Source organism: Haloechinothrix halophila YIM 93223 (assembly GCF_000504245.1).
GTDB lineage: Bacteria > Actinomycetota > Actinomycetes > Mycobacteriales > Pseudonocardiaceae > Haloechinothrix_A > Haloechinothrix_A halophila.
Window position 1 is genome coordinate 3,978,188 of sequence record NZ_KI632509.1, and the last position, 57,671, is coordinate 4,035,858.

Sequence of the window (57,671 nt, forward strand, 5' to 3'; positions counted from 1 at the left end):
GGAGCACGTCATGAGCGAGGCGGTCGAACGCAAGCTCGTCGCGCTCCTGGAGAACCCGACGACCTCACCGTATGGCAACCCGATCCCCGGCCTGGACAAGCTGGGCGTCGGCGAGCCCGCGCCGCCCGCCGAGTCCGGCCTGGTGCGCCTCGACGAGTTCGCCCGCTCCGGTGGCGGCTCCGCCCACATCCGGCGGATAGCTGAGCATGTGCAGATCGACGAGGGGCTGATGGCGCGGCTGCGCTCGGTCGGGCTCGTGCCCGGTGGGACGGTGAACGTCGTCAAACCGACGAACGCACGGGCATCGGACATCGAGATCTCGGGCGACGGCAACGCGCTGCAGGTGGACGCCACGGTCCTGCACGCGGTACTCGCCATCCCCGCCTGAGCGGTCCTGTATTTCCGGTTCGTTCCGGTGGTGTCCGGTTCGGTAGCGGCCGCGATTTCCCCGCGAGTGGTACCACTCGCGGCTAGCGAAGGGTGCACCTCGCACGGCCCTCTCGGCGCGGTACGGTCTGCCGACCAGGAGGGTCAGCTACGCAGCGAAAGGCACGATCGTGATCGACAACGAAGGCACCCGTCACAAGCTCGTGGTCACCGGCGGTGCCGGCTACATCGGCAGTGTCTGCACGGCCCGGCTGCTTGAGGCGGGCCACGAGGTGACCGTCGTCGATGACCTGTCGACCGGGCATCGTGACGCCGTGCCGGACGGCGCTCGGTTCGTCGAGGGTGACGCCGCCGAGGTCGCGCGGACGCTGCTCGCGGACGGCTTCGACGGTGTGCTGCACTTCGCGGCGAAGTCCCTGGTCGGCGAGTCGATGCAGGACCCGAGTAGCTACTGGCACGGCAATGTGCTGACCTCGCTGCGGCTGCTCGACGCGATGCGCGCCCACGGCACCCCGAAGCTGGTGTTCTCCTCCACCGCTGCCACCTACGGCGAGCCGGAACAGACCCCGATCGCCGAGTCGTCGCCCGCTGAGCCGACCAACACCTACGGCGCCACCAAGCTGGCCATCGACCACGCCATCACCAGCTACGCCCGCGCGCACGGGCTAGCGGCGGCGAGCCTGCGCTACTTCAACGTGGCTGGGGCGTACGGCCGCTACGGCGAGCGGCACACCACCGAGACGCATCTGATCCCGATCGTGCTGCAGGTCGCCACCGGGGACCGCACGCAGGTGCAGATCTACGGCGACGACTACCCGACCCCGGACGGCACCGCTGTCCGCGACTACATCCACGTGGTCGACTTGGCCGACGCGCACCTACTCGCGCTGGCCAACGCCTCGGCGGGCGAGCACACGATCTATAACCTCGGCAACGGCACCGGGTTCTCGGTGCGGCAGGTCATCGATGCCTGCCGCGAGGTGACCGGCCACGAGATTCCCGCCGTCGTCGCGCAGCGGCGCGCGGGCGACCCCGCCGTGCTGGTGGCCTCCAGCGCCCGCGCACAGGCGGAGCTGGGGTGGAAGCCGGAGCGGGCCGAGCTGACCGGCATCGTCGCCGACGCCTGGGAGTTCGCGCAGCGGTAGCGGCACGGCGCGGTAGCGGCACGGCGCGGCAGCGCCCTACGCTCGCGGCCTCATGCCGAGGCGTCCAGCGACCACTCCCCCGCACACAGCCCTACGGCGTCGTGTGTCGCCAGTTGGTGGAGCCGGTGCGGCGCGAAGCCGTGCCGCAACGCCCGATCCAGCAGCCCAGCGAGCACGTGGTCCGGGTCGGCGTCGAGCGCCGTGTCGAACGCGATCGCGGCCAGCGCACCGTCGCCGCTCATGTAGGCGGCGTACCCGGCAAGGCAGGCCGGGATGGCGCGTTCCGGCGCGGGCAATGCCCGCGTCAGCTCCGCCCAGAGAACGGCCGCTGCCACGGCCAGGTCGGAGTCCGGCGGGAGCGCCGTCGTCAGGCAGGCGTCGCGGACCTGGAGGTCCGCGAGGGCGATCGCCAGCGTGGCGAGCTGCCGGTCGGACAACGCGAGGTCTCCGCTGTTGGCGGCGCTCAGCGCGGCACGCACGGCGAGGACACGGGCGGCCTGCGGCCACGACTCGGTCACCTCCGCGCGTAGGCTCTCGATGAGCTCCGCGCGGCGCGCCAGCAGGGGTTCGCTGTCCGGCGCCAGCAGGGCCGCGAGTTCGGCCCTGCTGCCGTAGGTCACGTATCCCCTGCTGGCGAACTCGGCCCCGAGCAGGCTGCTCCCGGGGTCGGGCATGACGCCGACGCGCGCCGGATCGTCGTAGCTGCGGTACCGAGCACCGTCGGCCAGCTCCGGCACCCAATAGGACGCCACCTCGGTGACACCGAGCGCGGCGAGTTCGCGACGCAGCGCCTCGACCAGCCGGGCACACGGCGGCACGTCGTTGATGGCATCACCGCCCTGCGCGCCGCCGTCCTGGCCGCCGACAATCACGAGCAGCGCCGAGGTGACGTCGTCGTCCGCGAGTGACGCCGTGATGTGGCGTGCCACCGCGTCGACCAGGTGATCTGGTGGCAGGTCGCCGCGCAGGGTGCGACTCAGGGGTGTGCCGCGTTCGGTTCCGCTGAGCAGCACGACCGAGTCGGTCGGATGAAAACCAAGCAGGTGCGGGATCGCCGCGAGCGTGTCGCCGACGCCGGTGAGGGTGATCTCCGGCGTGCGGGTGGCCGTGGTGTTGGTGCTGGTGTCGCGACCGTCGGTGCGGTCGTTGTCGTGATGAGTCATGCGCACCAGCGTGCTGCCGGGCACCCCTCGGCACGAGACCGATACAGCGGGTGTGGATGAGCGCGCACTGTGGATAACACGGCGCACTATCCAGCGCGGTGAACCGGGTTGGTTCAGCCTTGCACGATGTAGGCCTCGAGCTGTTCCTGTGCGTGTTCCAGCTCGTTCATCCTGCTCTTGACGACGTCACCGATGCTGACGATGCCGGCGAGCCGCCCGTTGAACATGACGGGTACGTGGCGGATCCTGCGTTCGGTCATGAGCACGGTGAGATGATCGACGGTCTCGTCCGGCGTGCATGTCGCGACGTCGGTGGTCATGATCTCGGAGACCGGTGCTCGCAGCGCGTCGGCGCCGCGTTCGTGGAGGCTACGGACGATGTCCCGCTCGGACACGATGCCGACGAGGCCGTCGTCCCCCAGCACGACCATGGCCCCGATGTTGTTCTCAGCCAGCCTGGCGAGCAGTTCCGCCACGGTGGCCGTGGGGTCGATCGTCGCTACCTCAGTGCCTTTACTGCGCAGTACATCGGCGATCCGCATCGAACACCTTCCCGATACTCACGTGACTTGGTTCACAGCAGGTTAACCCGCATTTGGCTGCTCACGGAAGTCACCAGAAGCGTCACGGGGTGGCACAGATCGCTGTTCACGCAGCTCAGGGCCGGAGATGCCAGTGTAATGGCACCCCCGGCCCCGCGAGCGATCTAGCCCGATGCGCCGGTCAGCTGCAACCGGAGGTAGCGCCGCAGCCTTCGCAGGCGTAGCAGGAGCCAGCCGGCCGCATCTTCGTGCCGCAGGTCATGCACAGCGGCGCGTCGGCCGCCTTGCCGAGCTGCAGCTCCATCAGCTCCGTCGTGGTGTGCGCGCCGGTGAGGTCCGGCTTCTCCTCGATGGTCTCCGGCTCGTTCGCCGAGCTGGCACTGCTGGACTCGACGCTGCCGCGCAGCGCGTCCAGATCGACCTCGCTCTCGTCGGAACCGGTGTCCTCCCCCGCGAGCGCCGCCGAGCGCTCCGCCGCGGTGAAGATGCCGAGCTGTTCCCGCTTCTCGTAGGGCAGGTAGTCCAGCGCCAGCCTGCGGAACAGGTAGTCGAGCACGCTGGTCGCGAACCGCACGTCCGGGTCGTCGGTCATGCCGGCCGGCTCGAAGCGCAGGTTCTGGAACTTGCTGACGTAGAACTCCAGCGGAATGCCGTACTGCAGGCCCACCGATATCGACGTCGCGAAGGCGTCCATCACACCGGCCAGTGTCGAACCCTGCTTGCCGAGCTTGACGAAGACCTCGCCCAGCCCGTCATCGGGGTACGAGCCCGCGGTCAGATAGCCCTCGGCCCCGCCGACGGTGAACGACACCGTCTGACTCGGGCGCTTCTTCGGCAGCCGCTTGCGCACCGGCCGGTACTCGACGATCGTCTCCGGCTCGTCCGAGTCCGACGCCGCCTTGTCGGACTTGCCCGTGGACAGCGGCTGGCCCACCTTGCAGTTGTCCCGGTAGATCGCCAGCGCCTTGAGGCCGAGCTGCCAGCCCTTGAAGTAGATCTCCTCGACGTCCTCGACGGTCGCCGACTCCGGCATGTTCACCGTCTTGGAGATCGCGCCGGACAGGAACGGCTGCACCGCCGCCATCATCCGGACGTGTCCCATCGGCGCGATGGCCCGCTCACCCATGGCGCAGTCGAACACCTCGTAGTGCTCCGGCCGCAGGCCAGGCGCGTCGATCACGTGGCCGTGCTCGGCGATGTACTCGACGATCGCCTCGACCTGCTCCTGCTGGTAGCCAAGCGAGGTCAGCGCACGCGGCACCGTCTGGTTGACGATCTGCATGGAGCCGCCGCCGACCAGCTTCTTGAACTTGACCAGCGAGAAGTCCGGCTCGATGCCGGTGGTGTCGCAGTCCATCATGAAGCCGATCGTGCCGGTGGGCGCCAGCACGCTGGCCTGCGCGTTGCGCCAGCCGTTCTTGCTACCGATCTCAATGCCGCGCTGCCACTCCTCCGTGGCCAGCTTGCGCACCGCGCTGTCGTTCGGGTGCTGCGCGCGGATCTCGTCGTTGGCCGCGGCGTGCTTGCGCATCACCCGCTGGTGCGCCTCGGCGTTGCGGGCGTAGCCCTCGTACGGGCCGACGACCCCGGCCAGTTCGGCCGAGCGCCGGTAGGACACGCCCGTCATCAGCGAGGTAATCGCCGCCGCAAGCGACTGGCCGTCCTCCGAGTCGTAGGCGTGGCCGGTCGCCATCAGCAGCGCGCCCAGGTTGGCGTAGCCGATGCCGAGCTGGCGGAACTTCCGTGTCGTGTCGCCGATCGCCTCGGTCGGGAAGTCGGCGAAGCAGATCGAGATGTCCATCGCGGTGATGACGAACTCGACCGCCTTGGCGAACAGCTTGGCGTCGAAAGTGCCGTCGTCGGAGACGAACTTCATCAGGTTCAGCGACGCCAGGTTGCAGCTGGAGTTGTCCAGGTGCATGTACTCCGAGCACGGGTTCGACGCGGTGATGCGGCCCGTCTCGGGGCAGGTGTGCCAGTCGTTGATGGTGTCGTCGTACTGCAGGCCGGGATCGGCGCACTCCCACGCCGCCTTGGCCATCGACTGGAACAGCTCCTTGGCGTCGACCTCGTCGACGACATCACCGGTCGTGCGGGCGCGCAGTCCGAATTTGGTGCCGGACTCGACGGCCCGCATGAACTCGTCGGTGATGCGCACCGAGTTGTTGGCGTTCTGGTACTGCACCGAGGCCATGTCAGCGCCACCGAGGTCCATGTCGAACCCGGCCTCCCGCAGCGCCTTGATCTTGACCTCTTCCCGCGACTTGGTCTGGATGAACTCCTCGATGTCGGGGTGGTCGACGTCGAGCACCACCATCTTGGCCGCGCGACGGGTAGCGCCACCGGACTTGATGGTGCCAGCCGACGCATCCGCGCCGCGCATGAACGACACCGGACCGGACGCGGTGCCACCGGAGTGCAGCAGCTCCCGCGACGACCGGATCCGCGACAGGTTCAGGCCAGCACCGGAGCCGCCCTTGAAGATCAACCCCTCTTCCTTGTACCAGTTCAGGATCGACTCCATGGTGTCGTCGACCGAGAGGATGAAGCAGGCCGAGACCTGCTGCTTCGACCGGGTGCCCACGTTGAACCACACCGGCGAGTTAAAGCTGAACACCTGGTGCAGCAGCATCCAGGTCAGCTCGTGCTCGAACACCTCGGCGTCGTCGTCGGTCGCGAAGTAGCCGTGCTCGATACCCGCCTGGGTGTAGGTCTTCACGACCCGGTCGATCAGCTGCTTGAGGCTGCGCTCCCGCGCCTCGGTACCCACGGCGCCGCGGAAGTACTTGCTGGTCACGATGTTGGTCGCGTTGATCGACCAGAACTCGGGGAACTCGACGCCACGCTGCTCGAAGTTGATCGAGCCGTCTCGCCAGTTCGTCATCACGACATCGCGCTGCTCCCACGTGACCTCGTCATAGGGGTGCACTCCCTCCGTGGTGAACACACGCCGCACCGTCAGCCCCCTCGCTGCCTTGCGCTTCTTGCCTGACGTGGTCTTCACACCCACGGTCTCCGTCATGCCTTCTCCCTCACTGCGGCGTGCGTGACACCCACACGCCGTTCGCTACGTCCTGTCGTGGTCATTCCGTGCCGCTGTCCGCCATTGGGTCCTCGTCCCCGGCCGTCATAGCCGCCCGCAGATCGGCTATCTCCTTCTCGAAGTCCTCGATCGACGTGAACGCCCGGTAGACGCTCGCGAACCGCAGGTAGGCGACTCCATCCAGCTCCCGCAACGGACCAAGAATCGCCAGCCCGACCTCATGACTCGGGATCTCGGCCAGCCCGGCCGATCGGATCGACTCCTCGACGCGGTGCGCGAGCTGCTGCAAGTCATCGTCGTTGACCGGCCGCCCCTGGCATGCGCGCCGGACGCCCGTGACGACCTTCTCCCTGCTGAACTGCTCGGTGACACCGGAGCGCTTCACGACGGCGAGCACCATCGTCTCCGATGTCGTGAAGCGGCGCCCACAGCCCGAACAGGACCTGCGCCGCCGGATCGCCTGCCCGTCATCGACTTCCCGGGAGTCGACGACACGCGAATCCGCATTCCGGCAAAACGGACACCGCATGTGTTTCGCCACCTTTCCCGAGCACGACGACCCCTACCACCGGGCTACCACTCGAGCGCACGGCACTGGCGGTCGATCCCGTGGCTTTCCCATGGACCACCGCTGCCGCGCTATGGACAACCTACGTTGATTCTAACCCAACTTGTGGAACAACTACACCCATGTAACTACTACATGTTGGGGTCGACCCTAGATCGCCTCCGCATGATCCGCAACGACCCGAGGGGGTGAAACCGGCAGCCGTGATCGGCTTCACGACTCCGGCCGCGCGACACGCAGGACACGCCCGGCCATGACAGTCACCGACAGCCTGACTCACTCCCGCACAATCGGCACGCTGAGCACCGCGCCCGCGGTCACCTCGCCCGCCGACACGCCGTTCAACTCCTCGATGCGCGCCACGACCGCACTCGGCTCGACGCCGGGCGCGTACCGCTCGGCCAGCCGCCACAACGACTCCCCCGGCGCGACGGACACCACGGTCGTCGACTCCGGCACCTCGGGAGCGACCCCGCTCGCGAGCTCGCCGACTACCGCGCCAAACCCGAGTGTCACCGCGCAGACCGCCGCAGCGACGGCCACCGCCCAGCGCCATCCAACGGCGGGCCGCCGAACCATACACGCCGAGACCGGAGGCCGCGTCGCGGTGGGTCGCACCCGCGCGCCGCCACCCGGCCGCAGCCGCCCCGGCACCCGCTCGCGACGCCTCGGCACGACCACTGGCCCGGCCACCGGCCTGGCAACGACCCGGCCCGGGGCCGCATTCCGCGCCGCGCTCGCCGCCGCTGTGCCGGCCCTTCTCGCCCCGCTACCGGCACGTGGGCCGTACCCGGCCGCACGGCTTCCGATCAGAACCGGCATCCTGGTCCTCCTTCATCACGTGCCCACCTCGAGGCCGCGATTCATCCACCAACCTCGAACAGCCGTTCTATCGAACGCCTGAGCGAAGGTGTACCATGCGGCACCGACAAAATCGAGGGCGCGCCCAGGCCGCGAACGCGAATCGTGGCCACTGGAGCCGCCACATCAGCGGCCGTACCGGCGGCAATTACCCGGCGTGTCGCTCGAACAATTGTTTGAAGTCATGGGCGTGTCGCGCTACGGTCAACGGCAAGCAGTGCGAAACGACTGGGAGGAAACAAGGCCGTGGCCGACACGAAGAAGTCCACCTCAGGGGGCAAGGCGGGCACGAAGCGCGCGGGCGGCACGAAGACGCCCGACCTGCCCGCCGACGACAACGTCCACAACTTCCCCGACAAGGGTGATCTTGAGGACCTGACCGTCCGCCAGGGCCAGATTCTCGAGGTCATCCGGTCCTGGGTGAGCAGGCTGGGCTACCCCCCGAGCGTGCGCGAGATCGGGGACGCCGTTGGGCTCGCGTCGACGTCCTCGGTGCAGCATCAGCTGCTCGCATTGCAGCGCAAGGGCTACCTCCGGCGAGACCCGAACCGGCCGCGCGCGGTCGGCGTCATTCCCGCCGAAGTCGACCCCGCGACGCTGCGCGGCCCGGACGAGGCCGAGCAGGAGTCGCGGCCGACTCCGGCGTACGTGCCGCTGGTCGGGCGCATCGCCGCAGGCGGGCCGGTGCTCGCGGAGCAGGCCATCGAGGACGTCTTCCCGCTGCCGAAGGACCTCGTCGGGGAGGGCGAGCTGTTCCTGCTCAGCGTGACCGGCGACTCGATGATCGACGCGGCGATCGCCGACGGCGACTGGGTGGTGGTGCGCCAGCAGCCCACCGCCGACAATGGCGACATCGTGGCCGCGATGATCGAGGGGGAAGCGACCGTCAAGACCTTCAAACAGGCCGACGGACACACCTGGTTACTGCCGCAGAACGAGGCGTACGACCCGATCCCCGGCGACGAGGCGACGGTGCTCGGCAAGGTCGTCGCGGTGCTACGGCGGCTCTGAGCGCTGGTGAGGCACTGACCAGTCAGACCCGCCTGCGGTACCAGCTCCAGCCCGCGTACACCAAGCCAACCACGCTCGCGGCGACGATGAAGCCGGGGACGGGCGCCAGCCCGGCTTCGTCCGCCGCGCGGCGTTCGTCCGCCCCCGCGGCCGCCGGCTGGCCGGGACCCGGCTCGCCGTTCCCGGCCTCCGAGCGAGCTGCGGCCGCATGTGCCTTCGCCACGGCGCCGGGTACCGCACGGATCGGTAGGCCACCGCCCTCCCCTGCGGACAGCAGCGTGCCATCCGGCGTGAACGCGATCGCCTCGCCCTGCGGCTCGTTCGGCAACGGAATCCGAACCGGGTCCCGCTCCAGCGCCTCGACGAGGTGACCGTTGGGCGCGGGGAACAGGTAGGCATCGGTGTAGGTGCGCAGTGCGATCACACTGCCGTCCGCGTTGACCGCACCGCCGGTAACCAGTGCTGAACTCGCGCCGCCGACCGGACCGCCCGGCGTGTCACTGCTGGGAATGTCCACCTCGGCGACCTTGACCAGCGGCGTCGGGCCAGGGCTGCGCAGCCGCGCGTCTGGCCGGTACACCTTCGCGGTGCCCAGTACGTTCTTGGTCACGATGTGTGGCACGCCGGACGGCCCGAGCAGCAGCGCCTCGGCGTCGTGTTTGCCGTCGGGGTAGGTCAGCCGGTGTAGCCGCGCGGTGCCGTCGGGGCGCAGCGTGTGCACCGCGACCGTGTCGCGTTCCGCGCTGTTGTCGCCGGTGTCGGCCAGCCAGAGTGTTCCGTCGTTCGCCAGCGCGAGGTCTTCGACGTCGTACGGGTCGATCGCGCCGGTGATGACGTTCCGCACCGTGCAGGAGCGGTCCAGCACGTAGACCTTGAGGGAGCTGCCACCGTCGGCGATGGCGTACCACTGCGATGCATCAGCGGCGAGGCCGGACAACTCGGTGAGCCGCTCGTCGCGCACGGTGCACAATGCCTTCGGCGCCGCGCTTGCCGACGCCGCGGCGGCCTGCGCGGTGCGGGCCGAACCACCGCCAACCGTCAGGCCAGGCAACACCACCAGCGCAATCGCCGTGCAGGCCGCGACCATCGCGGGGACGGCCGCTCGGAACGCGCGTGGCTTACGCGACCGACCCATTGGCGGCGAACTCACTCAGCGCGGCGGCCAGCTCGGGATGCACCCGCGCGGTCAGCCGGGTACCGCCTTCGATGTGGTCTTCGGTCAGTACTTCGCCCTCGGCGTGCACCCGCGACACCAGCTCGCCCCGCGTGTAGGGCACCAGCGCGTCGATCCGCGCGGCCGGCCGGGGCACTCGGTGCGCCAGCTCCTCGACCAGCGCGTCGATGCCCTCACCGGTGACGGCCGAGACGACCAGCGCGCCCGGCAGCAGCGTGCGCAGCCGCGCGAGCGCCAGCTCGTCCGCCGCGTCCGCCTTGTTGATCACGAGCAGTTCCGGCGGCAGCGACTCGCCCTGGTGATCCGCGACATCGCCGAGCACTTCCCGCACGGCGTTGACCTGGTCCTCTGGAGCGGGATCCGAACCGTCAACGACGTGGAGCAGCAGGTCGGCGTGCGCCGTCTCCTCCAACGTCGAACGGAAGGCGTCCACCAGCTGGTGTGGCAGGTGCCGCACGAACCCGACGGTGTCGGTAAGCGTGAACGCCCTGCCATCGGGCGTCGTCGCCCGGCGCGTCGTCGGGTCCAGGGTGGCGAACAGCGAGTCCTCCACCAACACTCCGGCGCCGGTGAGCGCGTTGAGCAAGCTCGACTTGCCCGCGTTCGTGTAGCCGACGATCGCGACGCTGGGCACCGCGTTGGCGAGCCTGCGGCTGCGCTTGGTCTCGCGGATGGTGTCCATCGATGCGATTTCCCTGCGCAGCTTGGCGACGCGCTTGCTGATCCGCCGCCGGTCGGTCTCGAGCTTCGTCTCACCGGGACCACGCAGACCGACACCGCCGCCGGCGCCACCGGCACGACCACCGGCCTGCCGGGACAGCGACTCACCCCAACCGCGCAGCCGGGGAATCAAGTACTGCAGCTGCGCCAGCTCGACCTGCGCCTTGCCTTCGCGGGAGCGGGCGTGCTGAGCGAAGATGTCCAGGATCAACGCGGTCCGGTCGATCACCTTCACCGAGAGCTTGTTCTCCAGCTGCCGCAGCTGGCCGGGCGAGAGCTCACCATCGGCGATCACGGTGTCGGCCCCGGTCGTGCGCACGATGCCCGCGAGTTCGCGCACCTTGCCCGAGCCGATGTATGTGGCGGGATCGGGCCGGTTGCGGCGCTGGACCACACCGTTGAGCACCTCGGAACCAGCGGTTTCCGCCAGCCTGCCCAGCTCGGCGAGCGATGCCTCCGACTGTGCCGCGGTGCCCTCGGTCCACACCCCAACGAGCACGACGCGTTCGAGGCGGAGCTTTCGATATTCGACCTCAGTGACATCGGAGAGCTCAGTGGAAAGTCCCGCGACTCGCCGGAGGGCTGCGCGCCCCTCGCGTTCCCACTCTCCGGCGGACAGGTCGGTCATCCCGTCGCGCGAGTTGTCGGTGTAGGCATCACTGCTCTGTGCGATTTCCGTCATCGTGCCCTCATCGTCCCACGATGACGGCCATAGCGGCGAGTGATTTCGTCCGTCGACACACCGCGAGCGCCGCGATCGGACCAGCGATCGTCACGCAGGGTCACTCCACCAGTCGTCGTTAAGCACTCCTTCGGCCAGGATGACGGCGGGGCCGGTGAGCGTTGCCCCGCTGGGTTGGACACGCACGGTGACTTCCCCGCCGGGGATCCGCACGATCCGGGTGCCGGTGTCCTCCCCGTCGGCGTACAGGTCGGCCGCGGCCGCGGCGACCGTGCCGGTGCCACAGGAGCGCGTCTCGCCCACGCCGCGTTCGAACACCCGCATCCGCAGGACGTCGTCGCCGAGCCGGTTGAGGAACTCCACGTTGACGCCGTGCGGGAAATCGGCGGGGTCGACGTCCGGCTGCCGCGTCAGGTCCAGCTCCGCGACGTCGGTGTCGAGCGTGGTGACCAAGTGCGGGTTGCCGACATTGACCGCGATGCCCGCGTAGCGCGTGCCGGCCAGCGTCGCCGCCGACGTCCCGGTCACGGCGGCCTTGCCCATATCTATCGTGACGCTGCGGTCGGCGTTCACCACGACCGGCCGGTCCCCCGCCCTGCTGCCGACGACGAACTCGCTCGCGTCGACCAGTCCCGCGTCGACCAGGTACCGCGCGAACACCCGCACTCCGTTGCCGCACATCTCCGCGATCGACCCGTCGGCGTTGCGGTAGTCCATGAACCACCCGCTCGCCGAGCCCACCGCACCACGGACGTCGGCGGGCAGCGCCGACGTGCGCACGATGCGCAGCACCCCGTCCGCGCCGATGCCACGCTGCCGGTCGCACAGCGCCCGCACGCGCTCCTCGGTCAGGTCCAGGGTCGCGTCGGGGTCGGGCAGCAGCACGAAGTCGTTCTGCGTGCCGTGCCCTTTCAGGAAGGTGATGCCCACGCCGTTCACCATACCGAGGAGCCCGAAGGCAGGCCGACGGGCATACCCTCGCTGACCTGCCCGTTCGGCTTCCTCGGTCGGTTCGGTCGCTACTGGCGGCGGACGTGGTCGATGACACCGGTCAGCACACCGGGCTCGGCGGCATCGAACCACGTGACCCGCTTGTCACGGCGGAACCAGGAGCGCTGCCTGCGCACGAACCGGCGGGTGGCCCGCGCGGTGTTTGCGGCGGCGGCCGCGAAGTCCCCTTCACCGTCCAATGCGGCGAGCACCTGCTGGTAGCCGAGCGCGCGGGGCGCCGTGGTGCCTTCTCGCAGGCCCTGGTCGATCAGCGCGCGCACCTCATCGATGAGCCCCGCCTCGAACATCCGCTCCACCCGGACGTCGACCCGCTGGTCCAGCTCCGCCACGTCGCGGTCCAGCCCGACGAGCACGGTGTCGTACCGGGGCGTACCGCGTTCCGGCATGGTCGCGGAGAACGGCCGTCCGGTGATGGTGATGACCTCCAGCGCCCGCACGATGCGGCGAGTGTTGCTTGGCAGGATCGCGGTGGCGGCGTCTGGGTCCTGCTCGGCGAGTCGCGCGTGCATCGCCTCGGACCCCATCTCCTCGGCCTCGCGCGTCAGCCGCGCCCGCACATCGGGATCGGTGCCGGGAAAACGCAGGTCGTCGACGATGGCCTGCACGTACAGTCCGGAGCCACCGCAGATCACCGGAACCGTGCCATCGGCGAGCAGCCGTTCGACGCACGCGCGCGCGTCGCGCTGGTACGCGGCGACCGACGCGGTCTCGGTGACATCGAGGACATCGAGCAGGTGGTGGTCCACGCCGCGGCGCTCCTCGGGCGGCACCTTCGCGGTGCCGATGTCCATCCCCCGGTAGAGCTGCATCGCGTCTGCGTTGATCACCTCGCCGCCGAGCGCGAGCGCTAGCTCGATCGCGAGGTCGGACTTGCCGGTCGCGGTGGGGCCGACGACGGCGACGGGCCGCAGGGGACGTTCGGCTGGCTCGCGGGGGCCGCTCATCGAGCCTCCCAGGTCGCGACGTGGTAGCCCACCCCGAACGGCGCCGACGAGTAGTGCAGCGTTGCGTGCCACTCGCGGGTCCGCGCGAGACCACCCGCTACTTGCCAGGCAACCCTGCCCGCCGCACCGAGCTTCGCGCACAGCCCGGGGTCGATGCGCGCGAGCCCGTCAGCGTCCGCGCCACGCAGCGCGTCCGCGATGCTGGCGTCGAACTCGGGCGCCCGGTCGTCATTGCCGCCGGGTGACTTCGCACCGTGCCGGTTCGAGCCGTCGGCCAGCACGAGTAGCGCGGTGTCGTCGCTGGTGGCGAGCGTGCCCCCGGTGCGCTCGCAGTCGGACTGCGACGTCGTTGGATCCAACACGTCGACCGTGACAGCATCGGCGCCGACCTGCTCCCGCAACCAGCCCGCGAGCAGTACCGGCAGCGGCAGCGCGGTGGACACCTCGGCATCCTTCGACAGGGTGATGTCGACGGCGGCCCCGTACCCGGCGAAACCGCCCCGTCGCGCGGCGTACGTGCCGGGCCCGCTGGCGTCGGCCGCGACGGCGCGCCAGTTGCTCGCGCTGTGCCGCAGCCAGCGCACGGCGGCGATCACGGCGGACCGGAGCTCGACGATCTGCCGGTCATCGCCCGGCGCAAGCTGGGGTACCAGCAGTGGCGGGTACGGCACGATGGCCACGCGGGTGATCACGCCGATCGAGCGTACGCGGCGTCGTCGGGGCGCCACAGCGACGGCCCGGAGTCGGGCAATCGCGGCACTGGAGTACCGAACTCGATGCTGACCTGCTTGAATGCGGCGAGCACCTAGTGAAGGGTAGACACCAGGTGTAAGCACTGTCCGGCCCCGCCACCCGCGGGGCGCCACCGGCGATGCCAGGCCGGGGCACACAGCCGACAAAGGAGCCGTGATGGCTGACCACAAGGCGACCGAGGAGACCACCACGCACGCGCCAGCGCCGACAGAGGTGTTGCAAGGCCACGTGAGCATCGCCCATGCGGCGCCACCGGTGCCCAACGCCGAAGCCGCCCCGTCCCGCTGGGGCCGCATCGATGACGACGGCACCGTGTACGTCACGACCTCCAGCGGGGAACGCACGGTCGGTATCTGGCAGGCGGGATCGGCCGAGGCAGGGCTGCTGCACTACGCCCGCAAGTTCGACGACATCCGCACCGAGGTCGAGCTGCTCGAATCGCGCCTGAGCACCGGGCGTGGCAATCCGAAGCAGGCACTGCAGACGGCGGCGCACATCAGGGAAGGCCTCGATGAAGCGCCGGTCGTCGGTGACATCGACGCGCTGCGCGCTCGGCTGGACCACGTGATCGAGCACGCCGAGAAGGCCGTCGGCGAGGCCAAGCAGGAGCGCGAGGCAACCCGTGCCGCCGCGATCAAGCGCAAGGAGGAACTGGCGGCTGAGGCGGAGGCCATCTCGGAGAACTCGACGCAGTGGAAGGTGGCCGGCGACCGGCTCAAGGAGATCCTCGACGAGTGGAAGACCATCAAGGGGATCGACCGCAAGACCGACGACGAACTGTGGAAGCGGTTCTCCAAGGCAAGGGAGAACTTCAACCGGCGGCGTGGCTCGCACTTCGCTGAGCTGGACAAACAACGCGCCCAGGCGAAGGCCCGCAAGGAGGAGCTGATCGCCGAGGCAGAGTCCCTTGTCGACTCGACGGACTGGGGCCCGACGGCGAACCGCTACAAGCAGCTGATGAGTGAGTGGAAGGCGGCAGGCAGAGCACCGCGCGACACCGACGAGGCGCTGTGGCAGCGGTTCCGCGCCGCGCAGGACACCTTCTTCTCACGCAGGTCGGCGGCGTTCTCCGAGCGGGACGCCGAGTTCACCGAGAACGCCCGGCGCAAGGAGGAGCTGCTGGCCGAGGCGGACAAGATCGACCCGTCGGCCAACCTGGAGGCCGCCAAGGCGCAGCTGCGCAAGATCCAGGACCGCTGGGACGAGATTGGCAAGGTCCCCCGGGAGCGGATCCGCGAGCTCGACGGCAGGCTCAAAGCCATCCAGGACCGGATCAGGTCCGCCGAGGACAGCAAGTGGCGGCGCACCGACCCGGAAGCGCTAGCCCGTGCCGCGCAGTTCCGGGAACGGGTCGAGCAGTTCGAGGAGCAGGCCGCCAAGGCACGCGCCGCGGGCGATGCGCGTCGCGCCAAGCAAGCCGAGGAGCAGGCCGCGCAGTGGCGAGAGTGGTTGCAGGCCGCCGAGAGGGCCGTGGCGGAGCGGTGAGCGACGCTGGCGAGACGACTAGCGACGCGACCAGCACCGAAGCGACCGGCACGCCCGTCAGCGAGCCCGAGCTTGCGGCGTTCAACGAGCTGCTGACCACGCACATCCCCGCGGCGGGCCGGATGGGCGTGCGCGCGGTGGAGCTACGGCGTGGCTATGCCCGCACCGAACTGCCGCTGGAAGGCAACGGCAACCACATCGGCATGCTCTACGCGGGGTGCTTGTTCACCGCGGCCGAGGTGCTCGGCGGGGCGCTGCACTTCAGCAGCTTCGACCTCGCCTCGTGCTATCCCGTCGTCAAGGATCTCGCCATCCGGTTCCTGCGGCCCGCCCGCACGGCGGTCACCGCGTCGGTGTCGCTACCCGAGGAGCGGATCACCGAGCTACAGGCGATCTGTGACGCCGAGGGCAAGGCCGAATTCACGCTGGAGACGGACATCCTCGACGCCGATGGCACCGTCGTCGCGGCCACCACCGGGACGTACCAGATCCGCCAGCACGGCCGCTGACACCCGCCGACCCGGGGCTCACCCGCCGACTAGCGCAGAGCCAGGCGCTACTCCACCATGTCCGGCCGGGACCACGCGGTGCGCAGCCAGTTCGCCGCGAGCAGGATCATCAGCACCAGCGCGAGGCTCATGCCGATCCCCGGACCTGCCCCGGCAAGCCCTGACGCGCCGGATGACTGCTGCGACCAGATCGCGAGCAGGCCGTCCACCGAGGCGATACTGCAGCCGACAGCGCACACCCACGCCAGCCACCAGCGGCGAGCGACCAGCGTCAGCGCGGAGAGCGCCACACCGAATCCCGCCGCGGTCGCCGCGAACAGCTTCGGGATGCCGATCTCGCTGTAGAGCAGCACTTCCCAGCCAGCGTCGTCGCCCACCCACGGCAGCAACTGGACGATAATGACGGCGAACACGAGCACCGCGATGACGAAGCCACGTCTGCCGGGGTCGATCCTGCGAGCTACCGCGCGCTCGACCTCGTCGATCTCTTGGCGCAACTCGGCCACTTCACGCTCCTCGTCGAATCGGTCGTGATCACCTGAGTGGCCGTCCGGATCGCTCACCACGGCGCGCTCGCCTCCCTCGTTCAGCACACCGAGCACCCGCCGGTGGCCGGTTCCGGCTGGGGCCGCGCCCCGACGGCAGGCATGCCGAGCCCGACCTGCTCGATGCCGTCGGTGCGGGGACGCCGTCCCGCCTCCGCGTTGTCGCCCGCCGTTGTGCGGCGGTGGGACAGCACCTCGGCGTCAGCGACCAGGTGGTGCGGCGCGCCGTAGGTGATGGTGGTTTCCACGATGTCGCCCGGCCGCACCTCACCGTCCACGGCATCGCCATTCGGCATGAAGTGCACGAGCCTGCCATCGCGGGCACGCCCGCTCATCCGGTGCGTCTCGGCGTCCTTGCGCCCCTCACCGGTGGCGACCAGCAGCTCCACCCGCTGCCCGACCAGGCGCTTGCTTTCCTCCCATGCGATCTCGTCCTGCAGCGCGACCAGCCGGTCGTAGCGCTCCTGCACGACGTGCTTGGGTAGCTGATCCGGCAAATCGGCGGCGGGCGTGCCCGGCCGCTTGGAGTACTGGAAAGTGAACGCGCCGGAGAACCGCGCCTGCCGTACGACGTCGAGGGTGCCCTGGAAGTCCTCCTCGGTCTCGCCGGGGAAACCCACGATGATGTCGGTGGTGATCGCGGCGTCCGGCATCCGCTCGCGCACCTTGTCGATGATCGACAGGAACCTGCTGCTGCGGTAGGAGCGCCGCATCGCCTTGAGCACCCTGTCGGAGCCAGATTGCAGCGGCATGTGCAGCTGCGGGCACACGTTCGGCGTCTCAGCCATCGCGTCGATCACGTCGTCGGTGAACGCCGCGGGGTGCGGCGAGGTGAACCGGACCCGCTCGAGGCCGTCGATCTCGCCGCAGGCGCGGAGCAGTTTGCCGAAGGCGTAGCGGTCGCCGAACTCGACACCGTAGGAGTTGACGTTCTGCCCGAGCAGCGTCACCTCGAGCACGCCCTCCGCGACCAGCGCCTCCACCTCGGCGAGCACGTCGCCGGGCCTGCGGTCGCGCTCCTTGCCGCGCAGCGAGGGCACGATGCAGAAGGTGCAGGTGTTGTTGCAGCCCACCGAGATCGACACCCAGCCGGAGTAGGCCGAGTCGCGCCGCGCGGGCAGCGTCGACGGGAACGTCTCCAGCGACTCCAGGATCTCGACCTCGGCCTCGCGGTTGTGCCGCGCGCGTTCCAGCAGCGTCGGCAGCGAACCGATGTTGTGGGTACCGAACACGACGTCGACCCACGGCGCGCGCTTGACAATCTCGCCACGATCCTTCTGCGCGAGACACCCACCGACCGCGATCTGCATGTCGGGGCGCGCCTTCTTCACCCGCGCGAGGTGGCCCAGGTTGCCGTACAGCTTGTTGTCGGCGTTCTCCCTGACCGCGCACGTGTTGAACACGACCACGTCGGCCTCGTCCGGCGTACGGCCCTCGGCGGGAACATAGCCAGCGCCTTCGAGTTGCCCAGCGAGACGTTCGGTGTCGTGCACGTTCATCTGGCAGCCGAACGTGCGGATCTGGTAAGTGCGTGCCACCCCTCCAGGGTAGGACGTCGCGCACCGGCGACGACCGCTGGCTGCTCCGACTGTAGCTCCGCGGATCTCGGGTCGATATCGATCACGACACGTACGGCCGTGGGATGGCTAGGAGCCAGCGTTACCGCTAGGTTCTCTGCCATGACGGTTCCGGCTCCGGTACCCGAGTCGGCAGACAGCGGCTCGGGTCCCCTCGTCGAACTCGACGACGTCAACAAGTGGTTCGGCGACCTGCACGTGCTCAAAGACATCAACATGTCGATCGACCGAGGCGAGGTCGTGGTGGTGATCGGCCCATCGGGGTCAGGCAAGTCGACCTTATGCCGGGCCATCAACCGGCTTGAGCCGATCGAGAAAGGGGTGATCCGGCTCGACGGTCAACCGTTGCCCGCTGAGGGCAAGGAATTGGCCAAGTTGCGCGCCGACGTGGGCATGGTCTTCCAGCAGTTCAATCTGTTCGCGCACAAGACCGTGCTGCAAAACGTCACCCTCGGTCCGGTCAAGGTGCGCAAGGTCAAGGAGGCCGAGGCGCGCGAGCATGCCGAGCGACTGCTCGAGCGGGTCGGCGTAGCCGACCAAGCCGACAAGTATCCCGCTCAGCTGTCCGGGGGGCAGCAACAGCGGGTAGCCATCGCGCGAGCGTTGGCGATGCGACCCAAGGTCATGCTCTTCGACGAGCCAACCTCGGCATTGGACCCCGAGATGATCAAGGAGGTCCTCGACGCCATGGTCGACCTCGCCAAGGAAGGCATGACCATGGTCGTCGTCAGCCACGAGATGGGGTTCGCTCGTACCGCCGCGCACCGAGTGGCATTCATGGCCGACGGCCGCATCGTCGAGGAGTCCACGCCCGACGAGTTCTTCACCAATCCGAAGTCAGAACGGGCCAAGGACTTCCTCGGCAAGATAATCAAGCACTGAAGTAAGGGGAAACGAATGCGTCCATTCAGAACCAAAGCCTTGGTAGGCGCTCTCACCCTGGGCCTGGCGCTCGCGGCCTGCGGCGACGACGGCAACGGCACCGGCACTGGCGGAGGTGCCGAGTCCGAGTACGAGGTGGTGGACAACCCCGAGTTCGAGTCCGGCACGACGATGGCCGATCTCGCGGAGCAGGGCAATATCACCATCGGAGTGAAGTTCGACCAGCCTGGCATCGGGCAAATGCCTCCTGGCGAGGACGCTCCCGTCGGGTTCGACATCGAGATGGCCAAGATCGTCGCAGGCCAGCTCGGCATCTCGCCCGACAACATTGAGTGGAAGGAGACGGTGTCCGACAACCGGGAGCCGTTCCTGCAGAACGATGTCGTCGATCTCGTCATCGCGTCCTATTCCATCACCGAAGACCGGCAGAAGGTCGTCGGGCAGGCGGGCCCGTACTACGTGACCGGTCAGCAGCTGCTTGTTCGTGAAGAGGACAAGGACACGATCGCCGGCCCGGACGACTTGGAGGGTGTCAAGGTCTGCTCCGTCACGGGTTCCACGTCGATCCAGACCGTCACCGAGGAGTACGGTGCCGATCCCACCCCCTTCGACACGTACTCCGCGTGCGTGCGGCAACTGCAGAACGACACCGTCGACGCGGTCACGACCGACGGTGCCATCCTGCTCGGGTACGCCGCGCAGGACCCGGACAACCTCGAGGTCGTTGGACCGGAGTTTTCCGAGGAGCGATACGGCATCGGCTACTCCAAGGGTGACGCCGAGATGTGTCAGTTCCTGACGGACACCATCAACAACTCGTTCGAGAACGGCAGCTGGAACACCGCGTTCGAGTCCACGCTCGGTCAGGCAGGGGTCGAGACCCCAGAGCCACCCGAGACCGATCCCTGTCCTTCGGCATAATTGCGGCGCATTGCGGCGTCCGGGGCCCGCGATGAGGGCCCCGGACGCCGCACCCTCGCCATCCCCGTACTAGGAGCTACCGTTCGTGGATGAGTACCTGCCCGAACTGTTAGCGCGCTTGGCTGACGGTTTCGCGGTTACGCTGAGAATGCTGGGCTGGTCCGCCCTGATCGCTGGGATCGTCGGAACGATTCTCGCGGCGATGCGCGTGTCACCGGTTCCGCCGCTACGCGCTTTCGGCACGTCATACGTCAACATTTTTCGCAACACCCCGCTCGTGGTGCTGTTCCTTCTCGCCGTCGAGGGTTTGCCGACGGTCGGCGTCAGGATCTCCTTCGAATGGTTCGCCATCATCACGCTGGCGACCTACACCGCCTCGTTCGTCTGTGAAGCCATCCGTTCGGGTATCAACACCGTCGATGTGGGACAGGCTGAGGCATCCCGCTCGATCGGCATGACGTTTGGCCAATCCTTGGGCATCATCGTGCTTCCGCAGGCCATCCGCGCGGTCATACCACCGTTGGCCAGTGTCTACATCGCGCTCGCGAAGAACACCGCGGTCGCCGCGGCCTTTGGAGTCGTGGAGGCGACCGGTCAGCTGAGCAATCTCATCCGGGACTTCGCCAGCTTCCTCTGGTTCTCCTTCTTCGGCATCGCGGCCGGCTACGTCATCATTGTGCTCGTGATCTCGGGTATCGCGGGAATGATCGAACGGCGTCTGGCGGTGGTTCGATGAACTCGGTGCTGTTCGACGTCCCAGGCCCACGAGCGCGTGCCAGGCACCGCATCGGCACCATCGTCGGTGGTGCGGCCATCGTCGCCTTCCTTGGCCTACTCGGCTGGAAACTCTGGGTCGAAGAGGCGATCACCCCAGACCAGTGGTCGTTCCTGACGGTTCCGGGAATCGTGCTCGGCTTGGCCGAGGCATTGTTGTTCACCCTGGCGGCCGCGGCCACCGCCATCGGCATGGCCGTGGTGTTCGGCGCGGTCTTCGCCTTCGGCAGGCTCTCCGACCACGCACTGGTGCGCTGGCCCTGCCTAGTCGTGGTGGAGTTCTTCCGTGCCGTTCCGCTGCTGCTGCTGATCCTGTTCTTGTTCATCGCTTACGGCTGGGCCCTCGGCCCGTTCGGGTCATTGGTAATCGCTCTGACGCTCTACAACGGGGCCGTGCTTGCCGAGATCTTCCGAGCAGGTCTGCTCGCGGTGCCACGGGGGCAGCGCGAGGCCGCGTACTCCATTGGCATGCGCAAATACCAGGTCATGCTGCTCGTCCTGGCACCGCAGGCGATCCGTACGATGCTCCCAGCGATCATCAGCCAATGCGTTGTCGCTCTCAAGGACACCGCACTTGGCTTCATCATCGGCTACTCCGGCTTCGTGCACGAAGGCGACTTGATCTTCACGTCGATCCAGTACAACAACCCCATCGCTGTCGGGATCGTTCTCGCCGCAGTGTTCATCGTGATCAACTACTCGCTGTCGAGGCTGGCAGTCCATCTCGAATCACGACTCCGGCGCCAAGGCACGACCGTCGTGCACGTCGATGAGGGTGTGGAGTAGCGACGGTCACGCACGCTCTGATCAGCACATACACAATCGCTCCACCACCTCAGCCGCAGGCGTGACGCTCCGGTGGCGGCGAATATCGCGCCACGAACAAGGGGTGACACGACTGAGGTCCGCCCCCACACCGTCAACTCAACGGCATGGGGGCGGACCTCGGTCGTCAGATCGTTTGCCTTCTGCGAGCGCTACTTACCGCGCTTGAACAGCTTGTTGCCCAGCCACACCACCGGGTCGTAACGGCGACCCGCGACGCGCTCCTTCATCGGGATCAGCGCGTTGTCGGTGATCTTGATGTTTTCCGGGCACACCTCGGTACAGCACTTGGTGATGTTGCAGTAGCCGAGGCCGTGGTCGTCCTGCGCGGTGTCGCGCCGGTCGGCGGCGTCCAGCGGGTGCATCTCCAGTTCCGCGATCCGCATCAGGAATCTCGGCCCGGAGAACTCGAGCTTGTTCTCCTCGTGGTCACGCACCACGTGACAGGTGTCCTGACACAGGAAGCATTCGATGCACTTGCGGAACTCCTGCGAGCGCTGGACGTCCTCCTGCTGCATCCGGTACTCCCCCGGCTGCAGCTTCTCTGGCGGAGTGAACGCCTGCACCTCGCGGGCTTTCTCGTAGTTGTAGGACACGTCGGTGACCAGGTCGCGCACAACCGAGAACGCCCGCATCGGGGTGACGGTGATGACCTCGTCCTTGTCAAACAGCGACATCCGCGTCATGCACAGCAACTGTGGCCTGCCGTTGACCTCCGCCGAGCACGAGCCGCACTTGCCCGCCTTGCAGTTCCATCGCACCGCCAGATCCGGTGCTTGGGTGGCCTGCAGCCGGTGGATGATGTCGAGCACGACCTCGCCTTCGTTGACCTCGACCTCGAAGTCCTCCAGCGAGCCGCCGTCCGAATCGCCGCGCCATACTCGGAATTGGCCCTTGTAGCTCATGCGGTGTCTCCCTGGGCAGCGGGATGCGTGGTCAGCTCCGCCTCGGTGTAGTACTTCTCCAGTTCGGACAGTTCGAACAGTTCGAGCAGGTCTTGGCGCATTGGCACCTGCTCCTTCGGCTCGACCACGACATCGGGAACCACCTGGTCTTCGCCGGACACCCGGCAGGACAACAGCCGGTTCCGCCAGTCCGAGTCGAGCATTGGGAAGTCATCCCTGGTGTGACCGCCCCTGCTTTCGGTGCGCAGCAACGCTGCCTTGGCTACCGCCTCGCTGACAACCATCATGTTGCGGAGGTCGATCGCCAGGTGCCAGCCGGGGTTGAACTGCCGGTGACCCTCGACAACGACGTTGCGCACCCGCGAGCGGATCTCGGCGAGCCTGCCGAGCGCCCGCTCGATCTCATCGGCAGTACGGATGATCCCGACGAGGTCGTTCATCGTCTGCTGGAGTTCGTGCTGCAGGGTGTATGGGTTCTCCCGCGCACCCTCGCCCTCGGCGGGTTCGAATGGCGACACCGCCGACCGCGCGGCCGCGTCGATGTCGGACTGCAGCACGACCGGTTTGCGCTCGAGCGACTCGACGTAGTTCGCGGCACCGAGCCCGGCCCGCCTGCCGAACACCAGAAGGTCGGACAGCGAGTTGCCACCGAGCCGGTTCGAGCCGTGCATCCCGCCGGAACACTCGCCAGCGGCGAACAGCCCCGGCACGGTCGACTCACCGGTGTCGGGGTCGACCTCGATGCCGCCCATCACGTAGTGGCAGGTGGGGCCGACCTCCATCGGCTCGGCCGTGATGTCCACATCGGCCAGTTCCTTGAACTGGTGATACATCGACGGCAGCCTGCGCTTGATCTCCTCGTCGGGCATCCGGCTGGCGATGTCGAGGTAGACGCCGCCGTGCGGGGAACCGCGGCCTTCCTTGACCTCGGTATTGATCGCGCGGGCGACCTCGTCCCGTGGCAACAGGTCCGGCGTGCGGCGGTTGTTGTCCGGGTCGGTGTACCAGCGGTCGGCTTCTTCCTCGGTCTCGGCGTACTGCCCCTTGAAGACGTCGGGGACGTAGTCGAACATGAACCGCTTGCCTTCGGAGTTCTTCAAGACTCCGCCGTCACCGCGCACGCCCTCGGTGACCAAGATGCCCTTCACACTCGGCGGCCAGACCATGCCTGTCGGGTGGAACTGCACGAACTCCATGTTGATCAAGCTCGCGCCAGTCCGCGCGGCCAGCGCGTGCCCGTCGCCGGTGTACTCCCATGAGTTCGAGGTGACCTGGAACGATTTGCCGATGCCGCCGGTAGCCATGATCACGGCGCCGGTCTCGAACAGCACGAACCGGCCCGACTCGCGCCAGTAGCCGAACGCGCCGGAGATCGCCCCGGAGTCGTCCTTGAGCAGCTCGGTGATGGTGCATTCCTGGAAGACCTTGAGCTTGGCCTCGTAGTCGCCGAACTCGGCCTTGTCTTCCTGCTGCAGCGACACGATTTTCTGCTGCATGGTGCGGATCAGCTCAAGGCCGGTGCGGTCACCGACGTGCGCCAGCCTCGGGTACGTGTGGCCGCCGAAGTTGCGCTGGCTGATGCGGCCGTCCTCGGTGCGGTCGAACAGGGCGCCGTAGGTTTCCAGCTCCCACACCCGGTCCGGCGCTTCCTTGGCGTGCAGCTCGGCCATCCGCCAATTGTTGAGGAACTTGCCGCCCCGCATGGTGTCGCGGAAGTGGACCTGCCAGGAGTCGTTCGAGTTGACGTTGCCCATCGAGGCGGCGCAGCCGCCCTCGGCCATCACGGTGTGGGCCTTGCCGAACAACGACTTGCAGATCACCGCCGTGGTCAGCCCGCGCTGTCTCGCCTCGATCGCCGCACGCAGCCCGGCGCCACCGGCGCCGATCACGACAACGTCATAGTTGTGGCGTTCTACCTCGGTCACTCATTCACCTCAGCACTGTGGGGACGAACCGGCCTCAGCCGATGATGCGCAGGTCGGTGATCGCACCGCTGGCCACCAGGAACACATAGAGGTCGGTCAGGATCAGCGTGCCGATCGTGATCCAGGCGAACTCCATGTGCCGGGTGTTCAACAACGACACCTTGGTCCACAACCAGTAGCGGACTGGGTGTTTCGAGAAATGCTTCAACCGGCCGCCGGTCACGTGCCGGCACGAGTGACACGACAGCGTGTAGCACCACAGCAGCACCACGTTGCCGACCAGGATGAAGTTGCCGAGCCCGAGACCGAACCCGCCATCCGGGGAATGGAAGGCGAGGATGGCGTCATAGGTGTTGATCACCGAGATGATCACCGCTGCGTAGAAGAAGTAGCGGTGCACGTTCTGCAGGATCAGCGGCAGCCGGGTCTCGCCGGTGTAGCGGCTGTGCGGCTCGGGCACCGCGCACGCCGGTGGCGAGAGCCAGAACGACCTGTAGTACGCCTTGCGGTAGTAGTAGCAGGTCAGCCGGAACAACAGCAGCAATGGCAGGCTCAACGCGGCGTACGGGACCAGCGGGTGATCCGGCAGGAACCGGCCGAAGTGGGCCGCACCCTCGAGGCAGCCGTTCGACATGCATGGCGAGTAGAACGGCGTCAGGTAGTGGTAGTCGCCGACCCAGTAGTAATTCTGCTGGAATGCCCGGAACGTCGCGTAGATCACGAAGATCGACAGGCCGACGACGGTGAGCAGTGGCGGCACCCACCAGCGGTCGGTCCGCAACGAGGGGACGGGCAGGCGGGCGCGTGGCGGCGCGTATACCCCGGTCTCGGTCGACGTCACAGTGTGTACCTCCAGTGCCGGACGTCTCGGCGCACCAACGTCCCGTTGATCAGGAACCGTGCGTAGTCGGCCGCGAGGGCGGAGCTACGGCCTGCCCTCGCGTGGTCGAGCCGAGCCGCCGTCACGAGCGCTCGCCGTGGTAGCCGCCGACACCTTCGTCATCCGCACCTGCCCAGAGCGACTCGTCGTAGGGCGTGTCGGGCACGACGATGACCTCGGACCGATCCTGGGAACGCTGCTGCACCGGCACAGGGTGCGAGACCTCGAACTCGTCGGCATCGATGTCGAGGCGGTCGAGATCGTTGGCAAGCCGCCGCACGACAGGCGCGTCGCCGTATCGGCTGCGTAACGCGCCTAGGCATTGGCGTAGCTGGCCGATTCCCCGTCGAAGTTCCGCCATCTCGCTGGTCGCCACGTCGGCACCTCCATGCCAGTCAATGATCATGCCGCAGCCCTGCTGAGCCGTGGCGTCGCATGATTGACTCTGCCTTGATCGAGATCTAGTGACAAGTACCACACGCCGATCCTTGGCACCGCACTGTAGTCGGCGTCACAGCGCAGCCGCACTCGGGGCCCCGACCGGCCGTGACACCGCATCGTGGTCGCCATCGCGGACCTGAGTCACGATCCCGATCATGGAGCCGCTGAGCGCGGCGCGGTCACGATTCCTCGGCGGTTCCCTCCAGCGGGTCGGTGTCACGCCCCGCCGAGGCAAGCTCCTCGCGCACCACCCGGTAGGCCAGCCCCTCCGGATAGCCCTTGCGAGCGAGGGCGGCGACCAGCCGCCGGATGACGGCCCGGTCATCGAGCCGCGCCATGCCCCGCATCCGCTTGCGGACCAGTTCGCGCGCCCGGTGCTCTTCCTCGGCAGGGTCGATCGCACTCACCGCGTGCTCGGCGGTGTCGGCGTCGATGCCCTGCCGGATCAGCTGCGACTTCACACCTTTTCTGCCGAGCCCCTGGTGGGTGTGTTTGGACCGCACCATCATCTCGGCGTACTCGGCGTCGTCGATCAGCTTGGCCCGTTCGAGCCGGTCCAGCACCTCACCGGAGGTCTCGTCGTCGAATCCCTTGCGCGCGAGGGCCGTGGCGAGCCCAGACCTGGTGCGGGGACGCACCGCGAGCAGCCGGAGACAGACGGACTTGGCCTCCCGGAACCGCTCGTCGGGACCGGCCTGTTCGGTCTCGCTGGCCTCGTCAGCCGTCTGGCTGCCGCGGTTGGCCTGCCGTGCCATGGACCTAGAACTCAACCGGGGCGGGCGCGGCGTCCTCGGTGTCCAGCGTCGGGCCGATGCCGAGCTTCTCCTTGATCCGCTTCTCGACCTCGTTGGCGATGTCCGGGTTGTCCCGCAGGAAGCGCCGCGCGTTCTCCTTGCCCTGGCCGAGTTGATCGCCCTCGTAGGTGTACCAGGCACCGGACTTGCGCAGGATGCCCTGGTCGACGCCCATATCGATCAGTGATCCCTCGCGCGAGATACCGACCCCGTAGAGGATGTCGAACTCGGCCTGCTTGAACGGCGGAGCGACCTTGTTCTTGACGACCTTGACCCTGGTCCGGTTGCCGACCGGCTCGCCGCCGTCCTTGAGCGTCTCGATCCGGCGCACGTCCAGCCGCACCGAGGCGTAGAACTTCAGCGCCTTGCCACCGGTGGTGGTCTCCGGTGAGCCGAACATGATGCCGACCTTCTCCCGCAGCTGGTTGATGAAGATCGCGGTGGTGTTGGACGTGTGCAACGCCGAGGTCAGCTTCCGCAGCGCCTGACTCATCAGCCGCGCCTGCAACCCAACGTGCGAGTCGCCCATCTCACCCTCGATCTCGGCGCGCGGCACCAGCGCGGCGACCGAGTCGATGACCACGATGTCCAGCGCACCGGAGCGGATCAGCATGTCGGCGATCTCCAGCGCCTGCTCCCCGGTGTCCGGCTGTGAGACGAGCAGCGAGTCGGTGTCGACGCCGAGCTTCTTGGCGTACTCCGGATCCAGCGCGTGCTCGGCGTCGATGAAAGCCGCGATGCCGCCCGCCGTTTGCGCGTTGGCGACCGCGTGCAACGCGACGGTGGTCTTACCGCTGCTCTCCGGGCCGTAAACCTCGACGACCCTGCCGCGTGGCAGCCCCCCGATGCCGAGCGCGACATCGAGCGCGATGGCGCCAGAGGGGATCGCCTGAATGGGCGCGCGCTCCTCATCGCCGAGTCGCATCACCGACCCCTTGCCGTACTGCTTGTCGATCTGCGCAAGGGCGAGTTCGAGCGCCTTGTCCCGATCCGGTGCTGCCATGGGATTCCACCTCGCTGTTAGAAGCCTGTGTTGTGCGTCGGGGCCGACAGTACGGCCGGGGACCGACAATCGTGGTGCGTGGCGGATGCGTCCGGGCCACTCACCGCGCGCCCATGATAGACGAACAGACGTTCGATGCCGGTGCGACACGCCGAAAGGTAGCGCGAAAATCTGACCGGTGCCCGCTCAGCTGCCCACTCAGCGGCTGCCAGGCGCGAGTCAGCGGCGTTCCCGGGGAATATCGAACTCCTCGCAGACCGCGCGCCAGATGTCCTTCGCCGGGACCCCCGCCGCCAGCGCCTGCTCGGGGGTCCTTCCGCCGAGCGAGCCGATGACATGGTCACTCAGCAGCGTCGCCGCCCTGATGCCGCCGAACTCCTCGGCCATCAGCCTGCGAAACACCGTGATCCGCACTGTCCTCCTTCCCTCGGACGAGCCTCACGGTACCGGCAGCGAACTCGGCCACTCGCGGCCACGGGTACCGTTGCGGCCGTGCTTATCGCTCAGCTCAACGCGCCCGAATGGGCGGACATCGCCATACGGCTGGCCGCCGTCGTCGTGGCCGGCACCGCGCTCGTCACCCTGATCATCGCCTGGCGTCGAAACCGCGACGACCGCTGAGGCGTCACTCGCCGGGCTGCACCCTGACCTGGACGTAGTCGGCCAGCGCGGTGGCCTGCCTGAGATCGCCGTCCGCGCCGGGGCCGGTGCCTGCGCTCGTGCCGGATCCGCCCAGCAGCACGCCGACCACGATCAGCGCGACGACCAGTGCGACCACGAGGCCACCGAGCAGCAGCAGGCGTCTCCCGGCACCGGAACGCGTGGGCGGTTGCCGGGGCGCCGGGAATCGGCCCGGCGGGCGCGACCCTGGCGGACCGGGATGTCCGGGCGCCATCGGTCGCCGCGGGGGTGGTGGACCCGAGGGGCCTGGCGGCATCGCGGGCGGGTACCCGCCCTGCGCGTGCGGGTACGGCATGCTCGTCGCGGCAGAGCCGCTCGTGGCGGGAACGGTGTGCGGACCGCTGGTCGCCGGATCACCCGGACGCGGGTGTGACGCACTCCGGCGATTGGCGCTGACGTGCAACGCGCCGAACGCGACGGCCGCCTCCGGCTGGTCCATGCTTACCGGCACGACGCCCAGCTTCTCCGCGACCATGCTGCCGATCAGCGGTAGCCTGCTCGACCCGCCGACCAGGGCGATTCCCGCGAGGCTCCGCGGGGCCAGGCTCGCCCTCGTCAGTGTCCGCGCCATCAGTTCGACGCCGCGCAGCATGGCCGGGCGCACCAGCGCCTCGAGTTCGGCACGCGTGAGCTGGACGTCCGCGAACGGTTCCGGCAGCAGCACCTGGGTTTGCTTGTGCCGCGACAACGCTTCCTTGGCCGCCTTGACGTCGTCCTGCAGCATGCGCCGTGTCCTGCGCTCTGCCGTCGACGCCGGACGCAGTAGTCCCTGCCAGCGCCGCGGATCGGTGTGCGAGACCTCGCGTCCGATGTGGATGAGCAGTGTCTCGTCGACGTCGATGCCGCCCAGGTCGGCGAGGCCGTCCTCAGCGAGCACGGTGAACCCGCCGTCTGGCGCCGCCGCGACGATCGCGACGTCGACGGTGCCCGCGCCGACGTCGTACACGGCGAGCGCCTGACCTGGCGCGAGCGCTCTGCCGGGTAGCGAGGCGAAATGGGCGGCAGCGGCGACCGGTTCCGGCACCAGGGTGACCGAGCCGACGACCCCGGCCTGCCGTGCGGCCGCGCGCAGTACGGCGCAACGATCCTCGCCCCACTGCGCGGGATGAGTCAGCCTCACCTCGTCGGGCTGACCGCCACCGAGCTGCCGGGAGGCCTCCTCGAGCACTCGCCGCAGCACGGCGGCCAGCGCCTCGCTGACCGCGATGACGTCGTCGCCGAGCGCCAGTCGCTGCTCGTCGATGCGCCGCTTGGGGTTCGGTTCGAACCGGGTGGGGTCGAGCCGGGCCTTGCGTTCCGCGTCCCTTCCGACCAGGATCGTGCCGTTGTCCTCGGCGAACACCGCGGATGGCATGGTCGCCGCCCCGTCCACGTCGACGACGCGCGGCGGCGTGGCCCCGTCAGCGAGCACCGCCACGGTGTTCGACGTGCCGAGATCAACCGACAAAACCCGCACAGACTCTCCCCTCGCCCATGTGCGCACGGCACTCCCGCCGATGCTGCCATGCCGTGGTCACACGCCGACGCGGCCCCACCGCAGCGCACCAGGATGTCGGTGCCATACGCGATGATGGCGTCATGGCTGGTGACGAGCCCGCATCCGAGACCCCGTCCAGCACGGGGCCAGCCGACGTGCTGCGGTTGTTCTCCGCGCCGACGCGGGAGTGGTTCACCCTGGCCTTCGCCGCGCCGACTCCGGTGCAGGACGGTACGTGGCGGGCGGCACACTCCGGTGAGCATGCCCTTGTCGTCTCGCCAACCGGGTCGGGCAAGACGCTGGCCGCGTTCCTGCACGCCATCGACCGGCTCGCCACCACCCCCGTGCCCGCCGACCCGCTGCGGCGCTGCCGGGTGCTGTACGTCTCGCCGTTGAAGGCCCTCGCCGTCGACGTCCAGCGCAACCTGCGCGCGCCGTTGGCGGGGATCGCCGACGCGGCCGGCCACGCCGGGCTCGCGCCACCGGACATCACGATCGGCATGCGCACCGGCGACACCTCCGCCAGCGAACGCCGCACGCTGGCGCGCACGCCGCCGGACATTCTGGTAACCACGCCGGAATCGCTGTACCTACTGCTGACGTCACACGCGAGAGAGGCGCTGCGCGGCGTCGACACCGTGATCGTCGACGAGGTGCACGCGGTCGCGGGCACCAAGCGCGGCGCGCACCTCGCGCTGTCACTGGAACGCCTCGACGCCCTGCTGGACGCGCCCGCACAACGCATCGGACTGTCGGCGACGGTGCGCCCGGCCGACGAGATCGCCACGTTCCTGACTGGCGGACATCCGGTGCGAGTGGTGCGGCCGGAGACGCACAAGACGATCGCGGTCACCGTCGAAGTGCCGGTGGCCGACATGACCGCCCCACCAGCCACACCGAACCCGGCAGGCCCCGACGCCGAACCGCGGCAGCCGTCCATCTGGCCGTCGGTGGAACGCAGGGTCTACGAACTGATCACCGCACACCGCTCGACGATCGTGTTCACCAACTCGCGGCGGCTGGCGGAACGGATCACCGCGCGGCTCAACGAACTGCACGCCGAGGAACAGCGACCGCTACGACGTCACCCGGCGCAGGCGGTGGGGCAGTCGGGCATCACGACGGGTGTCCCGCCCACGGTGATCGCCAAGGCGCACCACGGGTCGATGGCGCGGGAGCAGCGCGGCGTCGCGGAGGCGGAGCTGAAGGCGGGCACGCTGCCATGCGTGGTGGCGACGTCGTCCCTCGAACTCGGCATCGACATGGGCGCGGTCGACCTCGTCGTGCAGATCGAACCGCCGCCGAGCGTCGCGGCCGGGATGCAGCGGGTCGGCAGGGCCAGCCACACCATCGACGCGACCTCAACCGGGGTGCTGTTCCCGAAGCTGCGCGGTGAGCTGGCGGCGAGCGCCGTGGTGGCCGAGCGGATGGCGGGCGGCGCGATCGAGGCGCTGCACTACCCGCGCAACCCACTGGACGTGCTGGCGCAGCAGATCGTGGCGATGGTCGCGATGGACGACTACGCCGTGGCCGATCTCGCCGCGCTGGTGCGCCGAGCCGCGCCGTTCGCCCAGCTCGGTGACGAGTCGTTCGACGCGGTCCTGGACATGCTCGCCGGGCGCTACCCCAGCACGGACTTCGCCGAGCTACGGCCCCGCGTCGTGTGGGACAGGGCCGCGGGCACGGTCACCGCGCGGCCGGGTGCACAGCGGCTCGCGGTGACCTCGGGCGGCACCATCCCCGACCGGGGGCTGTACCCGGTGATGACGGCGTCCGGCAACGCGACCGGCTCCCGAGCCTCGCGGGTGGGCGAGCTGGACGAGGAGATGGTGCACGAGTCGCGGGTGGGCGACACCATCCTGCTCGGCACGTCGTCCTGGCGGATCACCGAGATCACCCACGATCGGGTGGTCGTCGCGCCCGCGCCGGGTGAGGCGGCGCGGATGCCGTTCTGGAAGGGCGACACCCCCGCGCGTCCGTTCGAGCTGGGCAGCGCCATTGGCGGGTTCCTGCGCGAGATCTCCTCGGCCGAGAACACGGCAGCGCGGCAGCGGCTGGGCGATGCCGGCCTCGACGGCTGGGCCAGTGACAACCTGCTCGACTACCTCGCCGAGCAGCGCACCACCACCGGGCATGTGCCGGACGACCGCACCATCGTCGTCGAGCGGTTCCGCGACGAGCTGGGCGATTGGCGCATCGTGGTGCATTCGCCGTTCGGCGGAGCGGTGAACGCACCGTGGGCGTTGCTGATCGGGGCGGAGCTGCGGGAACGTCGCGGCGTCGACACGCATGTCGCCAGCGCCGATGACGGCATCGTGCTGCGGCTGCCCGACTCGGTCGAATGGGAGGGCACCCCACATCGGGCCGGTATTCCCGGCGCGGCGGACCTGCTGTTCGACCCGGACACGGTCGAGGAGTTGCTGACCGCCGAGCTGGGGTCGAGCGCGCTGTTCGCCGCCCGGTTTCGGGAGTGCGCGGCCCGCTCACTGCTGCTGCCGAAGCGCGATCCGCGCAGGCGCACCCCACTGTGGCAGCAGCGGCACCGGTCATCGCAGTTGCTCACGGTGGCCGCGTCGTACGAACGCTTTCCCGTGGTGCACGAGGCGATGCGGGAGTGCCTGCGTGACCTCTACGACGTCGACAGCCTGCGTGAGCTGCTCACCGCGATCCGGCAACGCACCGTCCGTGTGGTCGAGGTCGAGACGCCGAAGGCGTCGCCGTTCGCGCGGAACCTGCTGTTCGGCTATGTCGGGCTCAACATCTACGACGACGACCTGCCGCTCGCGGAACGCAGGGCCACCGCGCTGTCGATCGACACCGAATTGCTCGCCGAGCTGCTCGGAACCGACTCGCTGCGAGAACTGCTCGACGCCGACGTCATCGCTGAGGTCGAGGCCGCGCTGCAACATCTGCCGGAGGATCGGCATGCGCGCGGTGTCGAGGACACCGCCGATCTGCTCCGGGTGCTCGGTGATCTGTCGGCAGCCGAGGCCGCACGGCGGGGTGTGGCGGCCGAGGGGCTGGCTGAGCTGCGTGAGGCGGGCAGGGCGATCGTCGTGTGCATCGCGGGTGAGGACCGCTACCTAGCTGTGGAAGACGCGGGCAGGGTTCGTGCGGCACTCGGAGTGGAGCTGCCGCCGGGAATCCCGGATGCCTTCACCGAGCCGGTGCCCGATCCGCTCGCCGATCTGCTCACCCGATACGCCCGCGGCCGAGGCCCGTTCCACGCCGACACGGCGGCTGCCCGGTTCGGCCTGTCGGCGTCCGCCGTCACGGAGGCGCTGGACCGGCTGGTCACCCGCGGCACGCTGGTGCGCGGCGAACTGGACCCGACCGCGACCGACGGCGTGGACTACTGCGACGCCGACGTGTTGCGCCGCATCCGGCGCGCCTGCCTCGCGCGGCTGCGTAAGGACGTCGAGCCGGTGGAGCAGGCGGCGCTGGGCCGGTTCCTGCCCGCCTGGCACGAGATCGGGACGGGACGGAAATCGGATGACGCTGGGCGACAACCGCACGGTGCGGCGGACGACGTGTACTCCTGCGTCGAGCAGTTGGCGGGCGCGCCGATCCCGGCCAGCGCGCTGGAATCGCTGGTGCTGCCCGCGCGGTTGCCCGGCTACTCCCCTGCCCTGTTGGATGAGTTGACGACGGCGGGCGAGGTGACCTGGTGCGGTTGCGGCTCGGTGGCCTCCGGGGACGGCTGGCTCGCGCTCGCTCCCGCCGATGTCGCCGACCTGCTGCTGCCCGATCCCGAGCCGGAGCCGGACGGCGAGCTGCCCGCCGCGATCCTGCGAGTCCTCGACGGTGGCGCGTTGTTTTTCCGTCAGCTGGTCGACGCGGTGTCCCGCGAGGTGCGGCCCGCTCCCAACGACACCGACGTCGTGGCGGCGCTGTGGGAATTGGTGTGGGCAGGCTGGGTCACCGGCGACAGCCTCGCGGGGCTGCGTGCCGTGCTCGCCGGGGGCGGCACGCATCGGCCCCGCAGGCAGGCACCGCGCGGGCGTACGCGCGGCCGGTACGCCCGGATGCGTGCGGGTCGGCCGACGATGCCGACACAGACCGGGCCGCCGACGGTGGCAGGCAGGTGGGCGCTGACACCAGCGCGGGAGCCGGACCCGACCCGCCGCGCGCACGCCCGTACCGAGGCGCTGCTGGAGCGTCACGGTGTACTGACCAGGGGCGCGCTGGACACTGAACGCATCAGTGGCGGTTTCGCTGGCATCTACCCGGTACTGCGCGGGATGGCGGATACGGGACAGGTGATCCGGGGCTATGTCGTCGATGGCCTGGGAGCGGCACAGTTCGCGGCGCGCGGGGCGGTGGACCGGCTGCGATCGCTGTCGGACACCGGCGGCGGGCGGCACGCCGGGGCGGTGGCACTGGCAGCGTGCGATCCCGCCCAGCCGTATGGCGCCGCACTCGCCTGGCCCACCCCGGTCGGCGGCACGGCACACCGGCCGGGACGCAAGGCGGGCGCGGTCGTGGTACTCGTCGACGGTGCCCCGGTGCTGTACCTGGAACGCGGCGGGTCATCGTTGCTGACATTCACCACCGGCCGCACCGCGCTCCGCACGGCAGCCGACACGCTCGCGGCGCAGGTCAGCGCGGGCCGGATCGACTCGCTGCTGGTGCGCCGTGCCGACGGCGAGCAGGCGTTGTGGTCCGATCTGGCCGAGGTGCTGGGCGAGGCCGGATTCCGGCACACCCCGCAGGGACTGCGGCTGCGCGCGTACTAGCGTCGAGCCGAACCGGTCGCTGCCCACCACGCGGAAACGTTGGCTTGCACCCCGTTGGGGCAGAAGACGATCGTGCGTCGAAGCAGCCGTCGCGCGAACAAACCGGTCTTCATGACGGCGGCAGCAGGGCGTCGAGGTCGATAGTCAGTGCGCACGGCTCGTTGACGGTGAACTGTCCCGCGGGCCGCTGGGACTCCTCGTATGCGCCGTCCACGAGGCGGTAGACGGTCGCGGTCACCGGAGGGTTTGGGTCGATGACCCAATAGTGTGGAATGCCAGCGTCGGCATAGTCCACCGGCTTGGTCACGGTATCCGTGCGCACCGAACCGGGGGAAATCACCTCGACCGCGAGCAACAAGTCGGACGCCGTCGCCAGCCCCCGCTGCCCGAATACGCTGGTTTTCGCGATCAGGAGATCCGGCGCTCGCACCACAGGCGTCGCGAGTTGGAGGTCCACGTCGATCTCGCCAAGGGCGCACAGGCCGCGTGGCAGTTGCGAACGAATCTGGTGGTACAGCTCGAAGGACACAAACATGTGCTCCTTCACGGGCTTCGGACTCATGATGACGACGCCGTCCTGCAGCTCGTAGTGGGCACTGGTGTCCTCGGGCAACGCAGCGAACTCGTCCACCGTGTAGTAGTGGTGCGGGTCGTACGGCAGCGCGGTCATGCTCATACCGTACCGCTGCAATCTCGTCGGTACCGCCGCCGCGCTGAGCCCCGGTAGCAGCGAGTGGAGCCGGAACCCCATCCGTCGTGTTTCATGGGATACCTCCTAATGTTCACAACACAGCGACGGGCAGAGAGCACGGGAGCGAGGTGTGGCAATGGCTGTCCGCGATCTCCGGTACTTCGGCGATCCGGTACTCACGACCGTGTGCGATCCGGTCACAACCTTCGACGCGAGCACCAAGGCGCTGGTCGACGACCTGCTCGACACAGTCGCGCTGCCGGGACGGGCCGGGCTGGCCGCGCCGCAGATCGGGGTGAGCCTGCGGGCGTTCAGCTACCACGTCGACGGCGAGCTCGGCTACGTGCTGAACCCCGAGCTGGTCGAACTGTCCGAGGAGACCCGCGAGGTCTCCGAGGGCTGCCTGTCCGTTCCCGAGCTGTGGTTTCCGGTCGAGCGATCGGTCTCCGCCGTGGTGCGTGGCGTCGACGTCAACAACGAACCGGTGACCGTCACGGGCACCGGCGTGCTCGCCCAGTGCCTGCAGCACGAGACCGACCACCTCAACGGCATGCTCTACCTCACCCGGCTCACCTCAGATCGCAGGAAGAACGCGATGCGGCAGTCCCGGCAGTCGCTGTGGTTCTGGCGCCGCTGACGGCAGCGGACCGAAGCGCGACGAGCCCGCGACGCCAACGACTGGCACGGGCCCGGCCGCACCATCATCGTGTCGCCAGCCGCAGCAGCGCCCACAGCTGTGCCACCGCGTCGTCGTCCCGCTCGGTGGTCACCATGCTGGTCGCGATGCGACCCCACAGCCACAGGTAGACCAGCTCGGGCTCACCCCGCACCACGGCGTCGGCCTGGTCGAGCACGGCGGTGCCCGCCCGGGACGCCTCGGTGTATGACGGGCCCGCCCGCGCGAACCAGGTCCTGCCGCCCGCGCTGACGGCGACCGAGCCCTCCCTGGTGCCGGACACTCCCAGCACATCGAGCCGGTGGTCGAACCACAGCAGCAACGCCTCGTCGATGCCATCGACAGCGATGTCCTCGGGGAGATCGGCGGTTATGTCCGCGAGTGCCATCCCGGCCGCGCTCTGCACGTCGGTGCGATGGATCGTCGTCTCGTGCAGCATGCGCCGCAGCCAGAATCCGACAGTCTGATCCTCTGGCCACCACGTCGCCGTCTTCGTATGCGGATCACGGGCCGCCAGTTCCCCGGCAAGGTCGTCGTACCCACCGCGTAGAAACCCGGTCAGCGACTCCCCCGGCCCTGGGTCTCGCTGCCACTCGCCGGGCCGCCTGCCGTCCCGCAGCCAGGAGACCACCAACCGGTACACGCTGCCGACATGGCGCAGCGTCTCCTCGATGGTCAGTCCGGGACACGCGGGCACCCTGGTGTCACCACGGGCGTGCCGCGAGGCCGCAGCGAGCAGATCGACCTCGATCCGGAGCGCGTCGAGCATCCTGCCGTGCTCAATGAGCACCTGTTCCGACATCAGGCCGTCCGCCGGGCGTGCGGCGCGCTGATGGCACGCTCGGCCAGGTCGAGGAACTGCCAGGACTGGCGAAGCAGGTCGTCGGCGGCCCTTGCCGAGATCTTGTCCCCGATCCCCGCCTGCGCCGCGGCGTGCCGCGTGGAGTGCGCCGCGAAGAACGCGGCCCATTCCGCCAGCTCCGGCGCGACCGTCGGCAACAGCAGCCACACGCTCGTCGGCCGTGCCCTGCCCCTGTGCGGCCGGCCGGCCGCCGCGACGACGGCGGCAGCGGCCCGGCGCGCCGAGGAGTACGCCGCGGTGAAACGGTCCACCGACGCCGCCTCCCACTCCGCGGCGGCGAGACCACGTTTGGCCTGCGCGAGCAGGCCCCACGCCATCGGCGCGACCGGAGCGACCGATGACGGAGCCACGACAGCAGAACTCATGATCGTCCCCTTCCCACGCTCGGTGCTGCCCTGCGGCGCCGGCGCTTCCCCCACCGCGCCGCAGGGCATACCCCGCACCGCTGATCGAACTCACGTTCGACCTATCGTCGAGCGTAGCGAGTCGAACGGATGTTCGCAAGACCCGGCGCGCGGCCAAACCACGCGCGCCAACCCCGCGATGGCATTTAGACTGCGAAGCGTGCCGTGCAGGTGTGAGCGTCAGGCGGCAGCCCAGCGCCGAGGAGGTCAGCCGTGACCGCGATGTCGTCGAAGTGCGCCAGGGTCACCCAGCTGTCCCCTGCCGAGTTCCGCGCGCATCTCCCCGAGGCGCTGACGATCTACATGAACGCGATGAACTACCCGCAAGGCACCGCGGAGCAGCGCACGCCGATGTGGCTCGCGCACATGCTGCGCGACGGCTGGCGCAACGTCGTCGCGCTGGATTCCGACGACCGGCTGCTCGGGCTCGCCTACGGCTACCGGGGCTTGCCCGGCCAGTGGTGGCACGAACAGGTGCGCAAGGGCCTCAACCGCACCGGCACGCAGGACACCACCTGGCTCGACGACTACTTCGAGCTCACCGAGCTGCATGTCCGGCCGGAATGCCAGGGTGGCGGCCTCGGTGAACGCCTGCTGCGCGATCTGCTCGCCGGGGTCGAGCAGCCGAGGGTGCTGCTGTCCACCCCGGAAGGCCCGAGCAAGGCGTGGCGGCTATACCGCAGGCTCGGCTTCGAGGATGTCCTGCGGGACTACAACTTCGCGGGCGATCCCCGCCCGTTCGCCATCCTGGGTAGGCGACTGCCGCTGGATCCCCCGAACGATGTCCCGCGCGACGGCTGAGCCGGCCGCCACGCGCATCGGCGAACCCACCAGGGAAGCAGCCAGCCGCCGCCTACCCAGGCTCGTCAGGACAGCTCAGCGAGCTGCTGGCGCAGCGTGTCGAGCCCCATGCCGCCGAGCCGCAACGCTTGGGTGTGGAACTCCTTCAGGTCGAAGTCCGACCCCTGCCTGGCACGGGCATCATCCCGGGCGGCGTGCCAGAGCCGCTCCCCCAGCTTGTACGACGGCGCCTGGCCTGGCCAGCCGAGGTAGCGGTCGATCTCGTCGCGCACGTGCGCAGGATCGGTAACGGTGCGGGTCATCATGAACTCCAGCCCGAGGTCCGGCGTCCAGGTCTCACCGTCGTGGAAGCCCGCCCCTGCCGGGATCGGCAACTCGAGGTGCATGCCGATGTCGACGACGACTCGCGCCGCGCGGAACAGCTGCGCGTCGAGCATGCCGAACCGGTCGCCGTCATCAGCGAGGTAGCCGAGGTCGTCCATCAGCCGTTCGGCGTAGAGCGCCCAGCCCTCGGCGAGGCCGGACGTCAGCGCCATCAGCCGCTGGAACCGGTTGAGCGTCGCCGACTGGTACACCGACGTGGCGATCTGCAGGTGATGGCCCGGTGCGCCCTCATGGTAGACGGTGGTGACCTCTCGCCAGGTCGAGAAGGTGTCCTTATCGGACGGAACGGACCACCACATCCGGCCGGGGCGACTGAAGTCCTCGCTCGGTCCGGTGTAGTAGGCCCCGATCCCACCGCCGGGTGGCGCGATCAAGCATTCCAGCCGCATCACGTCGTCGGGGATCTCGAAGTGCGTGCCGCGCAGCGAGGTCAGCGCGTCGTCGGAAAGCCGCTGCATCCACTCGCGGTAAGCGTCCTGGCCGGTGATCCGGTAGCGCTTGTCGTCATCGAGCAGTTCGGCGGCACGCGCGAGCGTCGCGCCAGGCTCGATCCGGTCCGCCACCGCGCGTATCTCACGCTCGATCCGGGTGAACTCCTCCCAGCCCCATTCGTAAGCCTCGCGCAGGTCGACGTTGGCGCCGAGGAAATACCGCGACCACAGCCGATAGACGTCTTCACCGACGGCGTCTTTCGATGTCGCCGCTGGGGCGAGTTCCGCGCGCAGGAACCCGGCGAACTCGGCGAATGCTTCCTCGGCGAGGTGGGCACGGTGCTCGAGGTCGCGCCGCAGCGTGTCACTCACCCCGGAGACGTCGTGGGCGAGGGCCACGCGCGACGTGAAATAGCCGGTGTCGCGGTGCAGCCCCGCCCACGTTTCGCACTGCTCGGCGACCTTGGCGACCTGCCGCAGCGCGGGCTCGTGCCCCGCGTCGACCGACGCCAGCAGCGAGGCCCGGACGCCGTCCATCGCCTCGGGAATGGCGGCGAGTCGTGTCGAGATCGTTTCCCAGTCACTCACCGACGCGGTCGGCATCAGGTCGAACACCATGCGCAGTTCGTGCACCGGGCTGGCCATCACGTTCAGGTTCGCCAGGTCGAGTCCTGCCTCGTGCAGCTCAAGGCCAACGCCGACCCGCTCGGTGAACACGGCCTTGGCCGCGCGTTCCGATGCGTCTGCGGGTTCGGTGCGCTCCACGGCGTCCAGCGCGCGGCGCTCGAGCGCGGCACGGGCGGCGTGGCCTTCCGGCGAGTAGTCGGTGAGCCGGTCGTCATGTCCAGCGATGCCGAGCTGGGTCGCCACGACGGGGTGGGCCGCGGCGAAGTCGTCGACGTACTGATCGCAGATCTGGTGGATGCCCTCAGTTGCCATGTCGGAACGCTACCGCGCCACGCCCCCGCGCACGCCACCGATTAGCCGACCCCGGTGCGTTCCCACACCACCGTGAGACGGACGATGAGGGGGTGACCGATCCCGACGCGAACATCGCAACGGCCGTCGAACGCCAGCTCGCGGCGTTCCTTGACCGCGCCGCCGAGCCGGTGCGCGACGTCGGCCCGTTCAGCGAGGCGCTGGACGCGCTCACCCGGTTCGTGCTGAAGGGCGGCAAGCGGCTGCGACCGACGTTCGCCTGGTGGGCGTGGCGTGGCGCGGGCGGTGCGGCGTCAGGGGACGACGCGACCGGCGCGCTACAGGCGGTGTCGGCACTGGAGCTGTTGCAGGCGTGCGCGTTGATCCACGACGACCTGATGGACGCTTCCGACTCCCGGCGCGGCGCGGCCACCGTGCACGTGGCGTTCGCCAAGCAGCACGCGGAACGCGGCTGGCATGGCGACCCGGAGCGGTTCGGGCTCGCCGCGTCCGTGCTGATAGGCGATGTCGCACTGGCTTGGGCCGACGACATGTACGCCACCGCTCCCCTGCCTGCCAACGCCCTCGCGGCCGCGCGTCCGATCTGGCAGATCATGCGCACCGAGGTCCTCGCGGGGCAGTATCTCGACGTCCACACTCAGGCGGTCGGCGACAGCTCGCCGGAAGCCGCGTTGCGGGTGAACGAGCTGAAGACCGCCGCGTACACGGTGGTACGGCCCTTGCAGCTCGGTGCCGCACTGGCTGGCGCGGACCGGGAACTGCTGGCTTCGCTGCGACGGTTCGGCCACGACATCGGTGTCGCGTTCCAGCTGCGCGACGACCTGCTCGGGGTGTTCGGCGATCCCGACGTGACTGGCAAGCCCGCTGGTGACGATCTCCGCGAAGGCAAGCGCACGCTGCTGGTCGCGCTTGGGCTGGAGCGGGCGCGGGAAACAGGACGGAGCGCGGAGGAACAGGCGATCACCACCGCTGTGGGTGATGTGCTGCTCTCGGACACTCAGCTCGACGCCGCTCGGGACGCCCTGCACGCGGTGGGCGCGGTGGCGGCCGTCGAGCAGCGGATCGGGGAGTTGACCGAGGCGGCGCTGACCACGCTGCGCGAGACGCCGTTGACCGAACAGGCCCGCGAGGAGCTGGTGCGGCTGGCGCACCTGGCGACGAAACGAAGCGCCTGAGTCAGCCGGTCTCGGTACGGTGGGCTCATGACCACGGCAGCGAATCGACCTATCCGCATCGGCTTTCAGCTTCAACCGCAGCACGCCGACTACGACACCATCCGACGAGCGGCGTCGGAGGCCGAAGATCTCGGCGTCGACATGGTGTTCAACTGGGACCACTTCTATCCGCTGTCCGGTGAGCCGGATGGCAAGCACTTCGAGTGCTGGACCATGCTCGGCGCCTGGGCGGAGAGCACGTCGCGCGTCGAGATCGGCGCGTTGGTGACGTGCAATAGCTACCGCAACCCCGAGCTGGTCGCCGACATGGCTCGCACCGTCGACCACATCAGCGGCGGCAGGTTGATCCTGGGCATGGGCGCGGGCTGGTTCCAGAAGGACTACGACGAGTACGGCTACGAGTTCGGCACCGCTGGCGGCAGACTCAACGACCTCGCCGAAGCGATGCCGCGCATCGAGCAGCGACTCAGCAAGCTCAACCCACCGCCGACCCGGGACATCCCCGTGCTGATCGGTGGTGGCGGCGAGAAGAAGACGCTGCGCATCGTGGCCAAGCACGCCGACATCTGGCACAGCTTTGGTGACCCGGAAGTCGTGGCGCGCAAGGTCCGCATCCTCGACCAGCACTGCGCCGACGTCGGCCGCGATCCGGCGGAGATCGAACGATCGATCGGCGTCGGCGGTGACCCTGAGGACATCGGCCCCACCATGCTTGAGCTCGGCGTCACGATGTTCACGGTGGGCGCAGGCGGCCCGGACTTCGACCTGTCCCGCCTGCGCTCGTGGATCGCCTGGCGCGACAAGATGAACGGGTAAGCGCCGCGAAACGTCGGGACGTCGATTCCGCACGCGGGCAGGCGTCACTCAACGGCACGGCCTTCCGGTCCGTCCCGCGATGCGTCGTCGCTAGAACGCCAGCGCTTGGGCGCGCCGCTTCACCTCGGTGCCGTGATTCGTGCGCAGGGCGTTGATCGGCGTCACGCCCGGCAGGCTGTCGTCCGAGGTGAACAGCCAGTTCAGCATCTCCGTCGGCTCGAAGCCGGAGTCGGCGAGCACCGTCAAGGTGCCCGCGAGTCCCTTCACCGGACCTCGCTCACCGAAGAACTCCTCGGGGATACACAGCTCCCCGTCGCGCCGCACGGCGATGAGATGACCGTCCCTGAGCATCTGACGTACTTTGCTCACCGACACGCCTATCCGGTTCGCCGCTTCGGGGAGCCCGATTACGGCGATCTCGGCATTCAGGACGTCGTCGGCGACTGGAATCGCACCCACGACTGTTACCTTGCCACACCCTGCGACCCGCAGCCGAATGCGACCGCACAATTGGCCCATCGCTGCCCACACTGTGACCACGGCCAGCTACCATCACGTGTCGTGACTGCACGCGAGGCCACCTTGGTCGGGGCACTGCTCGATCGCCGCTACGAGGTACAGAGCCTGCTCGCGCGCGGCGGGATGTCGGCCGTTTACCGAGGCATCGACACCAGGCTGGACCGCCCGGTGGCGATCAAGGTCATGGACCAGCAGTACGCTGCCGACCGGTCCTGGACGGAGCGGTTCGAGCAGGAGGCCAGGGCTGCCGCCAAACTGCATCACCCGAACGTAGTCGCGGTGCACGACCAGGGTGTCGACCACGCGGGCGACAACGCGCACGCCTTCCTCGTGATGGAACTCGTCGACGGCGGCACGCTGCGTGACCTCCTCGAACATCGCGGCAAGCTCGACCCCGCCCTCGCGATCAGCATCACAGAGCAAGTGCTGTCCGCCCTCACCGTGGCGCACCAGGCGGACCTCGTACATCGCGACATCAAACCGGAGAACGTACTCATCGGGCGCGCGGGCGGCCCGGGCCAGCAGGGTGGCGGCATCGTCAAGGTCGCGGACTTCGGGCTGGTGCGCGCGCTCGCCAGCGCCGGCACCACCAGCTCGAGCGTGATCCTCGGTACCGTCGCCTACCTGTCGCCGGAACAGGTCGAGACCGGCGTGGCCACCACCCGCAGCGACGTCTACTCCGTCGGGCTGCTGCTGTACGAGATGCTCACCGGATCCCCGGCGTTCTCAGGGGACACCGCGCTCTCGGTCGCGTATCAGCATGTCAACGCCGACGTCCCGGCGCCGAGCGCGAGCAACCCGCAGGTGCCAGCCGCGCTCGACGGCCTCGTGCGGATGGCGACCAGCAGGCGGGTGCAAGACCGCCCGGCCGACGCCACCGCCCTGCTCGCCGAGTTGCGCCGAGTCAGGGACACGCTCGGCCTCGCGCCGGTGCCCGTGCCCGCCATGCCGCCGCCGGACGCCGAGGCCGACGAGGACCGCACCGTGCCCGCGATGGCACCGGTCACGCCGATGCCGAACAGCGCACCGGCCAACGGCATGCCGCACAACGGCACTCCCCCGCACGGCGCGGGGGCCAAGCCGGTCAACCGCACACAGATGCTGGATCCTGACGAGGTCTTCGACCAGCAACGGCCGCGGCGACGGATGCCCAGGTTCGCGCTGATCGCCGCCGCACTGCTCGCGATCGCCGGACTCGTCGCGGGCGGGATGTGGGTGTACGACGTCGCTTCCAAGGTAACGGTGCCTGACGTCGAGGGCATGCCACTCGAGCGAGCGAAACAGGTGCTGACCGCGGCCGAGCTCACCCCGACCGTCGTCGAGGAGCGGCACAACACCGTCGGCAAGAACACCGCGATCGGCACCCACCCGGCAGCGGGCACCGAACTGTCAGCGGGCGGCGATGTCACGCTGGTGATGTCACTCGGCAAGCCGACCGTGCCGGACATCGAGCCGGGCACCAGTCGCGATGACGCCGTCGCCGCGATCGAGAAGGCGCAGCTCACGGCGAAGCACGACCCGAGCATCGACGAGTACCACGATTCAATCCCGGAGGGCGCGGTCCTCGGGGTCGCACCCAGTCCCGGCACGCCGCTCAAAATCGGCGAGACGGTCACGTACGCGCTGTCCCAAGGTCCGCCACCGACCCCGGTGCCGAACGTCGCGGGCAAGAGCCGCGACGACGCGTTCAACATCCTCCGCGAAGCCGGCTTCGAGCCGTACGAGGCGGGCGAGGAGTTCTCCCGCGACGTCGCGGCGGGACATGTCGTCCGCACCGACCCAGAGGCTGGCACGACACCGGACAGCGAGGACCTGCGCATCGGCGTGTATGTCTCCAACGCTGTCGAGGTGCCGAGCCTCAACTTCAAGACGGTGGACGACGCACAACAGATACTCGCGGACGCGGGGCTTACGGCGGAGATCGTGCAGGGTGGCGGCGGCCCGGTCGGGTCACGGGTGTTCCGGCAGCAACCCAGCGCGGGCGAGCGCGTTGCGGCCGGGTCGACCGTGCGACTGTGGGCTTTTCCCTAAGCGAGTGGCACCATTCGTGGCAACTTGCACGCAGGACCGGTCAGCGGCCGGGTTCGACGCGATTTGACCGCGCACGCCCCGACACAGCTCCGTAAAGTGTGGCGGCGGAGCACCCCACGCACTCACACCCACTCTCTCTCTCTGGACGTGGAGCACGCTGTGCCACACACCGAACCGCTCACTGGACTCGACGCGGCCTTTCTCGCCCTTGACGGGCCAAGCACCCCGATGCACATGGGCGCGGTGGGAGTGTTTCAACCCACCGACAACGCGGACATCGAGCAGATCTGGTGGTTGCTCGCACAACGCGCGGAGGCGATCCCCCGACTGCGACTCCGGCTACGGGAAACCTGGCTCCCGCCAGGCAGCGCGCAGTGGGAGCGCGATCCAGTGCTCGACGTCGAGCGCCACATCCGCGTTCGCCGTGCCCCCACGACGCACGACCCAGCACTGTTATCGAACTACGCCTCCGAGTGGATCACCGAACCACTGCCTCGGGACGCGCCACCATGGCAACTCGATGTGCTGACCGGTCTACCGGGCGGGCAGTTCGCGCTGCTCCTCAAGCTGCATCACGCGCTGACCGACGGTGCGGGCGCGGTGCGGGTCGCGTCCGGTCTCTTCGACGGCATGCCACCGCAGACCGATGTCCCGCCACCGCAGGAACCGGCAGGACGCTCCTGGCGTGATCAGGTCGATGACGTCGTACGCAGGGCGCGCAACGGGTGGGACGTCGTGCGTGCCACCCGGCCACTGCACTCCTCACCGCTCGCGGCGTTCCCCTCGGCCGCGCGACGGCTCGCCTTCGTCCGGATCGACGCCGCCGACCTGCGGGTGATCCGCAAGCGGCACGGCGGCACACCGAACGATGTCGCGCTTGCCGTGCTGTCCGGGGCACTGCGCTCCTGGCTGCGTTGGCGCGGCGAGCGTGTCGATGACCTGACGCTGCGCGCGCTGATTCCGGTCAGCCTGCGGTCACGGATGGCGGGCGCGAGCAACCGGTTGTCGGGTTACCTGTGCGATCTGCCGATTGGCGTCGCCAGCCCGCTGGGCCGGCTCGCCCAGGTCAGGGAGTGCATGGACCGCAACAAGTCGGCGGGTCCACAGGCGGGCCCCGGCACACTGCCGCTGCTGGCGAACCAAGTCCCCGTGCCGCTGCACCGGCTGCTCACCGGGTTCATCGGCGTGTCGAGCAACGCGCTGTTCGACACCACGGTCACCAACGTGCCGCTGCCCGGCATCCCGCTGCGGGTCGGCGGGGCCCGGCTCAGCGCGGCCTATCCCGTGGTGCCGCTCGCGCCGGGGCAGGCGATCGGCGTCGCGGTCACGCCGTATCGCGATGCCGTCCACATCGGATTCAACGCCAACGCCGACGCCGCACCCGACATCGGGGTGCTGGCCGAGGCGGTCGAGAAGGAGACCGCGATCCTGCACGAGCTATGCAGCTGAACCCGGCACGCCGGGTGTTCCCGCGGCGAACGCGGAACACGGCGTCACGAGCGCGGAACCCGACAGGTGCGGGCTAGTTGCGTAGCATTTCCGCGACGAGGAATGCTAGCTCGAGTGACTGTTGGGTGTTGAGTCTCGGGTCGCAGGCGGTTTCGTAGCGGCCGGAGAGGTCCAGGTCGGAGATGTCCTGCGCGCCACCGAGGCATTCGGTGACGTCCTCGCCGGTCAGTTCGACGTGGATGCCGCCGGGGTAGCTGCCGAGTGCGCGGTGCACCTCGAAGAAGCCCTGCACCTCGTCGACGACGCGGTCGAAGTGGCGGGTCTTGTAACCATTGGACGACTCGTGTGTGTTGCCGTGCATCGGGTCGCACTGCCAGATGACCTTGTGGCCGGAGGCCTCGACCTTCTCCACGATCGCGGGCAGCACCTCGCGCACTTTGCCGTTGCCCATCCGCGCGATCAGCGTGAGCCTGCCCGGCTGGTTGTGCGGGTCGAGCCGTTCGACGTATTCCACCGCCTGCTCCGGCGTGGTGGTCGGGCCGATCTTGACGCCGATCGGGTTGGCCATGATCTCGGCGAACGCGATGTGCGCGCCGTCGAGCTGGCGGGTGCGCTCACCGATCCACAGGAAGTGCGAGGACAGGTTGTAGAGCTGGGCGTCGCTCGACTCCGGATCGTCGAGCCGGAGCATGGCGCGCTCGTAGTCGAGCAGCAGCGCCTCGTGGCTGGCGTAGATCTCGGTGGTGTGCAGCGAGGAGTCGTTGACACCGCAGGCCGACATGAACCGCAGACCCCGATCGATCTCGCTGGCAAGGGCCTCATAACGCTCCCCGGCTGGCGAGTTCATCACGAAGTCCTTGTTCCAGTCGTGCAGATGCGCCAGATCGGCCATGCCCGCCGCGGTCAGCGCGCGCACCAGGTTCATCGCCGCACCGGAATTGGCGTAGGCACGGATCATGCGGGCAGGGTCAGGCACCCGCATCTCGGGCGACGCCGCGAGCGAGTTGACGATGTCGCCCCGATAGACCGGCAGCCCGAGCGCGTCCGTCGAGTTGGACCGCGGCTTGGCATACTGGCCCGCGATCCGGCTGACCTTGATCACCGGCAGGCTCGCGCCGTACGTCAGCACCACCGCCATCTGCAACAGCGTGCGCAGGTTGGCACGGATGTGCGGCTCGGTGTTGGACTCGAACGTCTCCGCGCAGTCACCCCCCTGCAGCAGGAAAGCCTCGCCGTTGGCAACACTCGCCAGCCGCTGAGTGAGCCGATCGACCTCGGCGGGCACCGTGATCGGCGGAACCGACTCCAGCACACCGCGCACATGCAGCAGGTTCTCGTCGTCCGGCCACTCCGGCTGCTGGGCCGCCGGCAACGCGAGCGCGTCGTTCAACCGCTTACGCAACTCAGTAGGCAACGGCGGCAGCGGCGGCAGCGTGTTCATGGGGACGTCAACTGTCCAATTCACGAACCCCATGATACGGGCGGCGCACTTCCGCGCCGTTGCTGCGTCTGCGGGTGGGCGCTAGCGGGTCTGCACGTCCTGGTAGAGCTGCCGAGCCGCGTCGCCGAAGTACGGGCCGAACATCACGTTCGGCAGGAATACATAGCCAAAGCTGTTCACCGAGTTCTGCATGCCGGTGCCGCGCAGCGGGTTGAAGTCGATGAACCACGGCCCGCCGCTCGACCCGCCGGTCATGTCGCAGTTCAGGCCGAGGTCGTTGGAGAACAGGAAGTCGTCGAACGTCGTCCCCGCACAGTAGATCAGCCTGCTGCCGTCGTACGGGTCGGCGGCCGGGTAGCCGAACGCGTGCGTTCGCTGGCCGCGCGGCTGATTGAACGCGATGCCCTGGCCGCCGACGACATCGGTGAGCCGCTGCCCGCCGACCGATCGAACCACGGCGGCACCGATGTCGTAGTTGATGTCCTCGGTGGCGTTCCATTGCGGCGTCGTGTGCGTACTCGCGGCGGGCCACTCGCCATACGGCGCCTCGCCGTCGCGGTAGGCGGGCACGAAGATCCAGTCGGAGTGCCAACTGCCCTTGTACTTCACACAGTGGCCCGCGGTGATCACGGTGCTGTTGTTCTCGCTGGTGACGGCGTTGCCGCTGCAGGAAGCGTCCCTGCCATCGATGGTGAAGAACACCCTGCCCGTCGTGGCGACGACCTCGCCGCCGTCGGTCCACGGGCTGCCGGTGGTCTCCTCAGTCGAGGACCCAGCGCCGACGCCGGGCAGACCGGACAGCAGGCGCGACGTCCGCAGCAGGTCGCCAGCGGGGCTCGGCGCCACCGACGTCGGCTCACCGACCCGGACATCGCCAAGGTCGGGCAGCCGGGACAGCTCGATCTTGTCCAGCTCGACGGCCTCGCGCATGCGCTCCGGCGTCCAATAGCCGGTCGCGTCGGCCGCCGATACCGCGTCGGTGACCAGGTGACTGGCAGCGGTACCCGTTGCGTCGGCGGTGGTGGCCGCGGCGGCAGTAGCGGCCGGGACCGCTGGGAGCGCGTCGCCAGCCACCGCCTGGGGCGCCATCGCCGCCGAGGCCAGCGCGACCCCGGCACACATCGCGGACAGTCGTGCGATCAGTCGCTTCATCCTCGTCCTCATCACTGGCCCTCGCCGCCGAGGCCAGCGCTGACACTGACCTCATCGCAGGGATCAACTGGCTCGACGGTAAGCGACCACCCGCGCCGAGCAATACGTGTTAACCGCGCTAGTACCTGAACAGAGCAACGCCGCGGTGTGACGCACCCTCGACCAAATCGCTACCGAGCGTCAGCTGATGGTCGCGAGTGGTAACGCCGTGGGGTGTACCGGGGCGGGCAGCTCAGAGACGCCGGTGAGGTAGGCGTCGACGGCGCGGGCGACCGAGCGGCCCTCGGCGATCGCCCACACGATCAGCGACGCGCCCCGGTGGGCATCGCCGCACACGAACACGCCCTCGGCGGACGTCTGCCAGTCGGGTCCGCACGAGATGGCGCCGCGCGGCGTGAGCGTGATACCGAGGTCGTCCAGCAGCCGCATCGGCTCCACCCCGGTGAACCCGATCGCCAGCAGCACCAAGTCGGCGGGGATGCGGCGCACCTCGTCACCGACAGGGATGACCTCGCGACGCCCGCTGACGGAGTCCTTGTGCACCCGTACCGGCCGCAGGTCGATATGGCGGACGTGTCCGGCGTCGTCGCCGGTGCCCGGCACGAATCGTTCGATGCCGACGGCGAACTCTCGGGTGCCGCCTTCCTCGTGCGCGGGATAGGTACGCAAGATGTACGGCCAGGTCGGCCACGGGGAACGTTCCTCGTCGCGCTCGGTTGGTGGGCGCGGATACTGGTCGAGCTGGGTCACCGACAGCGCGCCCTGGCGCGTCGCGGTGCCGTAACAGTCCGCGCCGGTGTCGCCGCCGCCGACGATGATCACATGCTTGCCCTCGGCGGAGATCGAGGTCGGGCCGTCGCCCTCGCACTCCTTGTTGGCGGGCACCAGGTGGTTCATCGCGAGGTGGATGCCGTCCAGCTCACGCCCGGGTGTGGTCGTGTCGTCGCGGCCGTTGAGCGCGCCGACGGCGAGCACCACCGCGTCGAACCACTCCCGCAGCCTTGGCACGGTGACGTCGACGCCGACCTCGCAGTTGGTGACGAACCGGGTTCCCTCGGCGCGCAGCTGAGCGAGGCGCTGCTCAAGACGGTGCTTCGCCATCTTGAACTCGGGGATGCCGTAGCGCATCAGGCCGCCGAGCCGGTCGTCGCGCTCATACACGGTGACGTCGTGCCCGGCGCGGGTGAGCTGCTGCGCGGCCGCGAGCCCGCCGGGGCCCGAACCGACGACGGCGACGCTCTTGCCAGTGATCACCTCGGCGCGCTCGGGCTGCGCATAGCCACGTTCCCAGGCGTTGTCGGCGATGGCCTGCTCGACCCGCTTGATGGTGACCGCGCCCCCGGATTCCGGGCTGATCGCGAGTACGCAGCCCGCCTCGCACGGCGCGGGGCACAGCATTCCGGTGAACTCCGGGAAGTTGTTGGTGGCGTGTAACCGCTCGGCGGCCGCCTCCCAGTCGCCCCTGCGCGCCAGGTCGTTCCACTCCGGGATCAGGTTGCCGAGCGGGCAGCCTGCCGAGCCGGAATGGCAGAACGGGATGCCGCAGTCCATGCACCTGGTGGCCTGCTCGGCCACGTCGGCGTTGCGCTCCGCGGGGTCGGTGTGGCTGTCGAGGTAGACCTCGTCCCAGTCGCCGGTGCGCTCGTCGATGGGCCGCTTCGGCATGTCGCGTCGCGGGTACTTGAGGAAGCCGGTGGGGTCAGCCACGCGCCGCCTCCATGATCGCTTCATCGACGTCACGGCCCTGCGCACGAGCGCGCCGGATGGCCTCCATCACCCGCTGGTAATCGCGTGGCATCACCTTGGTGAACCCGGCCGACCGGCGGGTCCAGTCGCCGAGCAGCGAGGCGGCCAGCGTGGAGCCGGTGCGGGTGTGGTGCGCCTCGATGACGTCCTTGAGCGTCGCGAGGTCGTCCGCTGTGGGTTCCTGCAGGTCCACCATGGCCTGGTTGACCTGCTGCGGGTCGAGGTCGAGCACGTAGCCGACGCCGCCGGACATACCAGCCGCGAGGTTGCGTCCGGTCGGGCCGAGCACGACGGCAGTGCCACCGGTCATGTACTCGAAGGCGTGGTCCCCGACGCCCTCGGCGACGACGGTGGCGCCGGAGTTGCGCACACAGCAGCGCTCCCCCACCTTGCCCCGCAGGTAGATTTCCCCGCCGGTGGCGCCATAGGCGATCACATTGCCCGCGATGACATGCTCCTCCGGCCCCGTCCCCTCGAACTCGGTGTCCGGGTGCGGCCGCACCGCGATCCTGCCGCCGGACAATCCCTTGCCGACGTAGTCGTTGGCATCGCCGATCAGGTCGATCGTCACGCCTGGCGGCAGGAACGCGCCAAGAGACTGCCCCGCCGAGCCGGTGAGCGTCAGTTCGATGGTGCCGTCCGGCAGGCCCTCACCACCGTAGCGGCGGGTGATCTCCGCGCCGAGCAGAGTGCCGACCGTGCGGTTGACGTTGCGCACCGGCAGTTCCAGCCGCATCGGCAGCGCGTCCTCCAGCGCGGCGTCGGCCAGCTGGATCACCGTGCGGTCCAGCGCCTGATCCAGCCCGTGGTCCTGCTCGCGGGTCTGGTGCAGCGCGCCGCCGTACGGCGAGCGGCGCGGCATGTCGAACACCGGCCCGAGGTTGAGCCCGCCTGCCTTCCAGTGCTCGATGGCTTCGTCGGTCCGCAGGAACTCGGCGTGCCCGACCGCCTCGTCGAGGCTGCGCAGGCCCAGCGAGGCGAGGATCTCGCGGACCTCCCGCGCGACGAACCGGAAGAAGTTGACCACGTGGTCTGCCTGCCCGGTATAACGTTCGCGCAGCTCAGGGCTCTGGGTGGCGACGCCGACCGGGCAGGTGTCGAGGTGGCAGACGCGCATCATGATGCAACCCTCGACAACGAGCGGCGCGGTGGCGAAGCCGTACTCCTCGGCGCCAAGCAACGCGGCGACAACGACGTCACGGCCGGTCTTGAGGCCGCCGTCGACCTGCACCCTGATCCGGTCGCGCAGGCCGTTGAGCAGCAACGTCTTGTGCGTCTCCGCGAGTCCGATCTCCCATGGCGTCCCGGCGTGCTTGAGCGAGTTCAACGGCGCGGCACCTGTCCCGCCGTCGTGGCCGGAGATCAGCACGACGTCGGCGTGGGCCTTCGCCACCCCGGCCGCGACAGTGCCGACGCCGAACTCGCTGACCAGCTTGACGTGCACGCGCGCCTGGTCGTTGGCGTTCTTGAGGTCGTGGATGAGCTGTGCCAGATCCTCGATGGAGTAGATGTCGTGGTGGGGCGGTGGCGAGATCAGCCCAACGCCGGGGGTGGAGTGCCGGGTGCGCGCGATCCACGGATACACCTTGTTCGGCGGTAGCTGGCCACCCTCCCCCGGCTTCGCGCCTTGGGCCATCTTGATTTGGATGTCGGTGCCATGGACCAGATATTCGCTGGTGACGCCAAACCGCCCTGAGGCGACCTGCTTGATCGCGCTGCGCCGCTCCGGGTCGTAGAGCCGGTCGGCGTCCTCGCCACCCTCGCCGCAGTTGGAGCGCCCGCCGATGCGGTTCATCGCGATGGCGAGCGTCTCGTGTGACTCGGCGGAGATCGCGCCGTAGGACATCCCGCCGGTGTTGAAGCGGCGGCAGATCGACTCGACGGACTCCACCTCGTCCACCGAGATCGGTTCCCGCTCGCCACGCAGCTCGAACAAACCGCGCAGCGCGCACCCCTCGCGTTCCAGCCGGTGCACCTCGTCGGTGTAAGCGCGGTACGCCTTCTCGCGGCCGGTGGTGCTGGCGTGCTGCAGCAGGAACACCGTCTCCGGCGTGAACAGGTGCAACTCGCCCTCGCGCCGGTAGGCATACTCGCCGCCGGAGTCGAGGCCCCGGTGGGCGCGGTCGGTGGGGTTCTCCGGGTAGGCGCGCCGGTGCCGATACGCGACCTCCTCGGCGAGGACGTCGAGGCCGACACCCCCCAGCACCGACGTGGTGCCGGTGAAGTACTCGTCGAGGATGTCCTGGCCGAGCCCGACCGCCTCGAACACCTGCGCCGCCGTGTAGGCGCCCACGGTGGAGATGCCCATTTTGGACATGATCTTGAGCGTGCCCTTGACCAGCGCGGTGACGTAGTTGCGGATCGCGACCGGTGGGTCGACATCGGTGATCGCACCAGCGGCGATCAAGTCCTCAATGGACTCGAATGCCAGGTACGGGTTCACCGCCGCCGCGCCGTACCCGAGCAGCAGCGCGATGTGGTGCACCTCGCGGGCGTCGCCGGTCTCGACGACGAGGGCGACGCGGAGTCGTTCCTTGGTGCGCACCAGGTGGTGGTGCACCGCCGAGACCAGCAGCAACGACGGGATCGGCGCCCAGCGGCGGTCGGAGTCCCTGTCGGAGAGCACCAGGATGCGCGCGCCGTCCGCGATCACTCGCGACGCTTGCTGGCGCACCCGCTCGATCGCGTCGCCGAGCGCCTGCCCGCCGCCGTCGACGTCGTAGAGCCCACTCAGCACCCGGCAGGCGAAGCCGGGCAGGTCGCCGTCGTCGTTGATGTGGATCAGCTTGGCCAGTTCGTCGTTGTCGATGACCGGCAGCGGCAACTGGATGTGGCGACACGACGCGGGGCCGGGCGCGAGCAGGTTCTGCTCCGGGCCCATGATCCGCGCCATCGAGGTGACCAGTTCCTCCCGTATCGCGTCCAGCGGCGGGTTGGTGACCTGCGCGAACTGCTGGAAGAAGTAGTCGTAGAGCAGCCGGGAGCGGCGCGAGAGGACGGCGGGCGGGGTGTCGGTACCCATCGAGCCGACCGGCTCCGCCCCGCTCGTCGCCATCGGGCCGAGCAGGATCTTGAGTTCCTCCTCGGTGTAGCCGAAAGTCAGCTGGCGGCGCAGCACCGCTTCGTGGGGCTGCACGATGTGCTCGCGATCGGGCAGGTCGGCGAGCGCGAGCAGCCCGGCGTGCACCCAATCGCCATAGGGGTGTTCGCTGGCGAGGTCGTCCTTGATCTCGTCGTCGTCGACAAGCCGCCCAGCCTCGGTGTCGACAAGAAACATCCGGCCCGGCTTCAGCCTGCCCTTGGCGGAAATGCGTTCCGGCGGCAGGTCGAGCACGCCAGCCTCACTGGCCAGTACCACGCGGTCGTCAACCGTGCGCCACCAGCGGGCAGGGCGCAGGCCGTTGCGGTCGAGCACCGCGCCAACGACGGCACCGTCGCTGAACGTGACGCTGGCGGGACCGTCCCACGGCTCAATCAAGCTGGCGTGGAACTGGTAGAAGTCCCTGCGCTTCGGGTCCATGGTGGCGTGGTTCTCCCACGCCTCCGGGATCATCATCATGACCGCGTGCGGCAGACTCCTGCCGCCGAGGTGCAGCAGTTCCAGCACCTCGTCGAACGACGCGGAGTCGGAGTTCTCCGCCGAGCAGATCGGATACAGCCGCGCCAGGTCGCCGGGGATCAGCTCGGACTCCAGCAGCGCTTCGCGGGCGCGCATCCGGTTACGGTTGCCTCGGATGGTGTTGATCTCACCGTTGTGGGCGACGTACCGGTACGGGTGCGCCAGCGGCCACGACGGGAAGGTGTTGGTGGAGAACCGGCTGTGCACCAGCGCGATCGCGCTGGTGCAGCGTTCGTCGCGCAGGTCGGGGAAGAACTCTCGTAGTTGCGGCGCGGTGAGCATGCCCTTGTACACGATCGTGCGGGCGGACAGCGACGGGAAGTACATCCCGCAGCCCTCGGCCGCACTCTCATGCTCGGCGCGCCGGCGCAGGCCATAGACCTGCCGGTCCAGCGTGATACCCGCCGCGCCGCCGGGGTCGGCGACGAACAGCACCGCCATGCGCGGCATGACCTCGCGGGCGGTGGGTCCGATCTCGGCGCGGTCGGGGTCGATGGGCAGTTCCCGCCAGCCGATGACGTCGAGGGCTTCCTCGGCGGCAACCCGTTCCACCAGCGCGATGGCTTCCTCCCCGCGCTCGCCGTCCGGCAGGAACGCGATCCCGGCGGCATAGGTGTTGCCGTGCTCCGCGTCGGGTTCCGGCAGGGCGAAGTCGACGTCGGCGCGCAGCAGCTCGTCGGGAAGTTGCAGCAGGATGCCCGCACCGTCGCCGCTGGTGGGCTCCGCACCCGCCGCGCCGCGGTGTTCGAGGTTGTCCAGCGCCGTCAGGCCATCGCTGATGATGTCGTGCGAGCGCCTGCCCTGAATGTCGGCAACCATCGCGACTCCGCAGCCGTCGTGTTCGGCCGCGGGGTCATAGCCGTTATGCCGCTGTGGGAGTGCCGAGAACAGCATGCGGCCTCCGATGTGCGCGTCTGCGCGAGGTCACTGCGTTCACAGTCTAACGATCCCGCACGCTGTTGGCCCGCCCAGAAGCATTTGGTGAGACGTCTGGTTCACCTGCCGGGGCTGCGAAGGCCGCCGCGTGAGAGTGCGCGAGCAGGGCGATGCCAAACACGGCGACACCGCCGCACACCGTGAGCGTCATCGTCGTGCCAGCGCCGATGCCCGCTGTCTCACCGAGCACACTGACACCGATCAGGATGGCGGTGATCGGGTTGAGCGCTGTGCCGCAGGCGACGACGAGATCCGGCGGGCCGCTGGCATAGGCGACCTGGATCAGCCACGACCCGGCGAGGAACGCCGCCGCCAGCCCGAGCGCGGACAGCCACGGGAAACCCGGCTGATCCATCACCATGACCGCTTGCGTGATACGGCGGATCAGCACCGACACCAGGCCGTAGAGCGCGCCCGCCGCCACCGCGAACGCGAGACACCGGGCGCGACCGGTGCGGCTCGCGCCGAACCCGACAAGCACCAGCGCGAACGCGGCGACGATCTCGCCAGCGAGCAATGTCTGGTCGGCGCTCACCGGTGTGGCGACAGCGGTCCGGGCACTGAGCGCGACGAAGACCGCGAGCCCGCCCGCCGTCGTCGCGATACCGGTGATGGCCAGCGAGCTGAGCCTGCTGCCGCTGGCGCGGGCGCCGAAAAGCGCCACCAGCGGCAGCGAAAGGACCACGATCGGTTGCACCACAACCAGCGGCGCGAGCGCGATCGCGGTGATCTGCGCGGCGGCGGTGCCGACGTGCGCCAGTACGCCCAGCAGCCAGGTGCGCTCACGCAGCAGCAGCGGCAGGGTGCGCAGCCGCAGCGATCCGTCCACGCTGACCTGGCGCACACCGCTGTGCTGCAGGAACGCGCCCAGCGCCGCGAACACCGCCGACGCGAGCGCACACCCGATGGCCACCACTGTCATGGCGCCTCCCTCTGCGGAGCCAGCCCGGTAAAGCCAGCCGAAAGATCAGGAACGATCCGAGACTAGTGCTCTGTCTCGAATTGTCCGCTGATTTCTCAGCGGGGCCTCAGCTCGGGGCACGAGAGACGCACGGGGATGGTGTGAGCAGCGTCAGCTATCAGAGGAGCGCTGTTCGCTGCCCTCCGCATCGGACTCGGTGATCTCGCGACCGGTCGCGACGTCGGAAGAATCGGTGCTCGTTGCGGTGTCCTCAGCGTCCGCGTCGTCGGCGTCGCCACCATCAGCGTGAGATTCCGCCGCCCCTGCCTTACCGGCGGCGACCTCCGGTGCTTCCCTGCCGCCGCGGCCCTTCGCCAGCACCAGGTAGACCACCGCACCGAGGAACACCAGCGCCGAGACCCAGACGTTGATGCGGACGCCGAAGACCTCGGTCGCCGGGTCGCTGCGCATCATCTCGATCCAGAACCGGCCCGCGGTGTACCCGGCGACATAGAGCGCGAACACCCGGCCGTGGCCGAGGCGGAACCTGCGGTCGGCCCACACCAGCAGCACCGCGACGCCGAGGTTCCACAGCAGCTCGTACAGGAACGTCGGGTGGACGACGGCGATGACCTCGCCGGTCGACTCACCGAGCAGTTGATCGAGCTGGCCTGTCTCCTGGTTGATCCGCTGGTAGATCTCCAGGCCCCACGGCACGTCGGTCTCGCGGCCGTAAAGCTCCTGGTTGAAGTAGTTGCCGAGCCTGCCGATCGCCTGCGCGACCACGATGCCGGGCGCCACGGCGTCGGCGACAACGGGCAGCGGGATACCCCTGGTCCGGCATGCGATCCAGGCACCGACCGCACCGAGCGCGATGGCACCCCAGATGCCGAGGCCGCCATCCCAGATCTTGACGGCGTCGATCGGGTTGGCGCCCTCGCCGAAGTAGCGCTGGTAGTCGGTCAGTACGTGGTACAACCTGCCACCGACCAGGCCGAACGGGACGGCGAAGACCGCGATGTCGATGATCGTGCCCTTGGTGCCGCCGCGTGCGACCCAGCGCCGGTCACCCCACCAGATCGCGACGATGATGCCCGCGATGATGCACAGCGCATAAGCGCGGATCGGCAGCGTGATGAACCCGAGGTCGAGTTGCCACACGCCCTGCGGCGGGCTGGGGAAGCTGGCGAGGACGGGGCCTGCTGCGATGTTCACGGCGCTACAGTAGCGCGTCCCGATGGGCCCGGATTCCGACACCCCAGCCGCACGCTACACTCCGCCGTCGCGAATGGGGCCATCCAGGCAACGAGGGGGTGGGCGGATGGACTGGGTCCGCACTGACATTAACGGCGTTCCGACGTTCTGGTGCGACTACGACGGGGAGCTGCGGGCCGGTCTGGTGTTCCGTGTCGGCCAGGTCGACGAACCGCTCGCCAAGCGGGGCATCACCCATCTCATCGAGCACTTGGCGCTACATCCACTCGGCCAGCCAGCCCACGGCATCAACGGCGAAGTCGACGCGATCACGACGACGTTCGCCACCCACGGCTCGCCGGACGAGGTCCGCGAATTCGTCGCCACGGTGTGCCGCGCCCTCACCGACCTCCCCGTCGACCGGCGGGAGGCGGAGGTGCAGATCCTGCGCACCGAGGCGGACGGGCGTGGCGACTCGGTCAGCACCGCCATCGACGTCTGCCGCTACGGCGCCGCGAGCTACGGCCTGCCCGGCTACCCCGAGTTCGGTGTAGGACAGCACTCGGCGGACGAGCTGCGCGACTGGTCCCGACGATGGTTCACCCGGGGCAACGCCGCCCTGTGGCTGATCGGCGGACCGCCCCCGGACGGGCTGCGGATCGACCTCCCCGACGGCCCCCGCATGCCGCCGCCCGCACCCACTGATGCCCTGCCGAGGACGCCCGCCACCTTCCCCGCGCCGGTCAACGGCGTCGGGTGGGGTGGCGTCGTGGAACGCTCCACCGCCGCCAAGGTGTACTCGGAACTGCTGGGCAGGCGGCTGCACCGGGAGCTGCGGATCGACTCCGGCCTGAGCTACAGTCCCAGCGCCGCGTACACGCCACGGGACGCCGAGCACGCGCACATCGTCGCGTTCGCGGACGCGCTTCCCGCCGCCTACGACGAGTTGGTGCCCGCGTTCACCCGGGTCCTGGACCGACTCGCCGTCGAACCGCCGAGCACCGACGAGCTCGCCGATGCCATCGCGCCGATCAACGCCGCGATCCGGGAGCCGGGCGCGGCATCCGGGTTCACCGTGACGGCAGCGATGTCCGAACTGCTCGGCATGTCACCGCTGCGCCTCGCCGACTACGAGGCGGA

At 69.0% G+C, this 57,671-nt stretch carries 48 protein-coding genes and 1 pseudogene (2 of these 49 running past the window's edge); 18 read left to right on the forward strand and 31 right to left on the reverse strand.

What is annotated here, in order from left to right:
• Window positions 1-388, forward strand: the 3' portion of a protein-coding gene (locus AMYHA_RS18175) for a metal-dependent transcriptional regulator (protein ID WP_034272891.1). 311 nt of this gene lie to the left of the window's left edge; the window shows 388 of its 699 coding nt (coding positions 312-699); its start codon lies beyond the left edge, outside the window; it ends in the stop codon at window positions 386-388.
• A 169-nt stretch (window positions 389-557) separates the two neighbouring features.
• Window positions 558-1,532 carry a UDP-glucose 4-epimerase GalE gene (galE, locus tag AMYHA_RS18180; protein ID WP_407919890.1) on the forward strand — a complete coding sequence of 325 codons (975 nt, stop codon included), beginning with the start codon at window positions 558-560 and terminating at the stop codon, window positions 1,530-1,532.
• Between the two features lie 50 nt (window positions 1,533-1,582).
• On the opposite strand, the gene AMYHA_RS18185 is transcribed toward galE, so the two are convergent.
• The 5 genes from AMYHA_RS18185 to AMYHA_RS27990 all read right to left on the reverse strand — a co-directional run bounded on the left by AMYHA_RS18185 (window position 1,583) and on the right by AMYHA_RS27990 (window position 7,670).
• Window positions 1,583-2,695 (reverse strand): DUF4192 domain-containing protein, encoded by a 1,113-nt coding sequence (locus AMYHA_RS18185; protein ID WP_157362231.1) that lies wholly within the window; start codon window positions 2,693-2,695, stop codon window positions 1,583-1,585.
• Window positions 2,696-2,808: 113 nt separating this feature from the next.
• Complete coding sequence (locus tag AMYHA_RS18190; protein WP_034272894.1) at window positions 2,809-3,237, reverse strand: CBS domain-containing protein; 429 nt, start codon at window positions 3,235-3,237, stop codon at window positions 2,809-2,811.
• 181 nt (window positions 3,238-3,418) lie between these two features.
• Window positions 3,419-6,259 (reverse strand): vitamin B12-dependent ribonucleotide reductase, encoded by a 2,841-nt coding sequence (locus tag AMYHA_RS18195; protein WP_034272897.1) that lies wholly within the window; start codon window positions 6,257-6,259, stop codon window positions 3,419-3,421.
• Window positions 6,260-6,320: 61 nt separating this feature from the next.
• Window positions 6,321-6,809: a transcriptional regulator NrdR gene (nrdR, locus tag AMYHA_RS18200; protein WP_034272900.1), complete on the reverse strand. Its 489-nt coding sequence runs from the start codon at window positions 6,807-6,809 to the stop codon at window positions 6,321-6,323.
• A 315-nt stretch (window positions 6,810-7,124) separates the two neighbouring features.
• Window positions 7,125-7,670 (reverse strand): LysM peptidoglycan-binding domain-containing protein, encoded by a 546-nt coding sequence (locus AMYHA_RS27990; RefSeq protein WP_157362233.1) that lies wholly within the window; start codon window positions 7,668-7,670, stop codon window positions 7,125-7,127.
• A 360-nt stretch (window positions 7,671-8,030) separates the two neighbouring features.
• Here AMYHA_RS27990 and lexA point away from each other — a divergent pair, with 360 nt between their 5' ends.
• Window positions 8,031-8,720, forward strand: a complete 690-nt coding sequence (lexA, locus tag AMYHA_RS18210; protein ID WP_034277812.1) for a transcriptional repressor LexA — start codon at window positions 8,031-8,033, stop codon at window positions 8,718-8,720.
• Between the two features lie 22 nt (window positions 8,721-8,742).
• On the opposite strand, the gene AMYHA_RS18215 is transcribed toward lexA, so the two are convergent.
• From AMYHA_RS18215 to AMYHA_RS18235, 5 genes are all read right to left on the reverse strand, one after another.
• Window positions 8,743-9,855: an esterase-like activity of phytase family protein gene (locus tag AMYHA_RS18215; RefSeq protein WP_231104798.1), complete on the reverse strand. Its 1,113-nt coding sequence runs from the start codon at window positions 9,853-9,855 to the stop codon at window positions 8,743-8,745.
• Entirely contained in the window at window positions 9,839-11,296 is a 1,458-nt protein-coding gene (gene hflX, locus AMYHA_RS18220) for a GTPase HflX (RefSeq protein WP_034272903.1), read from the reverse strand. Before hflX ends, AMYHA_RS18215 begins: the two co-directional genes overlap by 17 nt.
• A 90-nt stretch (window positions 11,297-11,386) precedes the next feature.
• A complete protein-coding gene (gene dapF / locus AMYHA_RS18225) occupies window positions 11,387-12,226 on the reverse strand; it encodes a diaminopimelate epimerase (RefSeq protein WP_231104800.1) in 840 nt (279 codons plus the stop codon).
• Window positions 12,227-12,315: 89 nt separating this feature from the next.
• Window positions 12,316-13,251 (reverse strand): tRNA (adenosine(37)-N6)-dimethylallyltransferase MiaA, encoded by a 936-nt coding sequence (miaA, locus tag AMYHA_RS18230; RefSeq protein ID WP_169732954.1) that lies wholly within the window; start codon window positions 13,249-13,251, stop codon window positions 12,316-12,318.
• Window positions 13,248-13,943 carry a class III extradiol dioxygenase subunit B-like domain-containing protein gene (locus tag AMYHA_RS18235; RefSeq protein WP_034272907.1) on the reverse strand — a complete coding sequence of 232 codons (696 nt, stop codon included), beginning with the start codon at window positions 13,941-13,943 and terminating at the stop codon, window positions 13,248-13,250. The genes miaA and AMYHA_RS18235 overlap by 4 nt, the downstream gene beginning before the upstream one ends.
• A 217-nt stretch (window positions 13,944-14,160) precedes the next feature.
• On the opposite strand from AMYHA_RS18235, the gene AMYHA_RS18240 reads away from it, so the two are divergent.
• Together AMYHA_RS18240 and AMYHA_RS18245 are read left to right on the forward strand one after the other, a co-directional pair.
• Window positions 14,161-15,489 carry a DUF349 domain-containing protein gene (locus tag AMYHA_RS18240; RefSeq protein WP_034272910.1) on the forward strand — a complete coding sequence of 443 codons (1,329 nt, stop codon included), beginning with the start codon at window positions 14,161-14,163 and terminating at the stop codon, window positions 15,487-15,489.
• A complete protein-coding gene (locus AMYHA_RS18245) occupies window positions 15,486-15,998 on the forward strand; it encodes a PaaI family thioesterase (protein ID WP_231104802.1) in 513 nt (170 codons plus the stop codon). Before AMYHA_RS18240 ends, AMYHA_RS18245 begins: the two co-directional genes overlap by 4 nt.
• Before the next feature lie 47 nt (window positions 15,999-16,045).
• Here AMYHA_RS18245 and AMYHA_RS18250 read toward each other — a convergent pair whose 3' ends face one another.
• Together AMYHA_RS18250 and miaB are read right to left on the reverse strand one after the other, a co-directional pair.
• Entirely contained in the window at window positions 16,046-16,564 is a 519-nt protein-coding gene (locus AMYHA_RS18250; protein ID WP_407919912.1) for an Rv2732c family membrane protein, read from the reverse strand.
• Between the two features lie 20 nt (window positions 16,565-16,584).
• Window positions 16,585-18,081: a tRNA (N6-isopentenyl adenosine(37)-C2)-methylthiotransferase MiaB gene (gene miaB, locus AMYHA_RS18255; RefSeq protein WP_034272913.1), complete on the reverse strand. Its 1,497-nt coding sequence runs from the start codon at window positions 18,079-18,081 to the stop codon at window positions 16,585-16,587.
• A gap of 141 nt (window positions 18,082-18,222) precedes the next feature.
• On the opposite strand from miaB, the gene AMYHA_RS18260 reads away from it, so the two are divergent.
• From AMYHA_RS18260 to AMYHA_RS18275, 4 genes are all read left to right on the forward strand, one after another.
• Window positions 18,223-19,002, forward strand: coding sequence for an amino acid ABC transporter ATP-binding protein (locus tag AMYHA_RS18260; RefSeq protein WP_034272916.1), 780 nt, complete (start codon window positions 18,223-18,225; stop codon window positions 19,000-19,002).
• Window positions 19,003-19,017: 15 nt separating this feature from the next.
• On the forward strand, window positions 19,018-19,923 hold the full coding sequence (locus AMYHA_RS18265; RefSeq protein ID WP_034272918.1) for a glutamate ABC transporter substrate-binding protein: 906 nt from the start codon (window positions 19,018-19,020) through the stop codon (window positions 19,921-19,923).
• An 85-nt stretch (window positions 19,924-20,008) separates the two neighbouring features.
• Complete coding sequence (locus AMYHA_RS18270; protein WP_231104804.1) at window positions 20,009-20,659, forward strand: amino acid ABC transporter permease; 651 nt, start codon at window positions 20,009-20,011, stop codon at window positions 20,657-20,659.
• Window positions 20,656-21,483 (forward strand): amino acid ABC transporter permease, encoded by an 828-nt coding sequence (locus AMYHA_RS18275; protein ID WP_034272920.1) that lies wholly within the window; start codon window positions 20,656-20,658, stop codon window positions 21,481-21,483. Before AMYHA_RS18270 ends, AMYHA_RS18275 begins: the two co-directional genes overlap by 4 nt.
• 191 nt (window positions 21,484-21,674) lie before the next feature.
• On the opposite strand, the gene AMYHA_RS18280 is transcribed toward AMYHA_RS18275, so the two are convergent.
• The 7 genes from AMYHA_RS18280 to AMYHA_RS18310 all read right to left on the reverse strand — a co-directional run bounded on the left by AMYHA_RS18280 (window position 21,675) and on the right by AMYHA_RS18310 (window position 27,884).
• Complete coding sequence (locus tag AMYHA_RS18280) at window positions 21,675-22,427, reverse strand: succinate dehydrogenase/fumarate reductase iron-sulfur subunit (RefSeq protein ID WP_034272922.1); 753 nt, start codon at window positions 22,425-22,427, stop codon at window positions 21,675-21,677.
• Window positions 22,424-24,352, reverse strand: a complete 1,929-nt coding sequence (locus tag AMYHA_RS18285; protein ID WP_034272924.1) for a fumarate reductase/succinate dehydrogenase flavoprotein subunit — start codon at window positions 24,350-24,352, stop codon at window positions 22,424-22,426. The genes AMYHA_RS18280 and AMYHA_RS18285 overlap by 4 nt, the downstream gene beginning before the upstream one ends.
• A 34-nt stretch (window positions 24,353-24,386) precedes the next feature.
• Entirely contained in the window at window positions 24,387-25,193 is an 807-nt protein-coding gene (locus AMYHA_RS18290; RefSeq protein WP_231104805.1) for a hypothetical protein, read from the reverse strand.
• 121 nt (window positions 25,194-25,314) lie between these two features.
• Complete coding sequence (locus AMYHA_RS18295; protein ID WP_034272928.1) at window positions 25,315-25,608, reverse strand: hypothetical protein; 294 nt, start codon at window positions 25,606-25,608, stop codon at window positions 25,315-25,317.
• Window positions 25,609-25,852: 244 nt separating this feature from the next.
• Window positions 25,853-26,428, reverse strand: a complete 576-nt coding sequence (locus AMYHA_RS18300) for a regulatory protein RecX (protein ID WP_034272930.1) — start codon at window positions 26,426-26,428, stop codon at window positions 25,853-25,855.
• A gap of 4 nt (window positions 26,429-26,432) precedes the next feature.
• Complete coding sequence (gene recA / locus AMYHA_RS18305) at window positions 26,433-27,470, reverse strand: recombinase RecA (protein ID WP_034272932.1); 1,038 nt, start codon at window positions 27,468-27,470, stop codon at window positions 26,433-26,435.
• A 219-nt stretch (window positions 27,471-27,689) separates the two neighbouring features.
• Window positions 27,690-27,884, reverse strand: a complete 195-nt coding sequence (locus AMYHA_RS18310; protein WP_034272935.1) for a DUF3046 domain-containing protein — start codon at window positions 27,882-27,884, stop codon at window positions 27,690-27,692.
• A 78-nt stretch (window positions 27,885-27,962) separates the two neighbouring features.
• On the opposite strand from AMYHA_RS18310, the gene AMYHA_RS28225 reads away from it, so the two are divergent.
• Complete coding sequence (locus AMYHA_RS28225) at window positions 27,963-28,091, forward strand: hypothetical protein (RefSeq protein WP_269189764.1); 129 nt, start codon at window positions 27,963-27,965, stop codon at window positions 28,089-28,091.
• A gap of 85 nt (window positions 28,092-28,176) precedes the next feature.
• Here the strand turns inward: AMYHA_RS28225 and AMYHA_RS28000 are convergent.
• Window positions 28,177-29,607 (reverse strand): annotated as a pseudogene (locus tag AMYHA_RS28000) (Hsp70 family protein); the annotation flags it as partial.
• Between the two features lie 122 nt (window positions 29,608-29,729).
• Between AMYHA_RS28000 and AMYHA_RS18320 the strand changes: the two are divergent.
• The gene (locus AMYHA_RS18320) at window positions 29,730-34,364 is read left to right on the forward strand and encodes an ATP-dependent helicase (protein ID WP_051400062.1); all 4,635 of its coding nucleotides are present in this window, start codon (window positions 29,730-29,732) and stop codon (window positions 34,362-34,364) included.
• A gap of 109 nt (window positions 34,365-34,473) precedes the next feature.
• On the opposite strand, the gene AMYHA_RS18325 is transcribed toward AMYHA_RS18320, so the two are convergent.
• On the reverse strand, window positions 34,474-35,034 hold the full coding sequence (locus AMYHA_RS18325; RefSeq protein ID WP_034277837.1) for a Uma2 family endonuclease: 561 nt from the start codon (window positions 35,032-35,034) through the stop codon (window positions 34,474-34,476).
• Between the two features lie 157 nt (window positions 35,035-35,191).
• On the opposite strand from AMYHA_RS18325, the gene def reads away from it, so the two are divergent.
• Window positions 35,192-35,692, forward strand: a complete 501-nt coding sequence (gene def / locus AMYHA_RS18330) for a peptide deformylase (protein ID WP_034272939.1) — start codon at window positions 35,192-35,194, stop codon at window positions 35,690-35,692.
• A 64-nt stretch (window positions 35,693-35,756) separates the two neighbouring features.
• Here def and AMYHA_RS18335 read toward each other — a convergent pair whose 3' ends face one another.
• Together AMYHA_RS18335 and AMYHA_RS18340 are read right to left on the reverse strand one after the other, a co-directional pair.
• Window positions 35,757-36,533, reverse strand: coding sequence for a maleylpyruvate isomerase N-terminal domain-containing protein (locus AMYHA_RS18335; RefSeq protein ID WP_034272941.1), 777 nt, complete (start codon window positions 36,531-36,533; stop codon window positions 35,757-35,759).
• Entirely contained in the window at window positions 36,533-36,958 is a 426-nt protein-coding gene (locus tag AMYHA_RS18340; protein ID WP_034277839.1) for an SAV_6107 family HEPN domain-containing protein, read from the reverse strand. Before AMYHA_RS18340 ends, AMYHA_RS18335 begins: the two co-directional genes overlap by 1 nt.
• A gap of 252 nt (window positions 36,959-37,210) precedes the next feature.
• Here AMYHA_RS18340 and AMYHA_RS18345 point away from each other — a divergent pair, with 252 nt between their 5' ends.
• A complete protein-coding gene (locus tag AMYHA_RS18345; protein ID WP_034272943.1) occupies window positions 37,211-37,798 on the forward strand; it encodes a GNAT family N-acetyltransferase in 588 nt (195 codons plus the stop codon).
• A gap of 65 nt (window positions 37,799-37,863) precedes the next feature.
• On the opposite strand, the gene AMYHA_RS18350 is transcribed toward AMYHA_RS18345, so the two are convergent.
• Window positions 37,864-39,552: a DUF885 domain-containing protein gene (locus AMYHA_RS18350; RefSeq protein WP_034272946.1), complete on the reverse strand. Its 1,689-nt coding sequence runs from the start codon at window positions 39,550-39,552 to the stop codon at window positions 37,864-37,866.
• 92 nt (window positions 39,553-39,644) lie between these two features.
• Here AMYHA_RS18350 and AMYHA_RS18355 point away from each other — a divergent pair, with 92 nt between their 5' ends.
• Window positions 39,645-40,727: a polyprenyl synthetase family protein gene (locus tag AMYHA_RS18355; RefSeq protein WP_034272948.1), complete on the forward strand. Its 1,083-nt coding sequence runs from the start codon at window positions 39,645-39,647 to the stop codon at window positions 40,725-40,727.
• Window positions 40,728-40,754: 27 nt separating this feature from the next.
• Window positions 40,755-41,543 carry an LLM class F420-dependent oxidoreductase gene (locus AMYHA_RS18360; RefSeq protein ID WP_034272951.1) on the forward strand — a complete coding sequence of 263 codons (789 nt, stop codon included), beginning with the start codon at window positions 40,755-40,757 and terminating at the stop codon, window positions 41,541-41,543.
• Window positions 41,544-41,633: 90 nt separating this feature from the next.
• Here the strand turns inward: AMYHA_RS18360 and AMYHA_RS18365 are convergent, their stop codons facing one another.
• Window positions 41,634-42,002 carry an Rv2175c family DNA-binding protein gene (locus AMYHA_RS18365; RefSeq protein ID WP_034272954.1) on the reverse strand — a complete coding sequence of 123 codons (369 nt, stop codon included), beginning with the start codon at window positions 42,000-42,002 and terminating at the stop codon, window positions 41,634-41,636.
• Between the two features lie 102 nt (window positions 42,003-42,104).
• Between AMYHA_RS18365 and AMYHA_RS18370 the strand changes: the two genes are divergently transcribed.
• Window positions 42,105-44,093 carry a Stk1 family PASTA domain-containing Ser/Thr kinase gene (locus tag AMYHA_RS18370; RefSeq protein WP_034272957.1) on the forward strand — a complete coding sequence of 663 codons (1,989 nt, stop codon included), beginning with the start codon at window positions 42,105-42,107 and terminating at the stop codon, window positions 44,091-44,093.
• A gap of 159 nt (window positions 44,094-44,252) precedes the next feature.
• On the forward strand, window positions 44,253-45,542 hold the full coding sequence (locus tag AMYHA_RS18375; RefSeq protein WP_084037360.1) for a wax ester/triacylglycerol synthase domain-containing protein: 1,290 nt from the start codon (window positions 44,253-44,255) through the stop codon (window positions 45,540-45,542).
• A gap of 73 nt (window positions 45,543-45,615) precedes the next feature.
• Here AMYHA_RS18375 and AMYHA_RS18380 read toward each other — a convergent pair whose 3' ends face one another.
• The 6 genes from AMYHA_RS18380 to lgt all read right to left on the reverse strand — a co-directional run bounded on the left by AMYHA_RS18380 (window position 45,616) and on the right by lgt (window position 56,552).
• On the reverse strand, window positions 45,616-47,016 hold the full coding sequence (locus tag AMYHA_RS18380) for a class II 3-deoxy-7-phosphoheptulonate synthase (protein ID WP_034272960.1): 1,401 nt from the start codon (window positions 47,014-47,016) through the stop codon (window positions 45,616-45,618).
• 48 nt (window positions 47,017-47,064) lie between these two features.
• Window positions 47,065-48,135, reverse strand: coding sequence for a trypsin-like serine peptidase (locus tag AMYHA_RS18385; protein ID WP_034272962.1), 1,071 nt, complete (start codon window positions 48,133-48,135; stop codon window positions 47,065-47,067).
• A gap of 180 nt (window positions 48,136-48,315) precedes the next feature.
• Window positions 48,316-49,842 (reverse strand): glutamate synthase subunit beta, encoded by a 1,527-nt coding sequence (locus AMYHA_RS18390; protein WP_034272964.1) that lies wholly within the window; start codon window positions 49,840-49,842, stop codon window positions 48,316-48,318.
• Window positions 49,835-54,394 carry a glutamate synthase large subunit gene (gltB, locus tag AMYHA_RS18395; protein WP_034272965.1) on the reverse strand — a complete coding sequence of 1,520 codons (4,560 nt, stop codon included), beginning with the start codon at window positions 54,392-54,394 and terminating at the stop codon, window positions 49,835-49,837. Before gltB ends, AMYHA_RS18390 begins: the two co-directional genes overlap by 8 nt.
• A gap of 46 nt (window positions 54,395-54,440) precedes the next feature.
• Window positions 54,441-55,358 carry a hypothetical protein gene (locus tag AMYHA_RS18400; RefSeq protein ID WP_034272967.1) on the reverse strand — a complete coding sequence of 306 codons (918 nt, stop codon included), beginning with the start codon at window positions 55,356-55,358 and terminating at the stop codon, window positions 54,441-54,443.
• Between the two features lie 150 nt (window positions 55,359-55,508).
• Window positions 55,509-56,552 carry a prolipoprotein diacylglyceryl transferase gene (gene lgt, locus AMYHA_RS18405; protein ID WP_051400065.1) on the reverse strand — a complete coding sequence of 348 codons (1,044 nt, stop codon included), beginning with the start codon at window positions 56,550-56,552 and terminating at the stop codon, window positions 55,509-55,511.
• A 106-nt stretch (window positions 56,553-56,658) separates the two neighbouring features.
• Here lgt and AMYHA_RS18410 point away from each other — a divergent pair, with 106 nt between their 5' ends.
• Window positions 56,659-57,671, forward strand: partial view of a M16 family metallopeptidase gene (locus tag AMYHA_RS18410; RefSeq protein WP_051400066.1) — the 5' portion only. The gene runs 526 nt beyond the window's last position; only the first 1,013 of its 1,539 coding nucleotides appear in the window; it begins with the start codon at window positions 56,659-56,661; its stop codon lies beyond the right edge, outside the window.

Bases quoted from the DNA above. Each gene is read 5' to 3' on its own strand.
- AMYHA_RS18185 (WP_157362231.1), bottom strand. From the start codon at position 2,695: ATGACTCATCACGACAACGACCGCACCGACGGTCGCGACACCAGCACC.
- AMYHA_RS18190 (WP_034272894.1), bottom strand. From the start codon at position 3,237: ATGCGGATCGCCGATGTACTGCGCAGTAAAGGCACTGAGGTAGCGACG.
- AMYHA_RS18195 (WP_034272897.1), bottom strand. From the start codon at position 6,259: ATGACGGAGACCGTGGGTGTGAAGACCACGTCAGGCAAGAAGCGCAAG.
- nrdR (WP_034272900.1), bottom strand. From the start codon at position 6,809: ATGCGGTGTCCGTTTTGCCGGAATGCGGATTCGCGTGTCGTCGACTCC.
- AMYHA_RS27990 (WP_157362233.1), bottom strand. From the start codon at position 7,670: ATGCCGGTTCTGATCGGAAGCCGTGCGGCCGGGTACGGCCCACGTGCC.
- AMYHA_RS18215 (WP_231104798.1), bottom strand. From the start codon at position 9,855: ATGGGTCGGTCGCGTAAGCCACGCGCGTTCCGAGCGGCCGTCCCCGCG.
- hflX (WP_034272903.1), bottom strand. From the start codon at position 11,296: ATGACGGAAATCGCACAGAGCAGTGATGCCTACACCGACAACTCGCGC.
- miaA (WP_169732954.1), bottom strand. From the start codon at position 13,251: ATGAGCGGCCCCCGCGAGCCAGCCGAACGTCCCCTGCGGCCCGTCGCC.
- AMYHA_RS18240 (WP_034272910.1), top strand. From the start codon at position 14,161: ATGGCTGACCACAAGGCGACCGAGGAGACCACCACGCACGCGCCAGCG.
- AMYHA_RS18260 (WP_034272916.1), top strand. From the start codon at position 18,223: ATGACGGTTCCGGCTCCGGTACCCGAGTCGGCAGACAGCGGCTCGGGT.
- AMYHA_RS18265 (WP_034272918.1), top strand. From the start codon at position 19,018: ATGCGTCCATTCAGAACCAAAGCCTTGGTAGGCGCTCTCACCCTGGGC.
- AMYHA_RS18275 (WP_034272920.1), top strand. From the start codon at position 20,656: ATGAACTCGGTGCTGTTCGACGTCCCAGGCCCACGAGCGCGTGCCAGG.
- AMYHA_RS18280 (WP_034272922.1), bottom strand. From the start codon at position 22,427: ATGAGCTACAAGGGCCAATTCCGAGTATGGCGCGGCGATTCGGACGGC.
- AMYHA_RS18300 (WP_034272930.1), bottom strand. From the start codon at position 26,428: ATGGCACGGCAGGCCAACCGCGGCAGCCAGACGGCTGACGAGGCCAGC.
- recA (WP_034272932.1), bottom strand. From the start codon at position 27,470: ATGGCAGCACCGGATCGGGACAAGGCGCTCGAACTCGCCCTTGCGCAG.
- AMYHA_RS18320 (WP_051400062.1), top strand. From the start codon at position 29,730: ATGGCTGGTGACGAGCCCGCATCCGAGACCCCGTCCAGCACGGGGCCA.
- AMYHA_RS18325 (WP_034277837.1), bottom strand. From the start codon at position 35,034: ATGACCGCGCTGCCGTACGACCCGCACCACTACTACACGGTGGACGAG.
- def (WP_034272939.1), top strand. From the start codon at position 35,192: ATGGCTGTCCGCGATCTCCGGTACTTCGGCGATCCGGTACTCACGACC.
- AMYHA_RS18335 (WP_034272941.1), bottom strand. From the start codon at position 36,533: ATGTCGGAACAGGTGCTCATTGAGCACGGCAGGATGCTCGACGCGCTC.
- AMYHA_RS18340 (WP_034277839.1), bottom strand. From the start codon at position 36,958: ATGAGTTCTGCTGTCGTGGCTCCGTCATCGGTCGCTCCGGTCGCGCCG.
- AMYHA_RS18350 (WP_034272946.1), bottom strand. From the start codon at position 39,552: ATGGCAACTGAGGGCATCCACCAGATCTGCGATCAGTACGTCGACGAC.
- AMYHA_RS18360 (WP_034272951.1), top strand. From the start codon at position 40,755: ATGACCACGGCAGCGAATCGACCTATCCGCATCGGCTTTCAGCTTCAA.
- AMYHA_RS18380 (WP_034272960.1), bottom strand. From the start codon at position 47,016: ATGGGGTTCGTGAATTGGACAGTTGACGTCCCCATGAACACGCTGCCG.
- AMYHA_RS18385 (WP_034272962.1), bottom strand. From the start codon at position 48,135: ATGAAGCGACTGATCGCACGACTGTCCGCGATGTGTGCCGGGGTCGCG.
- gltB (WP_034272965.1), bottom strand. From the start codon at position 54,394: ATGCTGTTCTCGGCACTCCCACAGCGGCATAACGGCTATGACCCCGCG.
- AMYHA_RS18400 (WP_034272967.1), bottom strand. From the start codon at position 55,358: ATGACAGTGGTGGCCATCGGGTGTGCGCTCGCGTCGGCGGTGTTCGCG.